This is a genomic window from Azotobacter salinestris, from assembly GCF_009363155.1.
Lineage (GTDB): Bacteria > Pseudomonadota > Gammaproteobacteria > Pseudomonadales > Pseudomonadaceae > Azotobacter > Azotobacter salinestris.
The window spans coordinates 421,030-477,273 of record NZ_CP045302.1; the positions used below are offsets into that span (position 1 = coordinate 421,030).

49 protein-coding genes (2 of these 49 cut by a window edge) are annotated in these 56,244 nt (G+C 64.5%); 32 read left to right on the forward strand and 17 right to left on the reverse strand.

The features are described from left to right. The 5 genes from GCU53_RS02070 to GCU53_RS02090 all read right to left on the reverse strand — a co-directional run. On the reverse strand, positions 1–1,793 hold the 5' portion of the coding sequence (locus GCU53_RS02070; protein WP_152386138.1) for a potassium transporter Kup. The gene continues 103 nt to the left of window position 1, outside the view; the window shows 1,793 of its 1,896 coding nt (coding positions 1–1,793); it begins with the start codon at positions 1,791–1,793; its stop codon lies off the left edge, out of view. 485 nt (positions 1,794–2,278) lie between these two features. Next, positions 2,279–2,422: a DUF2256 domain-containing protein gene (locus GCU53_RS02075; RefSeq protein WP_152386139.1), complete on the reverse strand. Its 144-nt coding sequence runs from the start codon at positions 2,420–2,422 to the stop codon at positions 2,279–2,281. Beyond that, positions 2,419–3,969: a cryptochrome/photolyase family protein gene (locus GCU53_RS02080; RefSeq protein WP_152386140.1), complete on the reverse strand. Its 1,551-nt coding sequence runs from the start codon at positions 3,967–3,969 to the stop codon at positions 2,419–2,421. The genes GCU53_RS02075 and GCU53_RS02080 overlap by 4 nt, the downstream gene beginning before the upstream one ends. Beyond that, entirely contained in the window at positions 3,962–4,279 is a 318-nt protein-coding gene (locus GCU53_RS02085; RefSeq protein WP_152386141.1) for a DUF6482 family protein, read from the reverse strand. Before GCU53_RS02085 ends, GCU53_RS02080 begins: the two co-directional genes overlap by 8 nt. 366 nt (positions 4,280–4,645) lie before the next feature. Further along, positions 4,646–5,281: a cation efflux transmembrane domain-containing protein gene (locus GCU53_RS02090; RefSeq protein ID WP_152386142.1), complete on the reverse strand. Its 636-nt coding sequence runs from the start codon at positions 5,279–5,281 to the stop codon at positions 4,646–4,648. 104 nt (positions 5,282–5,385) lie between these two features. On the opposite strand from GCU53_RS02090, the gene cadR reads away from it, so the two are divergent. Then, entirely contained in the window at positions 5,386–5,802 is a 417-nt protein-coding gene (cadR, locus tag GCU53_RS02095; RefSeq protein ID WP_152386143.1) for a Cd(II)/Pb(II)-responsive transcriptional regulator, read from the forward strand. 101 nt (positions 5,803–5,903) lie between these two features. Next, positions 5,904–6,599, forward strand: coding sequence for a P-loop NTPase family protein (locus GCU53_RS02100; protein ID WP_152386144.1), 696 nt, complete (start codon positions 5,904–5,906; stop codon positions 6,597–6,599). A gap of 10 nt (positions 6,600–6,609) precedes the next feature. On the opposite strand, the gene GCU53_RS02105 is transcribed toward GCU53_RS02100, so the two are convergent. The 4 genes from GCU53_RS02105 to GCU53_RS02120 form a co-directional block, all read right to left on the reverse strand. Further along, positions 6,610–7,143: a hemerythrin domain-containing protein gene (locus GCU53_RS02105; RefSeq protein ID WP_167520018.1), complete on the reverse strand. Its 534-nt coding sequence runs from the start codon at positions 7,141–7,143 to the stop codon at positions 6,610–6,612. A gap of 110 nt (positions 7,144–7,253) precedes the next feature. Next, a complete protein-coding gene (gene glgB / locus GCU53_RS02110; protein ID WP_152386146.1) occupies positions 7,254–9,461 on the reverse strand; it encodes a 1,4-alpha-glucan branching protein GlgB in 2,208 nt (735 codons plus the stop codon). After that, positions 9,458–12,784, reverse strand: a complete 3,327-nt coding sequence (treS, locus tag GCU53_RS02115; RefSeq protein WP_152386147.1) for a maltose alpha-D-glucosyltransferase — start codon at positions 12,782–12,784, stop codon at positions 9,458–9,460. Before treS ends, glgB begins: the two co-directional genes overlap by 4 nt. 27 nt (positions 12,785–12,811) lie before the next feature. Beyond that, on the reverse strand, positions 12,812–14,830 hold the full coding sequence (locus GCU53_RS02120) for an alpha-1,4-glucan--maltose-1-phosphate maltosyltransferase (RefSeq protein ID WP_152386148.1): 2,019 nt from the start codon (positions 14,828–14,830) through the stop codon (positions 12,812–12,814). A gap of 222 nt (positions 14,831–15,052) precedes the next feature. Between GCU53_RS02120 and GCU53_RS25385 the strand changes: the two genes are divergently transcribed. From GCU53_RS25385 to GCU53_RS02150, 7 genes are all read left to right on the forward strand, one after another. Continuing rightward, positions 15,053–15,214 (forward strand): hypothetical protein, encoded by a 162-nt coding sequence (locus GCU53_RS25385; RefSeq protein ID WP_167520019.1) that lies wholly within the window; start codon positions 15,053–15,055, stop codon positions 15,212–15,214. A gap of 195 nt (positions 15,215–15,409) precedes the next feature. Then, complete coding sequence (locus GCU53_RS02125; RefSeq protein ID WP_152386149.1) at positions 15,410–16,081, forward strand: Bax inhibitor-1/YccA family protein; 672 nt, start codon at positions 15,410–15,412, stop codon at positions 16,079–16,081. Positions 16,082–16,172: 91 nt separating this feature from the next. Continuing rightward, positions 16,173–16,565 carry a sulfurtransferase complex subunit TusD gene (gene tusD, locus GCU53_RS02130; RefSeq protein ID WP_152386150.1) on the forward strand — a complete coding sequence of 131 codons (393 nt, stop codon included), beginning with the start codon at positions 16,173–16,175 and terminating at the stop codon, positions 16,563–16,565. 1 nt (position 16,566) lies between these two features. Further along, positions 16,567–16,926 (forward strand): sulfurtransferase complex subunit TusC, encoded by a 360-nt coding sequence (gene tusC / locus GCU53_RS02135; protein ID WP_152386151.1) that lies wholly within the window; start codon positions 16,567–16,569, stop codon positions 16,924–16,926. Further along, on the forward strand, positions 16,926–17,222 hold the full coding sequence (gene tusB, locus GCU53_RS02140) for a sulfurtransferase complex subunit TusB (protein WP_152386152.1): 297 nt from the start codon (positions 16,926–16,928) through the stop codon (positions 17,220–17,222). Before tusC ends, tusB begins: the two co-directional genes overlap by 1 nt. After that, entirely contained in the window at positions 17,219–17,554 is a 336-nt protein-coding gene (locus GCU53_RS02145) for a TusE/DsrC/DsvC family sulfur relay protein (protein ID WP_152386153.1), read from the forward strand. The genes tusB and GCU53_RS02145 overlap by 4 nt, the downstream gene beginning before the upstream one ends. Then, complete coding sequence (locus GCU53_RS02150) at positions 17,551–18,537, forward strand: glycosyl transferase family protein (protein ID WP_152386154.1); 987 nt, start codon at positions 17,551–17,553, stop codon at positions 18,535–18,537. Before GCU53_RS02145 ends, GCU53_RS02150 begins: the two co-directional genes overlap by 4 nt. Before the next feature lie 30 nt (positions 18,538–18,567). Here the strand turns inward: GCU53_RS02150 and cysG are convergent, their stop codons facing one another. From cysG to GCU53_RS02180, 6 genes are all read right to left on the reverse strand, one after another. Then, on the reverse strand, positions 18,568–19,962 hold the full coding sequence (gene cysG, locus GCU53_RS02155) for a siroheme synthase CysG (RefSeq protein ID WP_152386155.1): 1,395 nt from the start codon (positions 19,960–19,962) through the stop codon (positions 18,568–18,570). 354 nt (positions 19,963–20,316) lie between these two features. Beyond that, on the reverse strand, positions 20,317–21,597 hold the full coding sequence (gene serS, locus GCU53_RS02160; protein ID WP_152386156.1) for a serine--tRNA ligase: 1,281 nt from the start codon (positions 21,595–21,597) through the stop codon (positions 20,317–20,319). Between the two features lie 20 nt (positions 21,598–21,617). Next, positions 21,618–21,992 carry a fluoride efflux transporter CrcB gene (gene crcB, locus GCU53_RS02165; protein ID WP_152386157.1) on the reverse strand — a complete coding sequence of 125 codons (375 nt, stop codon included), beginning with the start codon at positions 21,990–21,992 and terminating at the stop codon, positions 21,618–21,620. Further along, positions 21,989–23,314, reverse strand: a complete 1,326-nt coding sequence (locus tag GCU53_RS02170; RefSeq protein ID WP_152386158.1) for a replication-associated recombination protein A — start codon at positions 23,312–23,314, stop codon at positions 21,989–21,991. Before GCU53_RS02170 ends, crcB begins: the two co-directional genes overlap by 4 nt. 13 nt (positions 23,315–23,327) lie before the next feature. Continuing rightward, positions 23,328–23,951, reverse strand: a complete 624-nt coding sequence (gene lolA / locus GCU53_RS02175) for an outer membrane lipoprotein periplasmic chaperone LolA (protein WP_152386159.1) — start codon at positions 23,949–23,951, stop codon at positions 23,328–23,330. A 27-nt stretch (positions 23,952–23,978) separates the two neighbouring features. Next, positions 23,979–26,900, reverse strand: coding sequence for a DNA translocase FtsK (locus GCU53_RS02180; RefSeq protein ID WP_167520020.1), 2,922 nt, complete (start codon positions 26,898–26,900; stop codon positions 23,979–23,981). A 442-nt stretch (positions 26,901–27,342) separates the two neighbouring features. On the opposite strand from GCU53_RS02180, the gene trxB reads away from it, so the two are divergent. From trxB to infA, 4 genes are all read left to right on the forward strand, one after another. After that, a complete protein-coding gene (gene trxB, locus GCU53_RS02185) occupies positions 27,343–28,290 on the forward strand; it encodes a thioredoxin-disulfide reductase (protein ID WP_152386161.1) in 948 nt (315 codons plus the stop codon). 63 nt (positions 28,291–28,353) lie between these two features. Next, complete coding sequence (gene aat / locus GCU53_RS02190) at positions 28,354–29,034, forward strand: leucyl/phenylalanyl-tRNA--protein transferase (RefSeq protein WP_152386162.1); 681 nt, start codon at positions 28,354–28,356, stop codon at positions 29,032–29,034. 80 nt (positions 29,035–29,114) lie between these two features. Further along, complete coding sequence (locus tag GCU53_RS02195; RefSeq protein ID WP_152386163.1) at positions 29,115–29,822, forward strand: arginyltransferase; 708 nt, start codon at positions 29,115–29,117, stop codon at positions 29,820–29,822. A gap of 102 nt (positions 29,823–29,924) precedes the next feature. Then, positions 29,925–30,143, forward strand: coding sequence for a translation initiation factor IF-1 (infA, locus tag GCU53_RS02200; RefSeq protein WP_002553999.1), 219 nt, complete (start codon positions 29,925–29,927; stop codon positions 30,141–30,143). A gap of 71 nt (positions 30,144–30,214) precedes the next feature. Here infA and clpA read toward each other — a convergent pair whose 3' ends face one another. Together clpA and clpS are read right to left on the reverse strand one after the other, a co-directional pair. Next, complete coding sequence (gene clpA, locus GCU53_RS02205) at positions 30,215–32,485, reverse strand: ATP-dependent Clp protease ATP-binding subunit ClpA (protein ID WP_152386164.1); 2,271 nt, start codon at positions 32,483–32,485, stop codon at positions 30,215–30,217. A 29-nt stretch (positions 32,486–32,514) separates the two neighbouring features. Further along, entirely contained in the window at positions 32,515–32,877 is a 363-nt protein-coding gene (gene clpS, locus GCU53_RS02210; protein ID WP_152386165.1) for an ATP-dependent Clp protease adapter ClpS, read from the reverse strand. 224 nt (positions 32,878–33,101) lie between these two features. Here clpS and cspD point away from each other — a divergent pair, with 224 nt between their 5' ends. The 19 genes from cspD to nuoI all read left to right on the forward strand — a co-directional run. Then, positions 33,102–33,380 carry a cold shock domain-containing protein CspD gene (cspD, locus tag GCU53_RS02215; protein ID WP_152386166.1) on the forward strand — a complete coding sequence of 93 codons (279 nt, stop codon included), beginning with the start codon at positions 33,102–33,104 and terminating at the stop codon, positions 33,378–33,380. Between the two features lie 585 nt (positions 33,381–33,965). Then, positions 33,966–36,191, forward strand: a complete 2,226-nt coding sequence (locus GCU53_RS02220; protein WP_152386167.1) for an NADP-dependent isocitrate dehydrogenase — start codon at positions 33,966–33,968, stop codon at positions 36,189–36,191. Between the two features lie 262 nt (positions 36,192–36,453). Beyond that, positions 36,454–36,888, forward strand: coding sequence for an NUDIX hydrolase (locus GCU53_RS02225; protein WP_152386168.1), 435 nt, complete (start codon positions 36,454–36,456; stop codon positions 36,886–36,888). A gap of 71 nt (positions 36,889–36,959) precedes the next feature. Next, entirely contained in the window at positions 36,960–38,078 is a 1,119-nt protein-coding gene (mnmA, locus tag GCU53_RS02230; protein ID WP_152386169.1) for a tRNA 2-thiouridine(34) synthase MnmA, read from the forward strand. After that, on the forward strand, positions 38,075–38,698 hold the full coding sequence (gene hflD, locus GCU53_RS02235; RefSeq protein ID WP_152386170.1) for a high frequency lysogenization protein HflD: 624 nt from the start codon (positions 38,075–38,077) through the stop codon (positions 38,696–38,698). Before mnmA ends, hflD begins: the two co-directional genes overlap by 4 nt. 94 nt (positions 38,699–38,792) lie before the next feature. Next, positions 38,793–40,163: an adenylosuccinate lyase gene (gene purB, locus GCU53_RS02240; protein ID WP_152386171.1), complete on the forward strand. Its 1,371-nt coding sequence runs from the start codon at positions 38,793–38,795 to the stop codon at positions 40,161–40,163. Positions 40,164–40,241: 78 nt separating this feature from the next. Further along, positions 40,242–41,408 carry a ribosomal protein uL16 3-hydroxylase gene (locus GCU53_RS02245; RefSeq protein WP_152386172.1) on the forward strand — a complete coding sequence of 389 codons (1,167 nt, stop codon included), beginning with the start codon at positions 40,242–40,244 and terminating at the stop codon, positions 41,406–41,408. Further along, complete coding sequence (locus GCU53_RS02250) at positions 41,401–41,826, forward strand: GNAT family N-acetyltransferase (RefSeq protein WP_152386173.1); 426 nt, start codon at positions 41,401–41,403, stop codon at positions 41,824–41,826. Before GCU53_RS02245 ends, GCU53_RS02250 begins: the two co-directional genes overlap by 8 nt. Before the next feature lie 129 nt (positions 41,827–41,955). Further along, positions 41,956–42,765 (forward strand): secretin N-terminal domain-containing protein, encoded by an 810-nt coding sequence (locus GCU53_RS02255; RefSeq protein ID WP_152386174.1) that lies wholly within the window; start codon positions 41,956–41,958, stop codon positions 42,763–42,765. Between the two features lie 275 nt (positions 42,766–43,040). Next, entirely contained in the window at positions 43,041–44,639 is a 1,599-nt protein-coding gene (locus GCU53_RS02260) for an isocitrate lyase (RefSeq protein ID WP_152386175.1), read from the forward strand. Positions 44,640–44,814: 175 nt separating this feature from the next. Beyond that, positions 44,815–46,803 carry a PhoX family protein gene (locus tag GCU53_RS02265; protein WP_152386176.1) on the forward strand — a complete coding sequence of 663 codons (1,989 nt, stop codon included), beginning with the start codon at positions 44,815–44,817 and terminating at the stop codon, positions 46,801–46,803. 457 nt (positions 46,804–47,260) lie between these two features. Continuing rightward, a complete protein-coding gene (locus GCU53_RS02270) occupies positions 47,261–47,674 on the forward strand; it encodes an NADH-quinone oxidoreductase subunit A (RefSeq protein ID WP_152386177.1) in 414 nt (137 codons plus the stop codon). A gap of 10 nt (positions 47,675–47,684) precedes the next feature. Beyond that, positions 47,685–48,359 (forward strand): NuoB/complex I 20 kDa subunit family protein, encoded by a 675-nt coding sequence (locus GCU53_RS02275; RefSeq protein WP_152386178.1) that lies wholly within the window; start codon positions 47,685–47,687, stop codon positions 48,357–48,359. A gap of 73 nt (positions 48,360–48,432) precedes the next feature. Further along, positions 48,433–50,214, forward strand: a complete 1,782-nt coding sequence (gene nuoC / locus GCU53_RS02280) for an NADH-quinone oxidoreductase subunit C/D (RefSeq protein ID WP_152386179.1) — start codon at positions 48,433–48,435, stop codon at positions 50,212–50,214. A 1-nt stretch (position 50,215) separates the two neighbouring features. Further along, on the forward strand, positions 50,216–50,710 hold the full coding sequence (gene nuoE, locus GCU53_RS02285) for an NADH-quinone oxidoreductase subunit NuoE (protein WP_152386180.1): 495 nt from the start codon (positions 50,216–50,218) through the stop codon (positions 50,708–50,710). Beyond that, positions 50,707–52,056 carry an NADH-quinone oxidoreductase subunit NuoF gene (gene nuoF, locus GCU53_RS02290; RefSeq protein ID WP_152386181.1) on the forward strand — a complete coding sequence of 450 codons (1,350 nt, stop codon included), beginning with the start codon at positions 50,707–50,709 and terminating at the stop codon, positions 52,054–52,056. The genes nuoE and nuoF overlap by 4 nt, the downstream gene beginning before the upstream one ends. Positions 52,057–52,216: 160 nt before the next feature. Further along, the gene (gene nuoG / locus GCU53_RS02295) at positions 52,217–54,931 is read left to right on the forward strand and encodes an NADH-quinone oxidoreductase subunit NuoG (RefSeq protein ID WP_152386182.1); all 2,715 of its coding nucleotides are present in this window, start codon (positions 52,217–52,219) and stop codon (positions 54,929–54,931) included. Further along, the gene (gene nuoH / locus GCU53_RS02300; RefSeq protein WP_152386183.1) at positions 54,928–55,917 is read left to right on the forward strand and encodes an NADH-quinone oxidoreductase subunit NuoH; all 990 of its coding nucleotides are present in this window, start codon (positions 54,928–54,930) and stop codon (positions 55,915–55,917) included. Before nuoG ends, nuoH begins: the two co-directional genes overlap by 4 nt. Before the next feature lie 14 nt (positions 55,918–55,931). Then, on the forward strand, positions 55,932–56,244 hold the 5' portion of the coding sequence (gene nuoI, locus GCU53_RS02305; RefSeq protein WP_152386184.1) for an NADH-quinone oxidoreductase subunit NuoI. 236 nt of this gene lie beyond the right edge of the window; only the first 313 of its 549 coding nucleotides appear in the window; its start codon is at positions 55,932–55,934; the stop codon falls past the right edge of the window.

Sequence of the window (56,244 nt, forward strand, 5' to 3'; positions counted from 1 at the left end):
TCACGCCAGTAGGCCATGCCGATGCTCCTGATCGGGATGAGGGTTTCCCGGCTGAGGAAGTAGGTGGTGCGCATGGGGCTGAAATCGAGATCCTCGAGGTGGCTCAGACGCAGGGCGTCGGGAATGTCCGGCTCCTCCATGAAGCCGAAGTGCAGCACCACGCGGTAGAAGCCCTCGCCGTAGCCGTCGACCTGGAAACGGCGATCCTCGGGCACCCGCGGCGTGTCCTCGACGACCACCGTGAGCAGGACCACCCGCTCGTGCAGCACCTGATTGTGCAGCAGGTTGTGCAGTAGCGCATGGGGCACCACGTCGGTCCGCGCGGCGAGGAACACCGCGGTGCCCTGCACCCGGTGTGGCGGCTGCAGGCGCACGCTGTCGATGAAGGCCGGCAGCGACAAAGCCGTTTCCCCCAGGCGCTCGAAAAGATTTTCCTTGCCGCGCTTCCAGGTGGTCATCAGGGTGAACAGGCCGATCCCGGCGATCACCGGGAAGGCCCCGCCCTGGAGGATCTTCGGTACGTTGGCGACGAAGAACAGGCTGTCGACCAGCAGGAAGCCCAGCAGCACCGGGAGCGCCAGCCAGCGCGGCACCTTCCACAGCAGCAGCATGACCGCGGAAACCAGCAGCGTGTCGATGAGCATGGTGGTGGTCACCGCCACGCCGTAGGCAGAGGCCAGTGCCCCGGACGAGCCGAAGCCGAGCACCAGCAGCAGCACGCCAACCATCAGCGCCCAGTTGACTACGCCGATATAGATCTGCCCCTGCTCGGCGCTCGAGGTGTGCTGGATCTGCATGCGTGGTACGTAGCCCAGCTGGATCGCCTGGTGGCTGAGGGAGAAAGCCCCGGAGATCACCGCCTGGGAGGCGATGATGGTGGCGAGGGTGGCCAGGCCGATCATCGGCAATCGCGCCCACTCGGGCGCCAGCAGGTAGAAGGGGTTGCGCGCCGCAGCAGGGTCGGCCAGCAACAGCGCGCCCTGGCCGAAGTAGTTGAGCAGCAATCCGGGCAGCGCCAGGCCGAACCAGGCCTGGGCGATGGGCCGGCGGCCGAAGTGGCCCATGTCGGCATAGAGCGCCTCGGCACCGGTCAGCGCCAGCACCACGGCTCCGAGGATGGCTATGCCGATGCCCGGATGGGCGATGAAGAAGTTCGCCGCCCACCAGGGATTGAGCGCCTCCAGCACCTCGGGGCGATGGAGGATGCCATGGACGCCGAGCGCACCGAGTACGCAGAACCAGCTCACCATCACCGGTCCGAAGAAGATGCCGATGCGCGCGGTGCCGTGCCGCTGGATCAGGAACAGGCCGATCAGCAGTACGACCGTCACCGGCAGCACCCAGTGGCCGAGCGCCGGCAGTACCACCTCCAGGCCCTCGACGGCCGACAGCACGGAGATCGCCGGGGTAATCATGCTGTCGCCATAGAACAAGGCGGTGCCGAACAGCCCGAGCAGCACCAGCAGGCCACCGAGCCGCGGGTAGGCGGCAGCGGCGCGGCGGGCCAGAGTGGTCAGCGCCATCACCCCGCCCTCCCCCTCGTTGTCGGCGCGCAGCATGAACAGCACGTACTTCAGCGACACCACCCAGAGCAGCGACCAGAAGATCAGCGAGAGGATGCCCAGCACACCGTCATGGTTGGCCGGCACCCCGTACGGACCGGCGAACACTTCCCGCAGGGTGTACAGGGGACTGGTGCCGATGTCGCCGTAGACCACTCCGCTCACGGCGATCAGCAAGGCCAGCGAGGAAGCGCGTGAGGGATGGCTCGACTGCAGGGCGACTACGCTCATGGATAGGCTCCTGGAAAAGGGCTGGCCGGGCCGCGTCCCCGGCAGCGCGGGGGAATGCTCGGGCAGGCGGGCGGCCTCGGGCCAGCGGCTGGCAGAGGGCGGCCGGCAGGACGGCGATGAGGGGCGCCGGGGTGTAGTCGAGTGGGCCGACCGAGCGCGCGCAGAGCGAACAGGAGAGCGGGATCCGCCTTCCTGGCGGCCAGTGCGTCGATCGCCACGCCCTGTCCCTGGCCAGCCGCTCCGCGGCGGCCTGCAGCATGGCGAGGGTCTTGCCCCAGCCCGGGCACTGCGGCGAGATAGATCCTGGGACGACCGCATCTTCCGCTGCGGATGGGCTCCGTCGCCGTCCGGGCAGCGACATCGCGGACTTCGTTCATGGTGTGGGTCATATATAGGCAAGGGTAGATCGGATTGGCCGCCAGTATTGCCAGTCCGCCGACGCACTGCCGTAAAGAAGCCGTAACAACCTGCCGGAACGATCCCGTTCAGCCCGCCATGCCGCGCCGCTGGCGCCGGCAACGCTCCGAGCAGTAGCGCACCTCGCCCCAGCAACGCGCCCACTTCCGGCGCCAGGCGAACGGCAGGCCGCAGACCGGGCAGGTCTTTACCGGCAGTTCCGATTTCCTCACAGCCCGTCTCCGGCGGCGAGCCGCGCCAGGAGATCCTCGCCGCGCCGCCAGAGCGCCTGCTGACGGGTTTCCGGCATCCGTCCGAGGGTCTTGTAGACCAGGCTCATGCGCGGATTGTCCTCGAGCTGCTCGCGGTGGCGCATGAGGAAGTGCCAGTACAGGGCGTTGAACGGACAGGCCTGCTCGCCGGTGCTCTCGCTGACCCGGTAGGCGCAGCCATCGCAGTAGTCGGACATGCGGCGGATGTACTGACCACTGGCACAGTAGGGCTTGGAGCCCAGATAGCCGCCGTCGGCATGCATCGCCATGCCCAGGGTATTGGGCAGCTCGACCCATTCGAAGGCGTCCAGATACATCGCCAGGTACCAGTCGCAGACCTGCTGCGGAGCGATGCCGGCCAGCAGGGCGAAGTTGCCGGTGACCATCAGCCGCTGGATGTGGTGGGCATAGGCGTGCCGGAGAGTCTGACCGATGCTCTGGCGCAGGCAGTTCATGCGCGTCTGCCCGGTCCAGTAGAAGGCCGGCAGCGGCCGGCTGTTGCCGAAGGCGTTGCGGGTCGCGTATTCGGGCATCTGCAGCCAGTAGATGCCGCGCACGTATTCGCGCCAGCCGATCAGTTGGCGGATGAAGCCTTCGGCGGCGTTCAGCGGCACCCGTCCCGCCCGGTAGGCCTCCTCGACGTCCTCGCAGAGCCGGCGCAGCTCGAGCAGGCCGATGTTCAGCGCCGCGCCGATCCGCGCATGGAAGAGAAAGGGCTCGCTGCTGGCCATGGCGTCCTGGTAGTCGCCGAAGGCCGGCAGGGCGAAGTCGAGGAAATGCTGCCAGAGCGCCCGGGCCTCGCCGTGGGTGACCGGATAGTCGAAGCCGTCCAGGGTGCCCGGATGCCCGGCGAAGCGCGCGCCGACCAGCACCAGCACTTCGCGGGTGATGGCGTCGGGGGTGAAGCGCACGCTCATCGGGGCCTTGATGCCGGCCGGCAGCGGCTTGCGGTTCTGCGCGTCGCAGTTCCAGCCGCCACCCAGCGGTCCGCCGTCGACATCGAGCAACAGGCCGCTCTTGCGGCGCATCTCCCGGTAGAAGAACTCCATACGCAATTGCGGGCGGTCGGCCGCCCAGCGGGCGAACTCGTCGCGCCCGCAGAGAAAGCGCGTATCGACATGCCAGATCAGCGGCAGGCCACAGTGGCGCAAGGCCTGCTCCAGGCGCCAGTCGCCACATTCGGTGAGATGGACCTCGCGGGCCCGCAGCCGGTCGGCCCAGCGGCACAGCTCGCCGGGCAGCGAGCCGCGGTTTTCCGGATCGTCGAGGGTCACGTAATGCACGCGATAGCCGCGCCGGCGCAGAGCACTGGCGAAGTGCCGCATGGCGCTGAAGATCAGGGCGATCTTCTTCGGATGATGGGGTACATGGCTGGCTTCCTCGCGCACCTCGGCAAGCAGTACGGCATCCTGCTGCGGATCGAGCCCGCGCAGGGAGGCCAGGTCGAAGGACAGCTGGTCCCCCAGCACCAGAGTCAGGCGCCGCGCGGGCGGAGGCTGCTCAAGCATCGCGCATCCAGGCCGACTGCAAGGCGATCGGCACCCTCAGCGGTTGCTGGGGGCCGTCGGCGAAACCGCACATTTCCGTGTGCACCACGGTGTGCAGCAGGTAGAAGGGCAGCTCCGGCAGGCCCTGCAGCACGTCGCGGGCATGTTCGACCGAGCGCAGATGCAGGGTGGCGCCGGCAGCGTCGACCAGCAGGTGGCGCTGGCCGGCCTGATGGGCCTCCAGCAGGTAGATGCCGCCCTCGAGGGAAATCAGGTTGAGTTCGTCGACCTGCCCGTCCCGGGCGTGATCGAAAAGCTGCTGCATGTTCATGGTGAGGCCTCGCAAACTTGTACAAGACGACGTAAAAATACAGGTTTTGTACAAGTTTAATAAAGCTCCTTGAAAGGCAGCCTGCACGACCACTGCGACAGGCGGACACGCCTGCTCAAGGCTTGCTCCGTCAAAATAGTGGCATTTTTCCATGTAGCTGTAAGACAGAGTCAAATTCCTGAAAAGCGCCGTACGGGTTGCGGCGAACTCAGGACGGCTGCCGGGAACCGGCGCGGCTCGTCGTCAAGGAAGGGAGAGGTCGACGGAGCGGGACGCAGCGCACAGCTGCGGCGGCTGAACGAATGCGCCCAGCGCCCCTCCCCTCCAGAAGTGATCCAGCCGGAGCAGCCTGGAGCCGCCGGTTGCTCAAAGGACCTGCGTCGGCACCTGGACAGCCACCGGCCTCAACTCCTGGCGTGCCTGGCGCACCACGGCGATGCCCGCGCTGAGCGCCAGGGCGCCCATCAGCAACGCCACCAGCAGATCCGGCCAGCCCGCGCCGGTGCCGAATACCCCGGCTGCGGCGAGCATCACCGCCAGGTTGCCGATGGCGTCATTGCGGCTGCACAGCCAGACCGAACGCATGTTGGCGTCGCCGTCGCGGAAGGCGTAGAGCATCAGCGCCACGCCGGCGTTGGCGAGCAGCGCCAGGCTGGCGACCACCCCCATGGTCAGCGGCTCGGGCGGAATGCCGGCGAAGGCTTCCCAGCCGGCCTTGGCCACCACGAAGATGCCGAATGCCGCCATGCTCAGCCCCTTGACCAGCGCCGCCCGCGCCCGCCAGGCCAGGCCCATGGCCAGCACGGCGAGGGAGATGCCGTAGTTGGCGGCATCGCCGGCGAAATCCACGGCATCGGCCAGCAGCGACACCGAGCCCGACTTGATCCCGGCACCGATTTCCACGGCGAACATCGCCACGTTGACGAACAGGGCTACCCAGAGGGCCCGGCGAAAGCGCGGGCCGACCGGGGGAGTCGACGAACAGGAAGTACAACAGGGCATGGCGCCTCTCCTCGGGAAATTTTCCGGCATTGCACACCCTGTAGTTACTCCAGGGTCAAGCCGGCTACCATCGTTTCATGAAAGCTGCCCGTGGAGGAAAACCCATGCGCATCGGCGAACTGGCCCAGGCCACCGGCGTCGACACCGAAACCATCCGCTATTACGAGAAGGCCGGCCTGTTCCCCGCCCTCGCGCGCGGCAATAACGGCTACCGCATCTACGGCGCGGAGCACCTGGAACGGCTGGCCTTCGTCCGCCATTGCCGGGCGCTGGACATTCCCCTCGCCGAGATCAAGCGGTTGCTCGACTTCGTGCTGCATCCGGAAGCCGACTGCACGGATGTCGACCGGCTGATTGAAACCCAGCTGGAGCGGGTACGGGCGCGCCTTGCGAGCCTGCAGGTTCTGGAGCGCCAGCTGTCCGCCCTGCGCGGACGCTGCAGCGAGAGGCGGCAGGCCGGCGACTGCGGCATCCTGCGCGAACTGCTCGCCGCCGCCCAAGAGGAGGCGCGTCTTAAGTAGTCCTGACTCGAAAAGGCGGAGGCGTTATCCCTTGGTCATGAAAATGCCTCAGGATCACCTGTATAATTTCTCGATGAACAACCCCGCGCAATGAGGAAAACATGACGACCATTCATCTGGTTGGCGGCGAAAAAGGTGGCGTAGGCAAATCTGTCGTTGCCCGACTGCTGGCCCAGTACATGATCGATCACGACCTGCCGTTCATCGGCTTCGACACCGACAGATCTCATGGCGCGCTGCTGCGCTACTACGGCGACTACGCCTCGCCCACCGTCATCGACAGCTACCAGAGCCTGGACGCCATCCTGGAGTCCGCGGCCGAGCAGCCGGAGCAGCGCATCCTCGTCGACCTCGCCGCGCAGACCCACCGGCCGCTCAGCCAATGGATGGAGGAGTCGGGCGTGCTGGAGCTGGCCGAGGAGCTGGGCATCGCCATCCGTTACTGGAACGTCATGGACTCGGGCAAGGATTCGGTGGATCTGCTGGAAAAGCTGCTCGACCAGTTCGGCACCCGCCTCGACTACGTGCTGGTGCGCAACCAGCTGCGCGACAACGAGTTCAAGGCCCTGGAGGACTCCGAGGTGCAGCAGCGTGCGCAGGATCTGAACGCCGCCGTCATCGACCTGAAGCGCCTGCACCCGCCGGTGATGGGCAAGATCGACCGCAACGGCTACAGCTTCTGGGCGGCGCAGAACCGCGACGATGCGAATCCCGACGCCCTGAGCCTGCTGGAGCGGCAGCGGGTGAAGGTCTGGCTGAACCACGCCTACAAGGAGCTGGAGGCGGCAGAGGTCTGAGCCTCAGTCTTCAAGCGGCATAGTCGGCCTTCCAGCGATGCAGCAGGTCGTGCAACTCCTCGTGCCGACCGGGCCCGATGGCCTGCAGCTCGAAGTCGGCGAAGGCCTGCCCCAGCCCTTCCAGCTCGTCCGCGGGCAGCGCCTGCTCGGCCTGGGGAAAGAGCACGTCGTTCTCCTTGTCGATGTGCCGCTCGAGAAACTCCGCATAGGTCCTGGCGGCCGCATCGAACGCCTCGGCATCGAGGACCGGCGTGCTGGCCTGGCGCAGGGCAGCGACCAGAGCGCGGCCCTGCTCGTGCTCGGCCGTCAGCTCGCCGACCAGCCCGCGCTGCTGCCCGGCCCGCTGCAGGGCCGGGAACAGCAACCCCTCCTCCTTGCCGTGGTGGCACTTGTCGACGAACTCCTGCAGAAAGCCGAGCAGCGCGGCGATGTCGTCGCTATCGGCGCTGCCCTGTCGGGCCCGCGCGGCCATGCGGCGGAGAATCTGCAGGGTGGAAAGAATCGCGTCGTGCTCGTGGCGCAGCGCGTCGATGGCCTGGCTCATGGGGGACTCCGGGCGGTCTGGCAACATCGCCAGCCCCTCAGCCTAGTGCAGCCCCTCCCCCAGCGCCGGGCCGCTCGTCCGTCGCCGGCCCGCGCCGGACGCAGACGCGCTCATTCGGGCCGCAGAATCAGCACCCCCAGCGGCGGCAGCTTGAGGTTGAGGCTGAAGGGCTGACCGTGGCTGGCCAGCTCGTCGGCGACCACGCCACCGGCATTGCCGACATTGGAGCCAGCGTAGCACTCGGCATCGCTGTTCAGGGTCTCCTGCCAGGTGCCGCCGGCGGGCACGCCGATCCGGTAGCCGTGGCGCACCACCGGCGTGAAGTTGGCGATCACCAGCAGCGGCTGGCCCTCGCGGCTCCAGCGCAACCAGGAAAACACGCTGTTGTGGCGGTCGTCGCCGATCAGCCACTGGAAGCCTTCCGACACGCAGTCCTGCTGGTGGAGCGCCGGCTCCTGGCGATACAGCCGGTTGAGGTCCTTGACCAGTTGTTGCACGCCCTGGTGGTCGCCGTAGTTGAGCAGGTACCAGTCGAGCTCGTGGTCGTGGCTCCACTCGCGCCACTGACCGAACTCGCAGCCCATGAACAGGAGCTTCTTGCCCGGCATGGTCCACATGAAACTCAGGTAGGCGCGCAGGTTGGCGAACTTCTGCCAGCGGTCGCCGGGCATCTTGTCGATCAGCGAGCGCTTGCCGTGCACCACTTCGTCGTGGGAGATCGGCAGGATGAAACGCTCGGAGAAGGCGTAGATCAGGCCGAAGGTCATGCGGTCATGATGGTGGGTGCGATGGATGGGATCCTCGGCCATGTATTTCAGGGTGTCGTGCATCCAGCCCATGTTCCACTTGAAGTCGAAGCCCAGCCCGCCCTCGGCGGTCGGCTTGCTGACCCCGGGCCAGGCGGTGGACTCCTCGGCGATCACCAGGGCGCCGGGCGCCTCGGTCTTGACCACTTCGTTGAGGTGGCGCAGGAAGTCGATGGCCTCGAGGTTCTCGCGACCGCCGTGGCGGTTGGGAATCCACTCGCCCTCCTTGCGCGAGTAGTCGCGGTAGAGCATGGAGGCCACCGCGTCGACGCGCAGGCCGTCGACGTGGAACTCGCGCAGCCAGTGCAGCGCCGAGGCGATCATGAAGCCGTGCACCTCGGTGCGCCCGAGGTTGTAGATGAAGGTGTCCCAGTCCTGGTGGAAGCCCTCGAAGGGGTGGTCGTACTCGTAGAGGGCGGTGCCGTCGAAGCGGCCGAGGCCGTGGCTGTCGGTGGGAAAGTGCGCCGGCACCCAGTCGAGGAGCACACCGAGGCCGGCCTGATGGCAGGCATCAACGAAGGCGGCGAAATCCTCGCGCCGGCCGTAGCGGGCGCTGGGGGCGAACTGCGACAGCGGCTGGTAGCCCCAGGAGCCGCCGAACGGGTGTTCCATGATCGGCAGCAGCTCGACGTGGGTGTAGCCCGTCTCCTGCACATAGGGGATCAGCCGCTCGATCAGTTGCTGCCAGCCGAGCAGTTGGCCGTCCTCGTCGCGCCGCCAGGAGCCGACGTGCACCTCGTAGATCGCCAGCGGCGCGTCCGCCGACTGGCGGGCGGCGCGCTGGCGCATCCAGTCGTGGTCCTGCCAGGCGTGCTCCAGCGGCGCGGCGACCACCGAGGCGGTGTTCGGCGGCGTCTCGGTCGCCAGCGCCACGGGATCGGCCTTCAGCGGCAGGATGCCGTGGGGGCCGAGCAGTTCGTACTTGTAGGCCTCGCCCGGGGCGAGGCGCGGAATGAAGATTTCCCAGACCCCGGCCGGGTGGCGCAGGCGCATCGGGTGGCGGCGGCCGTCCCAGCCGTTGAAGGGGCCGACCACCGAGACGCGCCGGGCATTCGGCGCCCATACGGCGAAGCGCACCCCCTCCACCCCCTCCACGCTCAGGCACTGGGCGCCCAGGCAGTGGCCGAGGTTGCGGTGGTTGCCCTCGGCGAACAGGTAGAGATCCATCTCCCCGAGCAGCGGACCGAAGCTGTAGGGGTCCTCGGTCAGTTGCTCGCCCGAGGCCCAGCGGATGCGCAGCAGGTAGGGGCGCGCTTCGGCGAGGCGGCAGACGAACAGGCCCGGCACCCGGCTGGCCTCCATGTCGGCGAGCTTTTCGCCCGTATCGCGGGCGAGCAGGTCCACGGCCACGGCATGCGGCAGGTAGACGCGCACCACTGTGCCTTCGCCGTTGCCGTGGGGGCCGAGAATCGCGAAGGGATCGGTGTGCTCGCCGCGCACCAGGGCATCGATGTCCGCTTCGCCGGGCAGCAGGGAATCGTCGTAGACAGGCTGGGTCAGCGGTAGGCTCATTGCACATCTCCATCCAGTAGCTGTTGCGCCAGGCTCACCAGGCCCCGCAGCGGCACGGCCAGCCAGGCGGGCCGGTTTTCGGCCTCGTAGGCGATCTCGTAGGCGGTCTTTTCCAGGCTGAACAGCGCCAGGGCGGCCTCCTCGCCCCCCGGCGCGGCCCAGGCATGGCCGATGTCGGCCACGGCCTGACGGTAAGCGGCGAGGAAGGCCCGGCGGGCGCTCTCCTGATACAGCGAGGCGATGCGCTGGCGGGCCTGGTCGGCTGCTTCCGAGCTGTCGATGCTCTGCGCGTTGCGTATGGCCATGTCGGCAGCGTAGCTGATCGAACGCAGCACGCCGCTGACGTCCTTGTAGGGGCTGTGCTTGGCGCGGCGCTCGACGAGCGGCCGCGACGGCTCGCCCTCGAAGTCGATCAGGTAGGCATCGCCCTGCACCACCAGCACCTGGCCGAGGTGCAGGTCGCCGTGCACGCGAATGCGCAGGCTGCCGACGCAGGCCTCGGCCAGCTGGTCGACCTTCGCCAGCAGGGCATCGCGCTGCAGCAGCAACTGCTCGGCGGCGGCACGCGGTTCCTCGGCCAGTGTCGCCTGGCGCTCGCTGAGGATCTCCAGGGCCCGCTCCAGCTGGGCACCGACACGCTCGGCCCACTGCGCCACCTCCGCGGGGCCGGCGATTGCGCGGGCGAAATCCGGGTTGTCGGTGGGCGCGGCCAGGGCCATGTGCATCTCGCCGAGACGCTGACCGAGCTGGCGGGAAAAGCTCTCCAGCTCGTGCAGCGCGCTGTACTGGCTCTCCAGGGTCGACTCGCCGCCGGCCAGTTCGTCGCGGATGGCGCGGTCGAGGGTGTTCTGCGTCCACTCCCAGGCATCGCCCTGGTTCTCCAGGTAGCACTGCAGGATCATCAGCGCGGTGCAGCCGCCCTGGGCATCGATCCGGCACACCTCGCCGAGCACGCTGGCGATGTTGGCGAAGCCGTATTCGGTGAGGAACAGGCCCATCTCCAGCTCGGGATGCACGCCCGGCGAAAGCCGGCGGATCAGCTTGAGCACCAGGGCGTTGCCGATCACCACCGAGCTGTTGGACTGCTCGGCGGAGATGTAGCGCACCTCGGCGTCGGCCGGCAGCTCGACCTTGTCCAGCTGGGCGGTGGGCAGAAAGCGCAGTTCGCCCTGCTCGAAGGCCAGCACGCGGCGCTCGCGCAGCGCCTGGATCGCCGTGTGGACGAAGCCCTCCAGGGTGAAGGCATCGGTCAGCAGGCCCACCCGCCGGCCGCGGCGCACCCGCGCCATGGCCAGCTGCTGGGGCAAGGCGCTGCCGAACTCCTCCTCGGGGAGAAAGCCCAGCGGCAGCTGGTAGCGCTGCTGGCTGCCCTCGACGCCGGTCTCGATCTCGCAGAGCAGCACGGGGCGCGGCAGATTGCCGAAGGTCACCGTGTAGACGATGCGCACGCTGCCCAGCGGCGCGCCCTTGCCGGCGAACCAGCGCCGCTTGGGCAGGTAGGCCGGCAGTATTTCCCTCTCCAGGATGCGCCGGTTGGGGTCCACCAGCAGGTCGTCTAGACGCCGCAGCACCAGGGTCTGGAATTCGGGCATGCCCTCGACCGGTTTGATGTGCCAGCTGGGCATCTGCGACTCAGGCGCCAGCAGGAACCAGCAGAAGCCGTAGGGCGGCAGGGTCAGCAGGTAGGGCAGTTGGCCGATCGGCGGGAAAGCGCTGCCGCCGGTCATCTCCACCGGCACCATGCCGGCGAACTGGGGCAGCTCCAGCTCCACCGCCTGGGCCGAGCGCGAGACGTTGGCCACGCAGAGGATGGTTTCGCTGCTGCCGTCCGCGCCATGGTACTCGCGCAGGTAGGCGAAGATGCGCCGGTTGGCCGGCGCCAGCAGCTTCAGCGTGCCGCGGCCGAAAGCCTTCTGCTGCTTGCGCACGGTGAGCATGCGCCGGGTCCAGTTGAGCAGCGAGTAGACGTCGCGCTGCTGGGCCTCGACGTTGACGCTCTGGAAGCCGTACAGCGGATCCATGATCGGCGGCAGCACCAGCCCGGCCGGGTCGGCGCGGGAGAAGCCGCCGTTGCGGTCGTTGCTCCACTGCATGGGCGTGCGCACCCCATCGCGGTCGCCCAGATAGATGTTGTCGCCCATGCCGATCTCGTCGCCGTAGTAGATCACCGGGGTGCCGGGCATCGACAGCAAGAGGCTGTTGAGCAGCTCGACGCGCCGCCGGTCGCGCTCCAGGAGCGGCGCCAGGCGTCGGCGGATCCCCAGGTTGATCCGCGCCCGGCGGTCGGCGGCGTAGAAGTTCCACAGGTAGTCGCGCTCGCGGTCGGTGACCATCTCCAGGGTCAGTTCGTCGTGGTTGCGCAGGAAGATCGCCCACTGGCAGTCGGACGGGATGTCCGGGGTCTGGCGCAGGATGTCGGTCATCGGGAAGCGGTCTTCCTGGGCGATGGCCATGTACATGCGCGGCATCAGCGGGAAGTGGAAGGCCATGTGGCACTCGTCGCCCTTCCCTCCCGGGGTGCCACCGAAGTACATCTGGGTGTCCTCCGGCCACTGGTTGGCCTCGGCCAGCAGCATGCGGTCCGGGTAGTTGGCATCCAGCTCGGTGCGGATGCGCTTGAGCACCAGGTGGGTCTCGGGCAGGTTCTCGTTGTTGGTGCCGTCGCGCTCGATCAGGTAGGGAATGGCGTCCAGGCGCAGGCCGTCGACGCCCAGGTCGAGCCAGTAGCGCATGATGCTGAGCACCGCCTTCATCACCTGCGGGTTGTCGAAGTTGAGGTCCGGCTGATGCGAATAGAAGCGGTGCCAGAAGTACTGGCCGGCCACCGGATCCCAGGTCCAGTTGGACTTCTCGGTGTCGAGGAAGATGATCCGGGTGTCCGGGTACTTGTCGTCGCTATCCGACCAGACGTAGAAGTTGCGCGCCGCCGAGCCCTTCTTGGCCCGCCGCGCACGCTGGAACCAGGGATGCTGGTCGGAGGTGTGGTTGATCACCAGCTCGGTGATCACCCGCAGCCCGCGCCGGTGCGCCTCGGTGATGAAGCGCCGCACGTCGGCGCGGCAGCCGTAGTCGGGATGCACGCCGCGATACTCGGAGATGTCGTAGCCGTCGTCGCGGCGCGGCGAGGGGTAGAACGGCAGCAGCCAGAGGGTGTTGACCCCCAGGTCGGCGATGTAGTCCAGCTTGGCGATCAGTCCCGGGAAATCGCCGATGCCGTCGTTGTTCGAGTCGAAGAACGACTTGACGTGCACCTGGTAGATCACCGCGTCCTTGTACCAGAGCGGGTCCTCGAGAAAGGCAGCAGGCTTGAGCGATTGATCCATTGTTCTCTGCTCCTGGATGCCAGCGGTTCACTTCGGCGGGCTCAGCTTCCAGATACCGAAGGGCAGATAGTTCGGGTCGAGGCGCGTCCACTGGATCTTGCCGTGCCAGGTCCAGCGATGGCCGCTCATCAGGTCCTCGCCGTGCATGTCGGCGTGATCGGGCAGGCCGAACTCCCAGAGCGGCAGCTCGAAATGGGCCTCCTGGGGGTGCCAGGGATCGAGGTTGACGGCAACCAGGACGAAGTTGGACAGGTCCGCCGTGCGCTTGCCGAACAGCAGGATGTTGTCGTTCCAGATGGTGTACAGCTTGAAGCCGAGATGGGTCTGCAGCGCCGGGTTGTAGCGGCGGATGCGGTTGAGCTGGGCGATCTCGGCGACGATGTTGCCGGGCGCCTGATAGTCGCGCGGGCGGATCTCGTACTTCTCCGAGTCGAGGTATTCCTCCTTGCCGGGCAGCGCCGCCGCCTCGCACAGCTCGAAGCCCGAATACATGCCCCACAGCCCGGAACCCATGGTGGCCAGGGCGGCACGGATCAGAAAGCCGGCGCGTCCGGAGTGCTGCAGGAAGACGGGGTTGATGTCCGGCGTGTTGACGAAGAAGTTCGGCCGCATGCAGTACTTCGCCGGCGCTTCGTTCAGCTCCGCGAAGTAGGCACCAAGCTCCTCCTTGGTGTTGCGCCAGGTGAAGTAGGTGTAGCTCTGCGAGAAGCCGAGCTTGCCCAGGCGCAGCATCATCGGCGGGCGGGTGAAGGCCTCGGAGAGGAAGATCACCTCCGGGTGCTTGCTGCGCACGTCGCCGATCAGCCACTCCCAGAACGGCAGCGGCTTGGTGTGCGGGTTGTCGACGCGGAAGATCTTCACCCCCTCGGCGACCCAGCCGAGCACCACGTCGCGCAGCGCCACCCAGAGGTCGGGAAGGGCATCCCTGGCGTAGAAGTCGACGTTGACGATGTCCTGGTACTTCTTCGGCGGATTCTCCGCATAGCGGATGCTGCCGTCCGGGCGCCAGGAGAACCAGCCGGGATGCTGCTTCAGCCAGGGATGGTCCTGGGAACACTGGATGGCGAAGTCCAGGGCGATTTCCAGGTCGTACTCGCCGGCGGCGGCGACCAGCTCGCGGAACTCCTCGCGCGAACCCAGTTGCGGGTGGATGGCCTCGTGGCCGCCCTCCTCGCTGCCGATGGCATAGGGGCTGCCGGGATCGTCCGGCCCCGCCTCCAGGCTGTTGTTGCGACCCTTGCGAAAACGCCGGCCGATCGGATGGATCGGCGGGAAGTAGAGGACGTCGAAGCCCATGTCATGGATCGCCGGCAGGCGGGCGATGACGTCCTTGAAGGTGCCGTGGCGATGCGGACTGTCGGTCTGCGAGCGGGGGAAGAGCTCGTACCAGCTGGCGAACAGGGCGCGCTCGCGCTCCACGTCCAGGGGGAAGGCGTTGCTGTAGGTGCGATGCGGGTGCAGATCGGCGGCGCTCATGGCGGCCGAGGCCTCGCCGCTCAGCAGCAGCTCCACGGCCTCGGTATGCGGGGCCTGATCCAGACGCCGCAACAGGTCCTCCAGCGTGGCGCGGACCTCGCCCTGGGTGTGTTCGACGGCCCGCTGCAGATGCAGGCGGCCTTCCTGCAGCTCAAGGGAAACCGGCACCCCGGCGGCATGCTTTTTCTGCAGCTCGTGCCGATAGGTTTCGTAGGCGTCCCACCAGGCCTCGACCACGAACAGGTGCCGGGCGACGCGCAGCGGCGTGAACTCGACCTGCCAGCGGTCGTTGCCGGCGAACCTCATGCGCAGGCGGTGCCAGCCGCTTTCGCCGTCGGCGCGCCAGTAGAGGGCGGCGCCGAGCTGGTCGTGACCGTCGGTGAAGACGGTGCTGGTCACCGTCACCGGCTGGCCGGCGGTCGCCTTGACGGCGAAGCGCCCGTTGTCGATGGTCGGTTCGGTGTTCTCGATGGCGATCCGCGGCAGGCGCAGCGCCTCGTCCAGGGTCGGACGGTGGTTCTCGCAATGCACGCCGGGCTGGCGCACTTCGTGGGACCTCGTATCGGGCATCGGGCTCGTTCCTCTGCTGCACAGCCATGGGAAAGCCGGCGACTGGCACGGGCGGCATTGGCCGGCCATGCTGTTTCCGATGGCAGATGCGTGGAAAAAGTTCTGTTTCCGGCCGTTGGCGGAACTCGCCGGCCGGCGCCCCCATCAATGAGTTATAGATAAGAACTGCAACCCGGCACGGACTTTTAGCCGCGCCTCTGGAGCCGATGCGAGGATTGAGCCATGAGCCAGCGATCCGATATTCCCCAGCCCGACCCGGTGGTCTGGAACCATCCGGGAGACTTCCCGCAGATGCCGGAGTACGAACCGCCCGAGGAAGTCAAATACACCCCGCCGAACGACGGCAAACTCACCCATGGGGAGGAGGAGCAGGAGCCCCAGTGAGGGAACGGGCGATCCTACGATCGCCCCGCTGCCCGCGGACGGGGCTGCCAGACGCTCCGCCCGTCTCCTGCGCCAGCCGGGCACGGGGAAGTCAGTACGCGCGAAACACACTGTCAAACTCTGACGGTCGGCGGCGCCACATCCTTTGCTATGATCCGGTCATCTCCACGGAACCTCATATCAAGGAGCTGTGCCATGCACGAACCCAACAGTTATGCCCTTCAATCCGCTCAGGCGGAGCAGCTGGAAGTCAGCCGCGTCCTGCGCAACACCTATGGTCTGCTGGCCCTGACCCTCGGTTTCAGCGGCCTGGTGGCCTTCGTGGCGCAACAGATGCGCCTGCCTTACCCGAACATCTTCGTGGTCCTGATCGGCTTCTACGGCCTGTTCTTCCTCACCGTGAAGCTACGCGACTCGGCTTGGGGTCTGCTTTCCACCTTCGCTCTGACCGGCTTCATGGGCTACACCCTGGGTCCGATCCTCAACCACTACATGGGCATGCCCAACGGCGGCGAAGTGGTGTCCTCGGCCTTCGCCATGACCGCTCTGGTGTTCGGCGGCCTGTCCGCCTACGTGTTGACCACCCGCAAGGACATGAGCTTCCTCAGCGGCTTCATCACCGTCGGCTTCTTCGTCCTGCTCGGCGCCACCCTGGCCGGCCTGTTCTTCGAGATCAGCGGCCTGCAGCTGGCGATCAGCGCCGGCTTCGTGCTGTTCTCGTCGGCCTGCATCCTGTTCCAGACCAGCGCCATCATCCATGGCGGCGAGCGCAACTACATCATGGCGACGATCAGCCTGTACGTGTCGATCTACAACCTGTTCGTCAGCCTGCTGCAGATCTTCGGCATCATGAGCAGCGACGACTGATCGCCGTCCCGGTCTCACGAAAGCCCGCGCGATGCGGGCTTTCGCTTTTCTGGCGTATCATTTTCCTTCCTGTTCCCGCGGCCGTTGTCCCATGAAATTCGCCATCGCCCTGTTCGCCCCGCCCCATGCGCCGTCGTCGCGGCGTGCGCTGCGCTTCGCCGAAGCCGTGCTCGCCGGCGGCCACGAGATCAATCGGCTGTTCTTCTACCAGGCGGGCGTGTACAACGCCGCCGATAGCATCGTCACACCCCAGGACGAACTTGATCTGCCGGCCCAGTGGCGCGCCTTCGTCGAACGGCACGGGCTGGATGCGGTGGTGTGCATCGCCGCCGCCCTGCGCCGCGGCGTGTTGGATGCACAGGAGGCACAGCGCTACGGCCGCGCGGCGGTCGCGGTGACGCCGCCCTGGGAGCTGTCCGGCCTCGGCCAGTTGCACGAAGCCGCCCAGCAGGCCGACCGTCTGGTCTGCTTCGGAGGTGTCTGAAATGGCCAAGTCGATGCTGATCGTCAGCCGCCACAGCCCCTGGAGCGGTCTGGGCGCCCGCGAGGCGCTGGACATCGCCCTGGCCGGCGGCGCCTTCGAGCTGCCCATCGGCATGCTGTTCCTCGACGACGGGGTGTTCCAGCTGCTACCCGGCCAGCAGCCGGCCGCCGTCGAGCAGAAAGACCTCGCCGCCAACCTGCAGGCCCTGCCGCTGTTCGGCGTGGAGGACCTCTACGTCTGCCGCCAGAGCCTGCGCCTGCGCGGCCTGGACGGCCAGCCCCTGGCCCTGCCGGCCACTGCCCTGGAGGGACCGGAGTTGGCCGACCTCTTCGACCGTTACGATCTGGTGATCAGCCTCTGATGACGACCTTGCACCTGCTCTCCCAATCGCCGTTCGCCAGTCCGCTGGACAGCATCCTGCGCCCGCTCGGGGCTCGCGACGGCCTGCTGCTCTGCGGCGACGCCTGCCATGCGCTCCAGCCCGGCAGTGCGCCACTCGAAATGCTGGAGCACCTGCCCGCCTCCATCGCCATCCATGCCCTCGAAGAAGACCTGCAGGCGCGCAACCTCACGGCGCCCGAGCGCGTGCAGGTGGTGGACTATCCAGGCTTCGTCGAGCTGTGCACCCGCTACGACAAGGTCAACGGCTGGCTATGAACACCCTGAACGTCGCCGGCCGCAGCCTGGCACTGGACAAGGACGGCTACCTGATCGACCTGCAGGACTGGTCCGAGGCCGTGGCTGAGGCCCTGGCCCGGCGTGAGGAACTGGAGCTGAATGCCGAGCACTGGGAGATCCTCCGCCTGCTGCGCGACTTCTACGCACAGTTCCAGCTGTCGCCGGCGACTCGCCCCCTGATCAAATACGTCGCCCTGAAACTCGGTCCGGACAAGGGCAACAGCCTGCACCTGAACCGCCTGTTCAAGGGTACCCCCGCCAAATTGGCCGCCAAGCTGGCTGGCCTGCCGAAACCGACGAATTGCCTATGACTACCGTTACCCCTGAAGAACATCCCTTCGCCCAGTTCGTCCGCATCCTCGGCAAGGGCAAGCGCGGCGCGCGCAGCCTGACCCGCGAGGAGGCACGCGAGGCCATGGGCATGCTGCTCGATGGCAAGACCGAGGAAATCCAGCTCGGCGCCTTCCTGATGCTGCTGCGCCACAAGGAGGAAAGCGCCGAGGAGCTGGCCGGCTTCACCGAGGCCGTCCGCGCCCGCCTGCAGCCCCCGGCCGGCCTCGCCGTCGACCTGGACTGGCCGAGCTACGCCGGCAAGAAGCGCCATCTGCCCTGGTATCTGCTGGCGGTGAAATGCCTGGCGCAGAACGGCGTGCGCATCCTCATGCACGGTGGCGGCGCGCACACCGCCGGGCGCCTCTACAGCGAGCAGTTGCTCGACCTGCTGGACATTCCCCTGTGCCATGACTGGAGCGAGGTCGAAAAGGCTCTGCAGGCCCGCAACCTGGCCTTCATCCCGCTCGGCGCCTGGATGCCGCACCTGCAGCGGATGATCGAGCTGCGCAACACCCTGGGCCTGCGCTCGCCGATCCACTCCCTGGCGCGCATGCTCAACCCGCTCGGCGCACGCTGCAGCCTGCAGAGCATCTTCCACCCCGGCTACCAGGCCATCCACCGCGAGGGCAGCCGCCTGCTCGGCGATACCGCCGTGGTGGTCAAGGGCGATGGCGGCGAGATCGAGATCAATCCCGATGCCGTCAGCCACCTGTACGGCACCGCCGGCGGCGAGAGCTGGGACGAGGAATGGCCGGCCATGGCCCCGCAGCGCCACGTCAAGCCCGAGCGGCTCGACCCGGCGCAGCTGCAGGCCTTCTGGCGCGGCGAGGCCGAGGACGACTACGGCCGCCTGGCCGTGCTGGGCACCATGGCCTTGGCTCTGCGCGCCCTCGGCACGCCACGCGAGGACGCTCTGGCCCAGGCGCAGCGCCACTGGGACGCCCGCGACCGCTCGAAGTGACGGATGAAGGCAGAGCCTCGGCAGCGGGGCTCAGTCGGCGCTCTGCCGGCCCTCGAACCAGGCCAGCTTGTCGCGCAGTTGCACCACCTCGCCAACGATCAGCAGGGTCGGCGCTGCGACCTTCTCCTGCTCCACCCGTCCAGGCAGCTCGGCCAGGGTGGAAGCGATAACCCGCTGCTGCGGGGTGGTGCCCTGCTGGATCAGCGCCGCCGGGGTCGTCGCCGCACGGCCATGTTCGATCAGCCGCTGACAGATCACCGGCAGGCCGACCAGGCCCATGTAGAACACCAGGGTCTGGGCCGGCGCCACCAGATCGGCCCAGGGCAGATCGAAAGTGCCGTCCTTGAGGTGGCCGGTGACGAAGCGCACCGACTGGGCGTGATCGCGGTGGGTCAGCGGGATGCCCGCGTAGGCGGCACAACCGCTCGCCGCGGTGATTCCCGGCACTACCTGGAAGGGAATGCCGTGGGCGGCCAGTTCCTCGATTTCCTCGCCGCCGCGACCGAAGATGAAGGGATCGCCGCCCTTCAGGCGCAGTACCCGCTTGCCCTCGCTGGCCAGCTGCACCAGCAGCCGGTTGATCTGCTCCTGCGGCAAGGCATGTTCGGCGCGGCGCTTGCCGACGTAGACACGCTCGGCATCGCGCCGGCACAGCTCGATGATCGCCGGGGCCACCAGGCGGTCGTAGAGCACCACGTCGGCCTGCTGCATCAGGCGCAGGGCTCGGAAGGTCAGCAGGTCCGGATCGCCCGGTCCGGCACCGACCAGGTAGACCTCGCCGAGCGCCTTGGGCGCCGCACCGGCAAGCTTGGCCTCGAGCAGCCGCTCGGCCTCCATCCCCTGCCCGGCCAGCAGCCGCTCGGCAATCGGTCCCTGGAACACCTCCTCCCAGAACACCCGGCGCTGCTGCACGTTGGGCAGCAGGTGTTTGACCTGATCGCGGAACTTCTTCGCCAGTCCGGCCAACTGACCGTAGCTGGCCGGAATCCAGGTCTCGATCCGTGCGCGCATCAGCCGCGCCAGCACCGGTGCATCTCCGCCGCTGGACACCGCGACGAGCAGCGGCGAACGGTCGACGATGGCCGGGAAGATCACGCTGCACAGGGCCGGCGAATCCACCACGTTGACCGGCACGCCACGGTCATGGGCATCGCCGGAAATCCGGACGTTCACTTCGTGGTCGTCGGTGGCGGCGATGGCCAGTACGCAGCCGTCCAGATCCTCTGCTGCATAGCTCCGCACCAGGCAGTGCCCGCCCCTCTCCCGCACCAGCTCGGCGAGTGCCTCCTCGATCTGCGGCGCCACGACTCGCAGCACGGCACCGGCATCGGCGAGCAGCCGTGCCTTGCGCAGGGCGACCTCGCCGCCGCCGACCAGCAGCACATGGCGGCCCTTGAGGTTGTGGAACAACGGAAGATAGTCCATGGGTCGCCTCTCGACGGATGAAAACAAAACGGGGTGGCCCCAGGGTCTGTTGACGTTTTGGCGTAGGCCGCGACGGCGGCCCGTTTGGCGCAGAACAAGGAGCGAGGAGAGAAGTTTGGTCATTCCAAATGAACGACGAGCAACGCTGTGCTGCGCCAAACGGGCCCCGTCCCTGCGGGTGGGGCCGCCGAGGCTGCGCGGCAAATGCCGCCATGCGGCGTTGCGGGTCTTGGCAAGGGAATGACCATTGCCGGCGACCCGGCCTTGCCTGGCGGCATTTGACGCGGCAACGCGGCTCACGCCAAAACGTCAACAGACCCTAACCACCCCGCATTCAGTGTCGCTCGACTCGACCTAGCCGATGACCTCGATGCCGCCCATGTAGGGCTTGAGCACCTCGGGCACGCGGATCGAGCCGTCGGCCTGCTGGTAGTTTTCCAGTACCGCCACCAGGGTGCGGCCGACCGCCAGGCCGGAACCATTGAGAGTATGCACCAGCTCCGGCTTGCCGGTTTCCGGGTTGCGCCAGCGCGCCTGCATGCGCCGCGCCTGGAAGTCGCCGCAGTTGGAGCAGGAGGAGATTTCCCGGTACTTGTCCTGGCTCGGCACCCAGACCTCCAGGTCGTAGGTCTTGGTCGCGCCGAAGCCCATGTCGCCGGTGCACAGGGCCAGCACGCGGTACGGCAGCTCGAGCCGCTGCAACACCTTCTCGGCGTTGCCGGTCAGCTCCTCGAGCGCCTCGAAGGACTTGGCCGGCTCGACGATCTGCACCATCTCCACCTTGTCGAACTGGTGCTGGCGGATCATGCCGCGGGTGTCGCGGCCGGAGGCGCCGGCCTCGCTGCGAAAACACGGGGTATGAGCGACGAACTTCAGCGGCAGCTGTTTGGCATCGAGGATCTCGCCGGCCACGATGTTGGTCAGCGACACCTCGGCGGTGGGGATCAGGTAGAAATCGGCCTCGCCCTCGCGGCTGATCTTGAACAGATCCTCCTCGAACTTCGGCAGCTGGCCGGTGCCCTGCAGGGCCGGGGCCTGCACCAGGTAGGGGGTGTAGGCTTCCTCGTAGCCGTGCTCGCTCGTGTGCAGGTCGAGCATGAACTGCGCCAGGGCCCGGTGCAGCCGGGCGATGGGGCCGCGCATCAGCGCGAAGCGGGCACCGGAAAGCTTGGCCGCGGTCTCGAAGTCCAGCCAGCCATGGCGCTCGCCGAGGGCGACATGGTCCTTGATCTCGAAATCGAAAGTATGCGGAGTGCCCCAGCGGCGCACCTCCACGTTGCCCTCCTCGTCGGCACCGACCGGCACCGACTCGTGCGGCAGGTTGGGAATGCTCAGCATCAGAGCGTCGAGTTCGGCCTGGATGGCTTCCAGCTCGCGCTTGCCGGCCTCCAGATCGCTGCCCATGCGGTCGACCTCGGCCAGCAGCGGCGCGATGTCCTCGCCGCGCGATTTGGCCTGACCGATGGCCTTGGAGCGGGCGTTGCGCTCGGCCTGCAGCTGTTCGGTGCGGGTTTGCACGGCCTTGCGCTGGGCTTCGAGGCTCTCGAGACGCGCCACGTCCAGTTGGAAGCCACGGGTTGCCAGGCGGTCCGCAATCTCCTGCAGTTGGGTACGAACCAGTTTGGAGTCGAGCATGGGATGTTCTCGTCTATCGGTCAGAGCTTGGTGAGTGTCAGGCCGGCCCAGGTGGCGAGCAGACCGCCCAGCACGCTGAGCGCCAGGTAGCCGAAGGCCAGCGGGGCCTGGCCGCTTTCCAGCAGGCGCAGCGTGTCGAGGGAAAAGGATGAAAAGGTGGTCAGGCCGCCGAGAAAGCCGACGACCAGCCCGGCCCGCAGCGCCAGCGGCACTTCGGGACGCATCAGGAGCTGGCCATAGAGATAGCCGATCAGCAGGCAGCCGACAATGTTGACGACCAGGGTGGCGGCATAGAAATGCTGCGGCCAGTGCGCCGTTACCCAGTTGCTGGTGGCGAAGCGCAGCAGGCAGCCGAGCGCGCCGCCCGCAGCCACCGCCAAGGTCACGCCAATCATGGCTTTCTCCTCTGCCAAGGACTGGCGCGGTCGAGTTCGGCCAGATGCTGCAGCTTGTCGCGGATCTTCAGCTCCAGGCCACGCGGTACCGGCTGGTAGTAACGGCGCGGCTCCAAGTTTTCGGGGAAGTAGTCCTCGCCGGCGGCATAGGCCTCCGGCTCGTCATGGGCGTAGCGGTATTCCTCGCCGTAGCCCAGCTCCTTCATCAGCCTGGTCGGCGCGTTGCGCAGGTGCAGCGGCACCTCCAGCGAGCCCTGCTGCGCGGCATCGGCCATGGCTGCCTTGAAGGCGCTGTAGACGGCGTTGCTCTTCGGCGCACAGGCCAGGTAGACGATGGCCTGGGCCAGCGCCAGCTCGCCCTCGGGGCTGCCCAGACGCTCCTGCACGTCCCAGGCCGCCAGACACAGGGGTAGCGCTCGCGGATCGGCATTGCCAATGTCCTCGCTGGCCATGCGCACCACGCGGCGGGCGAGGTACAGCGGATCGCAGCCGCCATCGAGCATTCGCGCGAACCAGTAGAGCGCGGCATCGGGATTCGAGCCGCGCACTGACTTGTGCAGCGCGGAAATCTGATCGTAGAAGGCCTCGCCGCCCTTGTCGAAACGCCGGCGGCTGTCGCCCAGCAGATTGCCGAGCAGCTCGACACCGATCGTCTCGCCATCCTCGACCAGATCGGCGGCGTTCTCCAGCAGATTGAGCAGGCGCCGTCCGTCGCCGTCGGCTGCCGCCAGCAGCGTCTGGAGACCGTCCTCCGGCAGGCTCAGGCGGCGTCCTCCCAGCCCGCGCTCCTCGCCCAGGGCGCGCCCGGCCAGCCGGCGCAGGGCCGCCTCGTCCAGACTCTTAAGCACGTAGACGCGGGCCCGCGAGAGCAGCGCATTGTTCAACTCGAAGGAGGGGTTCTCGGTGGTGGCGCCGATGAAGACCAGGGTGCCGTCTTCCACGTACGGCAGGAAGGCGTCCTGTTGCGACTTGTTGAAGCGGTGCACCTCGTCGACGAAGAGGATCGTTCGCCGGCCGTGCTGGGCCGCCTGCTGACGCGCGACTTCGACCGCCTGGCGAATCTCCCTGACGCCGGCAAGCACCGCGGAGATTGTCTCGAAATGCGCGTCAGTGACTTTCGCCAGCAGCCGCGCCAGGGTGGTCTTGCCGACCCCGGGCGGCCCCCAGAAGATCATCGAATGCAGGGCACCCTGCTCCAGCGCCTCGCGCAGCGGCTTGCCACGGGCCAGCAGATGCTCCTGACCGACATATTCGTCCAGGCTGGTCGGGCGCAGACGCGCGGCCAGGGGCTGGGCGGGAGGGTCGGCGCGAAACAGGTCCATGGGCTTGGCCGGATCACTCCTGAATGACGTCGGTGCCTTCCGGCACCTTGAAATCGAACTGCGCGGTATCGAGCAACTGGTTCATCTTCACCCCGAAGAACAGGATGTTGGTACGCTGGCCGACCCCGTCGATCAGTTGCATGTCGTTGACCACACCCTCACGGAAAGACAGGCGCAGGTTGTCGAACAGGGTGTCCTTGGCCTTCGGCTTGAGGATGAAATCCACCACGCCGCCGGCTTCCTTGTGGGTGATCTCGAAATTCTCGCCGATCTTCGAGATATCGCCGGAGAGCAGCAGTGCCGGGGTATGGGTCAGGCGCTGGTCGAGGCTGCGGATGGTCACCTGCTCCAGGTCCGGGTCGTAGAGCCAGACCGTCTTGCCATTGGACACCAGAAGCTGCTCCTGCGGCGCATCGGTATGCCAGCGGAACAGCCCCGGGCGCTTCAGCGCCATCTCGCCGGAGGTTTCCTGCAACTGGGTGCCGGAGCCGTCGAGGGTGAGCTGGGAGAAGCGCGCGGTCAGGGTCTGTGCCCGGTCAAGCAACTGGGTCAGGCGCTGGATCGAGCGCTCGTCGGCCTGCGCCGGCAGCAGGACGAAAGTGACAGCGGACAGCAACAGCATGCGGAAAAGGCGCATGACAATCCTCATGGGAGCGTTGGGAAATCAGTCGCGAACCGGTGCGGGAGCGATTACTTCCCGCGAGCCGTTGGTGTTCATCGAGGACACCACACCCGCCATCTCCATGGCTTCGATCATCCGTGCCGCGCGGTTATAGCCGATTTTCAGCTTGCGCTGTACCGCCGAGATCGAGGCGCGCCGACTTTCCGTCACGAAGCGCACGGCCTCGTCGTACAGCGGATCCTCCTCGCTGCCCTCGCCGCCATCGCTGCCGCCCTCGAAGCCAATGCCGCTCTCCTCGGCGCCGGCGAGAATATCCTCGACGTAGTCCGGCGCACCGCGCTGTTTCCAGGCCTCGACGACGCGATGCACCTCGTCGTCGGAGACGAAGGCGCCGTGCACGCGGATCGGCAGACCGGTACCGGGCGGCAGGTAGAGCATGTCGCCGTGGCCGAGCAGCTGCTCGGCGCCGCCCTGGTCGAGGATGGTGCGCGAATCGATCTTGCTCGATACCTGGAAGGCCATGCGGGTCGGGATATTGGCCTTGATCAGGCCGGTGATCACATCCACCGAGGGGCGCTGGGTCGCCAGGATCAGGTGGATGCCGGCGGCCCGGGCCTTCTGGGCGATGCGCGCGATCAGTTCCTCGACCTTCTTGCCGACGATCATCATCATGTCGGCGAACTCGTCGACCACCACCACGATGGTCGGCAGCGGCTGTAGCAGCGGCGGCTCGTCGTCCATGCTCTCGCGTCGATACAGCGGATCATAGAGCGGTGTGCCGGCCTCCTCGGCATCCTTCACCTTGCGGTTGAAGCCGGCCAGGTTGCGCACGCCCATGGCCGCCATCAGCTTGTAGCGGCGCTCCATCTCGGCCACGCTCCAGCGCAGGGCGTTGGCCGCCTCCTTCATGTCGGTCACCACCGGACAGAGCAGATGGGGAATGCCCTCGTAGATCGACAGCTCGAGCATCTTCGGGTCGATCATGATCAGGCGCGCCTCTTGAGGCGTCGACTTGAAGAGAATCGACAGGATCATCGCGTTGACCCCGACCGACTTGCCGGAACCGGTGGTACCGGCCACCAGCAGGTGGGGCATCTTCGCCAGGTCGGCAATGATCGGCTTGCCGCCGATGTCGTGGCCCAGCGCCAGAGTGACCGGAGACTTGGCCTCCTCGTACTCGGTGGACATCAGCACCTCGGAGAAGCGCACGATCTGCCGGTCCTCGTTGGGCACTTCGATGCCCACCGTGGTCTTGCCGGGAATGACCTCGACTACCCGCACGCTGATCATCGCCATCGAACGGGCCAGGTCTTTGGCCAGGTTGGAAATCCGGCTGACCTTGACGCCCGGAGCCAGCTGGATCTCGAAGCGAGTGATCACCGGGCCTGGATGTACGGACTCGACGCGCACCTCGACGCCGAATTCCTTGAGCTTGATCTCGAGCAGACGAGACAACGCCTCAAGCGACTCGGCCGAGTAGTCCTGCGACTTCTCCTCGGGAGCATCCAGCAGGGAAAGCGGTGGCAGGGTTCCCTCCAGGACAGTGTCGACGAGCGAAGCGGGCCTTTCCCGAAACGCGGATACGGGCACAGGTTGCGGTCGGGGCTCCATGGCGAGGGTTTCCGAGAGCGGCGTGATGACCGGTGCCGGCCGACGCTCCGGCTCGGCTACAGGCCGGATCGTGGAGACCAGCTCCGGCTCGCTGCGTGGCTGGCGCTCGACAGCCGGTGTCGTGAGCGCAGGCTTGGGCTCGTCGAAACGCGGGGGAGCGGCTGACGACGTTTCCTCGAAAGCGTCCTGCTGGAAGTCCAGCGACAGGCCGTCGAACTCATTGAACTCCTCGGACCAGGCCGGGACCGTCTCGGGTTCGTTGCGAGGCTGATGGTTTGGCGTGGCGGGCTCAAGGTCGACACGGGGCTGCTGAGGCGTAGCCAGCCCGGGCTCGATACGGGACTTGAGCGAAGCGACCTCGGGCTCGACGCGCGGCTTGGGCATCTCGATCCCTGGCTCGATACGAGGCCTGGGCGTGGCAACTTCAGGCTCGATGCGTGGCTTCGGCGCTGCGCCCATGAGCTCGCTACGAGGCTTGCGCGACGGGGAGGACTCCGGCGGACGCTGGAATCTGGCCGGAACATCCACGATGGCTGCGGTGCGGCGCCGAGCTGCAGGCTTGATCGTGGCCGGCTCTTCGTGCACCTCGACCAGCGGCTCCGCGATGCGCGGTTCGGCCACCTGGAACGACTCGCCCCTAGGCTCATCGGCCATGCGGGGCTTGACCGGTCTCTCGGCTTCGCGCAGCTGGGCAACCAGTCGTCTGCGCTCGGCCAGGGTCCCCCACCAACGCCCGACGGCGCCCTGCACCAACTCGAACAAATCGAGGGTGATCTTGCCAGTCAGATCCATGACCCTGAACCAGGACAGATCGGCGAACACTGTCAGTCCGAAAAGGAACAGCGAGAGGAACATCAGCGTGCTGCCCTGCACGTTGAGCGCGTCCAGAGCGAGTTTGCCTAAAACCGAGCCCAAGGCACCGCCGGTAGAGGCTGGCAGATCAGTGGCGGAATGGAAATGAATGTACGCCAGCGCGGAGCCCGCAGGGATCAGGATCGCCAGGCCGGTCAGGCGCCATGAAAACAGCCAGCCATTCCAAGGCCAAGGCTCATGACGTGCCCGGAACGCCTGAGCCGTCTTGATCACCAGCAGCAGGGGAAAGAGGTAGGCGAAATAGCCAAGGGCCATGAACAGGATGTCGGCGAGCCAGGCGCCTGCCCGACCCGCAGAATTCTGCACCTGCGCCACATTGCTGCTGTGACTCCAGCCGGGATCGGACGAATCGTAGCTCAGCAGCGCCATCCAGAGGTACAGGCAGAGCGCACTCAAGGCGATCAGGGCACCTTCCTTGAGGCGTGAACTCAGCTGTTGCTGCCACGCCGGAAGCCGTACTTTTGTAGAGGATTTCTTCAAAACGCTTCTTTTCCTGCGCCAACGGCGCGTTCCATCCAGGTTACGTGTCGGTCGAGAGCCAAGCGCACGGCAGCGACGGCTGAGGCCTTAGTTGAGCCACAGTCACGCTCAGTGTTGTAGCCAGACTCAGACTACTCATTTATGAGGAATGAATTCCATGCCTCAAGCCGGATTTCGTCTTTACCGTCTGAGCCTGCCTTCGTGGCGTCCTTGACTCCAGCCTGTCGTCGATACGCCCGGCTATTCCTAGTCAGGAATGACAATACCGGCTCTTTGAGAATCCCCTATTGTACGATTTTGCCTATCCGATGCCATGCAGAGGGCCTTCCTCCCCTTTTTGCCGACCTCTCGTGCTTCGGTGTAGCATAGTCGACCATCATTGCCATGCTGCTTTATTGGAGCATGCATTTTCTTTTGTGACAAAGGCTTACGGGGACTTTTTATGAATGATGTCAAGCATTCGCGGCTGATCATCCTGGGCTCCGGCCCAGCTGGCTATACTGCTGCCGTCTATGCTGCACGCGCCAATCTGAAGCCCCTGCTGATCACCGGCATCCAGCCCGGCGGCCAACTGACCACGACCACCGAAGTGGACAACTGGCCCGGCGACGTCGAAGGCTTGACCGGCCCCGGCCTGATGGAGCGCATGCAGAAACATGCCGAGCGCTTCGACACCGAGATCGCCTACGACCACATCCATACTGCCAAGTTGCAGCAGCGCCCCTTCACCCTGATCGGCGACACTGCGACCTACACCTGTGACGCGCTGATCATCGCCACGGGAGCCTCGGCCCAGTACCTCGGCCTGCCCTCCGAGGAAGCATTCTCCGGCAAGGGCGTTTCCGCCTGCGCCACCTGCGATGGCTTCTTCTATCGCAATCAGGTGGTTTGCGTGATCGGCGGTGGCAATACTGCGGTGGAAGAGGCCTTATATCTGTCAAATATTGCCAAGGAGGTCCACCTGATCCATCGCCGTGACAAGTTGCGCGCCGAGAAGATCCTGCAGGACAAGCTCTTCGAGAAGGCCCGGAACGGCAATATTCGCCTGCATTGGAACCAGACCCTGGACGAAGTGCTCGGCGACGCCTCCGGAGTAACCGGCGTACGCCTGAAGGACACACTGAGCGGGACCACCGAGACGCTGCCCCTGACCGGCGTCTTCATCGCCATCGGTCACAAGCCCAATACAGAACTATTCCAGGGCCAGCTTGAGATGCACGATGGCTACTTGACGATCAAGGGCGGCAGCTCGGGTGATGCCACCGCCACCAGCATCGAAGGCATTTTCGCTGCTGGCGATGTAGCCGACCATGTCTATCGCCAAGCCATCACCTCGGCAGGCGCCGGCTGCATGGCTGCCCTGGATGCCGAGCGCTATCTGGACAGCTGATCGACTCGGCGGGCTTCGGCCCGCCCCTCCTCCATTCATAACTGCTCACACTGCGGCGTCAACATGCTGACTTGTCTGCAACGCGACAGCCTGAACTTCCCCCCCTTGGAGAGAGCCTTGCGCGACCCCAATGGCCTGCTGGCTGTTGGAGGCGACCTCTCGTCCGAACGCCTGATCCAGGCCTACCGGCATGGCTGCTTTCCCTGGTACCAGGCGGGACAACCCATTCTCTGGTGGTCGCCGGACCCACGCACCGTGCTGTTTCCTCATGAGCTGCATGTCTCCCGCAGCCTTCGCAAAGTCCTCCGCCAGGAGCGCTTTCAAGTGTCCTTCGATCGAGACTTTTCCGCCGTGATCGAGGCTTGTGCCGGCCCGCGCGACTATGCCGACGGCACCTGGATAACTCCAGAAATGAGAAAGGCCTATCAGGAGCTTCACCGCCGCGGCATCGCTCACTCGGTTGAAGTCTGGCAGAGCGGCACTCTCGTCGGAGGACTCTATGGCTTGGCGATTGGCCAACTATTCTTTGGCGAGTCCATGTTCAGCCATACCGACAATGCATCCAAGGTTGGCTTTGCAACGCTGGTGAGACGACTCGAGCAATGGGGCTTCGTGCTGATCGACTGCCAGATGCCTACCGAGCACCTGCAGAGCCTTGGCGCCCGCAGCATTCCCCGCACCGAGTTCTCCGACTTTTTGAAACGCCATCTGGACCTGCCGAATACGGCTGACTGGGTCGCCTAGTAGAGGCCCACAGCCTGGCATACACTTGATGAGTGCCGCTGAACGATCACGGCACGCCAAGAGCTTTCCGGGGGTTGATCATGACCGAGCTGGCTCGTCTCAAGTTCTACGCCACGCAACCGCACGCCTGCAGCTATCTGCCCGACGAGCAGGCGACGACCCTGTTCCTTGATCCCAGCCAGCCCATGGACATGCACGTCTATGCGGAGCTCTCAGACCTAGGATTCCGGCGCAGCGGCGATCACCTTTATCGCCCTCATTGCCAGGGCTGCAACGCCTGCATCCCGGCTCGCATCCCTGCCAGGGGCTTCTCACCGAATCGCCAGCAGCGGCGCATCCTGAAACGCAATACAGATCTCTCGGTACGAGCCGTACGCCCCAGCTTCACCGAGGAGTATTACAAACTGTATGCACGCTATATCGAACAGCGCCATGCCGACGGCGATATGCATCCTCCCAATCGAGACCAGTTCTGTACCTTCCTGGTACGCGACCTACCCTTTTCCCGCTTCTACGAGTTTCGCCTTGCCGGGCGCCTGCTGGCCGTCGCCGTGACCGACGTGCTCTCCAACGGCCTTTCAGCGGTCTATACCTTCTACGACCCCAATGAGGAGCGGCGCAGCCTCGGCCGCTATGCGATTCTCTGGCAAATTGACGAAGCGGCACGCCTAGGCCTGCAGGCGGTGTATCTGGGTTATTGGATCAAGAATTGCCGAAAGATGAACTACAAGACCCAATATCGCCCGATTGAATTGCTGGTAAATCATCGCTGGGTCACTTTGACCTGAGAACTCTTGGCGTCAACAGCCATTTTCAGGCACAATGCACGCCGTTTTGCTCGGCGTGCCAACTACGTTGGGCCATTCACTGCATACCGAGGGCTTTATTGAATGTCGAAAGAAGACAGCTTCGAAATGGAAGGCACTGTCGTCGACACCCTGCCCAACACCATGTTCCGCGTGGAGTTGGAAAACGGGCACGTCGTTACCGCGCATATTTCCGGCAAGATGCGCAAGAATTACATCCGTATCCTCACCGGGGACAAGGTACGCGTCGAGCTGACTCCTTACGACCTGAGCAAGGGCCGCATCACCTATCGCGCCCGCTGAGACGGACCCAATAAAAACGCCCGGCCAAGCCGGGCGTTTTTCATTCCAACGACCTCTCGTCGCAACTGCACTCAGGCCACTTCGGCGGCAGTCTCGAAATCGAACGAAAGCTCTCCACCCTTCAGGTCGATATGCACCATTCCTCCGTGCTCGGCCAGTTCGCCAAAGAGAATCTCCTCGGCCAAGGGACGCTTGATCTTGTCCTGAATCAGGCGAGCCATCGGCCGCGCACCCATCTGAGCATCATATCCATGCTCGGCAAGCCAACCACGCGCCTGCTCGGAAACATCCAGCTGTACATGCTTGTCTTCCAGCTGCGCCTGAAGCTCGGTAAGGAACTTGTCAACGATGCTCTTGATCACCTCATGACTCAGACGACCGAACTGGATAATGGTGTCCAAACGGTTGCGGAACTCGGGCGTGAAGCTCTTCTTGATCACCTCCATGGCATCGGAAGAGTGATCCTGCAAGGTGAAGCCGATCGAGGCACGGGCCGCGGTCTCCGCACCGGCGTTGGTGGTCATGATGATGATGACACTGCGGAAATCAGCCTTGCGCCCGTTGTTGTCGGTCAGCGTGCCATGGTCCATGACCTGCAGGAGCAGGTTGAACACTTCGGGATGCGCCTTTTCGATCTCGTCCAACAACAGTACGCAGTGCGGCTGCTTGGTGATCGCCTCGGTCAAAAGCCCTCCCTGGTCGAAGCCGACATACCCCGGAGGCGCGCCGATCAGACGCGAAACGGTGTGCCGCTCCATATACTCGGACATGTCGAAGCGCACCAGTTCCACCCCTAGCGCCTTGGCCAACTGCCGAGCGACTTCGGTCTTGCCCACCCCTGTAGGTCCAGCGAAGAGGAAGGAGCCGACCGGCTTGTCCGGCGATTTCAGGCCAGCCCGCGACAGCTTGATTGCCGTGGCGAGCGAGTCGATCGCGGCATCCTGACCGAATACGGTCAATTTGAGATCGCGCTCGAGGTTGCGCAGCAACTCCTTGTCGGAGGTGGAGACATGCTTGGGCGGAATACGGGCGATCTTGGCAACGATGTCCTCCACCTGAGCCACATCGATAAGCTTGGCACGCCGATCCTCCGGCTGGAGACGCTGGAATGCGCCAGCCTCGTCGATGACGTCAATGGCCTTGTCAGGCATATGACGATCATTGATGTAACGGGAAGACAGCTCCGCGGCAGCCCGCAGTGCCTCATCGCTGTACTCGATGCCATGATGCTGCTCGAAACGCGGCTTGAGTCCACGGAGAATACCCACCGTATCCTCGACCGAAGGCTCGATCACATCGACCTTCTGGAAGCGCCGCGCCAAGGCGCGATCTTTCTCGAAGATGCCCCGGAACTCCTGGAAGGTGGTCGAGCCGATGCAGCGGATCTCGCCAGACGAGAGCAGCGGCTTGAGCAGGTTCGAGGCATCCATTACTCCGCCGGAAGCAGCGCCGGCGCCGATGATGGTGTGAATCTCGTCGATGAACAGGATGGCGTGTGGTTTCTTGCGCAGCTCGTTGAGCAATGCCTTGAAGCGCTTCTCGAAATCACCACGATACTTGGTACCAGCGAGCAGCGCACCAAGGTCGAGAGAATACACGACGCTATGTGCCAGAAGATCCGGAACCTGATTGTCGACGATGCGCTTGGCCAGACCCTCAGCAATGGCCGTCTTGCCGACACCGGCCTCACCCACCAGCAGGGGATTGTTCTTGCGCCGCCGAGCCAGGATCTGCGCGACCCGCTCGACCTCGAACTCACGCCCGACCAGCGGATCGATCCGCCCCTGACGAGCCAGTTCATTCAGATTGCTGGCATAGGCCTCCAAGGGATGACCGGCAGCAGAAGCGTCTCCACCCTCTTCGTCCTGCATCTCATGCTCGCTATCTGGATGATCGCCATGTCCCGGCACTTTGGAAATGCCATGAGCAATGTAGTTCACCACATCTATGCGAGCCACACTCTGCTGCTTGAGCAGAAATACAGCCTGGCTTTCCTGTTCGCTGAAGATGGCCACGAGCACATTGGCGCCGGTCACCTCTCGCTTGCCGGAGCTCTGAACATGGAAGACCGCGCGCTGCAGCACCCGCTGGAAGCCAAGGGTCGGCTGAGTCTCGCGCTCTTCGTCATGCTGTGGAATCAGGGGGGTCGTGGAGTCGATGAACTCCTGCAGGTCATGCCGGAGCTTGTCGATATTCGCACCGCAGGCCCGCAGTACGGCAGCCGCGGCTTCGTTGTCCAGAAGCGCCAGCAGGAGGTGCTCCACCGTCATGAACTCATGACGTTTTGCGCGAGCCTCCTTGAAGGCAAGATTGAGAGTGACTTCGAGCTCACGGTTCAACATAGCTTCACCTCATACCCAAGCGGTCGGCATTAACCGTCCTTCTCGATCTCACAGAGCAGCGGATGCTGGCATTCCCTTGCATATTGGTTGACCTGCATGGCCTTGGTTTCCGCAACGTCACGAGTAAACATTCCACACACTGCCCGCCCCTCTGTATGGACAGTCAGCATGACTTTCGTTGCCAACTCGCGGTTAAGGTTGAAAAATTTCTCCAGCACTTCGACCACGAAATCCATCGGCGTGTAGTCGTCGTTGAACATTACCACCTTATACATGGGTGGCACCTTCAGCGCAGGCTTGGATTCCTGCACGACCAGCCCATAAGAGTCGTCCTCGTGCGGCTCTGGACGGTCCTGACAGAATGTTAGTCGAATCTCAGTGCTTGCGAACATGCTGGACAAGCTTCCGGTTGAACGAATACGGATACTAGAGGGATTTAGCACGCTCAGGCAGCCAAGCACAGCCCCGCCTTGACTATCGGCCAAACAATGATAAAAACAATGGGTACCCAAGAGGGTGTTCAGGGGTCCGATCATGTCCCGGCTAAGGTCGAGCGTGGTAAGGGGCCAAGGCGGATGATACTCCAGTGACGGAGTCTTTGCAGAGGGATGTCGGCATGCTAAGCGGCAAGGTCAAGTGGTTCAACAACGCAAAGGGATATGGATTCATCGTGGCAGATGGCCGCGACGAAGATTTGTTCGCCCATTATTCGGCCATTCAAATGGATGGCTACAAGACCTTGAAAGCCGGTCAGGCGGTGACTTTCGAGCTACTGCAAGGCCCAAAGGGGCTTCATGCAATCAATATCCGCCCCTGCCCGGCGCCGGCCGAGAACTCGGCCAAGCTCAGCCTGACACAACCATCCTCCCTTACGGATATTGCCGGCACTTTATAGGCTGAGGGCCAGGCGCCCTACAACACAGGCGGGCTCGTTTCGCACAGCGCTGATCACCGATCAGCGCTGGCCAGACCAGCCCGCAGCGCGCGTCAAAAATCAGGTGGAGCTCTGCCAGAAAAAAGCAGATCTGCCTGAGTCAGGCAGCTTCTTGCAGCAAGCATCAACCGGACCCGCTCCAGCCAGCCCGAAACAATCCGCCCCCTCCCATACCTCAGAACCAGCAAAGCTCGGAGCCTCGCCAGCACCCGACCCTGCCAGCGTCGCCGAAACAGAAGCGCTGACGCAGTATCCCCTTCAAAAACCCACGAATGCAAAAGACATGTCGCACTGATATACTCGGCGCAACTGAAAGGACATTGGATCCAGAGCCATTCTGGAATGAGCCACTCTAAACCCAAGCAGCATGCAGACTTGAACCTGGCAACTACCGCCCTTGGCAAATCTCGACCCAAGGCACCCGGGACTTCCCCAGGAACCTCGACTTTACGCTCATTGATGCCTTTAGGCGGCTTCGCCTACCCTGCGAGCATCAAGAGTTTGTGCACTTGCAAATGTAGCAATACAGAGGGGTTAACGTAAAAAATGTCCACATCGAAGATTATCTATACGCTCACTGACGAAGCACCCGCACTGGCAACCTACTCTCTGCTTCCCATCATTAAAGCGTTTACCGGATCTTCAGGTATCGCCATTGAAACCCGCGATATCTCCCTTGCAGGCCGCATCATCGCAACCTTTCCCGAATATCTGAGCGACGACCAGAAAATCTCCGACGATCTGGCCGAGCTGGGAAAACTGGCCACCACGCCTGAAGCCAACATCATCAAGCTGCCGAACATCAGCGCCTCCGTCCCGCAGCTCAAGGCCGCGATCAGGGAACTCCAGCAGCAAGGCTACAAGCTCCCGGATTATCCCGAAGAGGCCAAGACCGACACGGAGAAGGACGTCAAGGCCCGCTACGACAAGATCAAGGGCAGCGCGGTGAACCCCGTCCTGCGTGAGGGCAACTCCGACCGTCGCGCACCGCTGTCCGTCAAGAACTACGCCCGAAAGCATCCCCACAAGATGGGTGCATGGAGCGCAGACTCCAAGTCCCATGTGGCCCACATGAACAGTGGCGACTTCTACGGCAGCGAGAAGGCTGCCCTGATCGATAACGCTGGCAGCGTGAAAATCGAGCTGATCGCCAAAGATGGCACCAGCACCGTCCTGAAGGCGAAGACTGCCGTCCAGGCCAGCGAAATCATCGATTCCTCGGTGATGAGCACGAAGGCTCTGCGCAGCTTCATCGCTGCCGAAATCGAAGATGCGAAGAAGCAGGACGTACTGCTGTCCGTACATCTGAAGGCCACCATGATGAAGGTATCCGACCCCATCATGTTCGGCCAGATCGTGTCCGAGTTCTACAAGGACGCACTGACCAAGCATGCCGACGTGCTGAAGCAGACCGGCTTCGACCTCAACAACGGCATCGGTGATCTCTACGCCCGGATCAAGACCCTTCCCGAAGAGAAGCAGAAGGAAATCGAAGCCGACATCCAGGCGGTTTATGCCCAGCGCCCGCAGCTGGCCATGGTGAACTCCGACAAGGGCATCACCAACCTGCACGTGCCGAGCGACGTCATCGTGGATGCCTCGATGCCGGCGATGATCCGTGACTCGGGCAAGATGTGGGGCGCCGATGGCAAACTGCATGACACCAAGGCCGTCATCCCCGATCGCTGCTATGCCGGTGTGTATCAGGCGGTTCTCGAGGACTGCAAGCAGCACGGCGCCTTCGACCCCACCACCATGGGCAGCGTACCCAACGTCGGCCTGATGGCCCAGAAGGCCGAGGAATACGGCTCCCACGACAAGACCTTCCAGATTCCGGCAGACGGCGTAGTCCGTGTGACCGACGAAAGCGGTAAGGTCCTGATGGAGCAAAACGTCAAGACCGGCGATATCTGGCGCATGTGTCAGGTGAAGGACGCTCCGATCCAGGACTGGGTCAAGCTGGCCGTCAACCGCGCCCGCGCCACCAATGCTCCGGCAGTGTTCTGGCTGGACCCCGCACGTGCCCACGACGCCCAGGTGATCGCCAAGGTCGAGCGCTACCTGAAGGATCACGACACCAGCGGTCTCGACATTCGCATCATGTCGCCGGTCGAGGCGACTCGCTTCTCGCTGGCTCGCATCCGCGAAGGCAAGGACACCATTTCCGTTACCGGCAACGTCCTGCGCGACTACCTGACCGACCTGTTCCCAATCATGGAACTGGGCACCAGCGCCAAGATGCTCTCGATCGTCCCGCTGATGAGCGGTGGCGGCCTGTTCGAAACCGGCGCGGGCGGCTCGGCTCCCAAGCACGTCCAGCAGTTCCTCGAAGAAGGCTATCTGCGCTGGGATTCGCTCGGTGAGTTCCTGGCTCTCGCCGCATCGCTGGAGCACCTGGGCAACGCCTACAAGAACCCGAAGGCACTTGTCCTGGCCAGCACCCTGGACCAGGCTACCGGCAAGGTCCTCGACAACAACAAGTCGCCGGCGCGCAAGGTTGGCGAGATCGACAACCGCGGCAGCCACTTCTACCTGGCACTCTACTGGGCCCAGGCACTGGCCGCGCAAACCGAGGACAAGGAACTGCAGTCTCAGTTCGCCAACCTCGCCAAGAGTCTGACCGACAGCGAGACCACCATCGTTGGCGAGTTGGCTGCAGCCCAAGGCAAGCCCGTGGATATCGGTGGCTACTACCATCCGAATACCGAGCTGACCAGCAAGGCCATGCGCCCGAGCGCTACTCTCAACGCAGCTCTGGCGACTCTCGCATAAGACGCCACGCCAAGCGTTAGGGAGGCGAGCCGTCTCGCCTCCGCCGCCTGACCGAACCCCGGCTTCACAGCCGGGGTCCTTGTTTCAGCCTCCCTATCAGCCACTATGGCAGCTTGCGTGAAGGTAGATCCGCCTCTAGCTTCACCCACAAGAAGATGGCGCCACTCGCCGCCCCCATCCTGGCAATAAAATTTCATCATGCCGCCGCAAAAGATGGTGCCGCGTATAATGCACAACCATCAGCAAGCATCCGGACCCATTTATGGATTGGCAGGCACACGTCACCGTCGCTACTATCGTGGAAGACAACGGCCTCTTCCTTCTGGTAGAGGAACTGCAGGACGGGCGCCCTGTCCTCAATCAACCCGCCGGACACCTCGAACCCGACGAGAGTCTGACCGAGGCCGCCCTGCGTGAGACCCTGGAGGAAACCGGCTGGCAGGTAGAACTCACGGCGGTGATCGGTATCTACCTCTACAGCGCTCCCAACGGCGTGACCTATCAGCGCGTCTGCTTCGCTGCGCGCCCCCTGCAGCCAGTCGCCGGCTATGAACTCGACGAGGGCATTATTGGCCCCCGCTGGCTGAGTCGCGAGCAGTTGCTTGCGCACCGGGAATGCTGGCGCAGCCCACTCGTGCTGCGCTGCATTGACGACTACCTGAGCGGAGAGCGCTTCCCGCTGAGCCTTATTCGCTGAACGGTTCGCATCTTCGCAGCCAGACCCACGACCCTGATAGAATCCTCCCTTTTCAGGACCCGACTCTTCCTATGCATGACCCCGCCCATACCCGCGTGATCGTCGGCATGTCCGGCGGCGTGGACTCTTCCGTTTCCGCCCTCCTGCTCCTGCAACAGGGATATCAGGTGGAAGGCCTGTTCATGAAGAACTGGGAGGAAGACGACGGCACCGAATATTGCACGGCCAAGGAGGACCTTGCGGACGCACAGGCCGTCTGCGACAAAATCGGCATCAGGCTGCATACCGCCAACTTCGCTGCCGAGTACTGGGACAACGTATTCGAGCACTTTCTCGCCGAGTACCAGGCCGGGCGCACGCCGAACCCGGACATCCTGTGCAACCGCGAAATCAAGTTCAGGGCCTTCCTCGATTACGCACTGTCGCTTGGTGCCGACATGATAGCAACAGGGCACTACGTGCGGCGGCGCGATACCGAGAGCAGAACCGAACTGCTCAAGGGGCTGGATCCCAACAAGGACCAGAGCTATTTCCTGCATGCCGTGGGTGGCGAGCAACTGGCCAAATCCTTGTTTCCGATCGGGGAGCTGGAAAAGCCGGCTGTGCGCGCCATCGCCGAGCTGCATGGACTGGCCACGGCCAGGAAAAAGGACTCCACCGGGATCTGCTTCATCGGCGAGCGTCGCTTCAGTGATTTTCTCAAGCAGTACCTGCCTGCCCAGCCAGGCCCCATCGAGACCACCGACGGCAAGGTTATCGGCCAGCACCATGGCTTGATGTATCACACCATTGGCCAGCGCCAGGGGCTCGGCATCGGCGGGATGAAGGATGCTGCCGATGACCCCTGGTATGTGCTGGCCAAGGATCTGACTCGCAATGTATTGATCGTCGGCCAGAGCAATCAGCACCCCTGGCTGTTCTCCCGGGCTCTGCACGCTTCGGAGATGTTCTGGGTGAATCCGCTCGACTTTCCGCTCCCGCGCCCCCTGACCGCCAAGGTTCGTTATCGACAGAGCGACCAGACCTGCACTCTGGAAAAGACCGCCGGCGGCTTCCGTGTCCTGTTCGACGAGCCCCAGCGCGCCGTGACTCCCGGTCAATCGGTGGTGCTCTACGATGGCGAGATCTGCCTGGGAGGCGGCGTCATCGAGTGGGCCGAGCCCTGGAGCCGCGAGGACAAGCAGCCATGACACCCAGACAGGAACAACTGGTCGCCCTCGGCGCCGTGTTCGAGTCGGCCTACCTGGTCGACAGGATCGCCAAGACCGGGCTGGCCGGCGAGGCCAATCTCGCCTGCATGCTCGGCAGTCTGCTGATTCGCAATCCCGGAGACACTCTCGAGGTCTTCGGCGGCGACGACCTCAACCTGCGCGATGGCTACCGAGCCTTGGCCAGTGCGCTCGAACGCAACCCGCAAAGCCTGCAACGCGAACCGTTACGCTACTCGCTGGCGCTGGTCACCCTGGAACGGCAGTTGGACAAGCACAGCGACATGCTGCAGCACATGGGGCAGCGATTGGATCAGATCCAGCTGCAGGTTCAACACTTGGGCTTAACTCACGAGAGCGTGATCGCCGCCTTCGCCTCCCTTTACGAAGAAACACTGAGCACCTTCCGTCAGCGCATCCAGGTGCACGGTGAGATGCGTCACCTGCAGAACTCCGGCAATGCCGCCAAGATCCGTGCCCTTCTGCTCGCCGGCATCCGTTCGGCACGCCTGTGGCGCCAGCTCGGCGGACATCGCTGGCAGTTGGTGTTCAGCCGCCGCAAACTGCTTGACGACCTCTATCCGCTGATGCGACGCAGCTGAGGGCCCGGACGACCGAAGATTGCGTTCGGTCGCCTCTTCGCCTTCGTGTATCATTGCAGCCCTTTTTGTAGCCCGACTGTCCGAGACCTCCCCCATGCAGCTCTCCTCGCTCACCGCGGTGTCCCCCGTCGATGGCCGCTACGCCGGCAAAACCAGTGCCCTGCGCCCGATCTTCAGCGAATTCGGACTCATCCGCTTCCGCGTCATGGTGGAGGTCCGTTGGCTGCAGCGCCTGGCCGCCCACAGCGGCATTCCCGAAGTCGCGCCCTTTTCCGCCGAAGCCAACGCCTTGCTGAATCAGCTGGCCGAAGACTTCCAGCTGGAGCATGCACAACGCATCAAGGAGATCGAGCGTACCACCAACCACGACGTGAAGGCCGTCGAATACCTGCTCAAGGAGCAGGCTGCCAAGCTCCCGGAACTGGCAGGGGTAAGCGAATTCATCCACTTCGCCTGCACCAGCGAGGATATCAACAACCTGTCCCACGCCCTGATGCTGCGCGAAGGTCGCGACAGTGTGCTGCTGCCGCTGATGCGCCAGCTGACCGAAGCCATCCGTGCCCTCGCCGTGCAGTTCGCCGACGTGCCGATGCTGTCGCGTACCCACGGCCAACCAGCCTCGCCGACCACCATGGGCAAGGAGCTGGCCAACGTGGTCTATCGTCTCGAGCGGCAGATCGCGCAGGTCGCGGCCGTGCCGCTGCTGGGCAAGATCAACGGCGCCGTGGGCAACTACAACGCCCACCTGTCCGCCTACCCGGATGTCGACTGGGAAGCCAACGCCCGCGAATTCATCGAAGGCGACCTCAGCCTGAGCTGGAACCCCTACACCACGCAGATCGAGCCGCACGACTACATCGCCGAGCTGTTCGACGCCATCGCCCGCTTCAACACCATCCTGATCGACTTCGACCGCGACGTGTGGGGCTACATCTCCCTCGGCTACTTCAAGCAGAAGACCGTGGCCGGCGAGATCGGCTCCTCGACCATGCCGCACAAGGTCAATCCGATCGATTTCGAGAACTCCGAGGGCAACCTCGGCATTGCCAACGCCCTGCTCCAGCACCTGGCTAGCAAGTTGCCGATCTCCCGCTGGCAGCGCGACCTGACCGACTCCACCGTGCTGCGCAACCTCGGCGTCGGCCTGGCCCACAGCCTGATCGCCTACGAAGCCACCCTCAAGGGCATCGGCAAGCTGGAGCTGAACGCTCAGCGCCTTGCCGAAGATCTGGATGCCTGCTGGGAAGTGCTGGCCGAGCCCATCCAGACAGTGATGCGTCGCTATGGTGTCGCCAACCCCTACGAAAAGCTCAAGGAACTGACCCGCGGCAAGGGGATCAGCCCCGAAGCGCTCAAGACCTTCATCGACACCCTGGACATCCCCGCAAGCGCCAAGGCCGAGCTGCACAAGCTGACCCCTGCCGCCTACATCGGCAATGCGATCGCCCAGGCCAAGCGCATCTGATTTCGTCTCGTCATCTCCACGCCCGGCAGTGCCGGGCGTTTTTATTTTCAGCTCTCCTTGTAGAGCAAGGGATTAGTCATGACTTCTGATCTTCCACTTCAATTTTTGGGCGGCATCAGCGCACGCGAGTTCCTGCGCGACTACTGGCAGAAAAAGCCCCTGCTGATCCGTCAGGCCATCCCCGGTTTCGAAAGCCCCATCTCGCCGGACGAACTGGCCGGCCTGTCGCTCGAGGAAGAAGTCGAGTCGCGCCTGATCATCGAGCACGGTACCCATCCTTGGGAACTGCGTCGCGGCCCGTTCGACGAGGAAACCTACCAGAACCTGCCCGAGCGCGACTGGACCCTGCTGGTCCAGGCCGTCGACCAGTTCGTTCCCGAAGTCGCCGAACTGCTGGAAAACTTCCGCTTTCTGCCCAGCTGGCGCATCGACGACGTGATGATCAGCTATGCCGCTCCCGGAGGCGGCGTAGGGCCACATTACGACAACTACGACGTATTCCTGCTGCAGGGTTACGGCAAGCGGCGTTGGCGGACCGGCCAGATGTGCGACAGCAACAGCCCGTTGCTGAAGCATGCCGATCTGCGCATCCTCGCCGAATTCCAGAGTGGCGAGGAGTGGGTGCTGGAACCCGGCGACATGCTTTATCTGCCGCCCCGCCTGGCCCACTTCGGTACCGCGGTCGATGATTGCATGACCTATTCGGTGGGCTTCCGTGCCCCCAGTGCAGCGGAAGTGCTGACCCATTTCACCGACTTCCTGGCCCAGTTCCTGCCCGACGAGGAGCGCTACGGCGATCCGGACATACGCCCCTGCGAGGACCCGCACCAGATCCAGCGCGACGCCCTGGAGCGCCTCAAGAACCTGATCCAGGAACACATGGGCGACGAGCGCCTGCTGCTCACCTGGTTCGGCCAGTTCATGACCGAACCGCGCTATCCCGAACTGGTCGCTGGCGCGGAAATGCCGGAGCAGGACTTCCTGGCCAGCCTGGAGGAAGGCGGCGTGCTGATCCGCAACCCGAGCGCCCGCCTGGCCTGGTCAGAGGTTGGCCAGGACCTGCTGCTGTTCGCCAGTGGCCAGAGCCGTCTGCTCCCCGGTCGCCTGCGCGAACTGCTCAAGCTGATCTGCAGCGCCGATGCCCTGCATGCAGACAACCTCGCTTCCTGGGTAGCGGATGAGGACGGCCGTCAGCTCCTCTGGCAACTGCTCGTGCAAGGCAGTCTGGAGTTTGCCGATGACTGAAATCCGGGTGCGGATCGCCGATTGGCAGAAGGACAATGACGATATCCGGCGAATCCGCGACAGCGTTTTCATCGCCGAACAAGCGGTTCCCCCCGAGCTGGAATGGGATAGCGAGGATGAAGAGGCCGTCCACTTCCTCGCCTTCGCGGGAAAATTCGCCGTGGGAACGGTACGCCTGCTGAGAGACGGACATATCGGCCGTGTTGCAGTGCTCAAGGACTGGCGCGGCCTGAAGATCGGCAATGCATTGATGCACGCGGCGATCGCCGAAGCCGGGAGCCGCGGCCTCCACCACCTGGTCCTGAGCGCCCAGGTACACGCCATACGCTTCTACGAACGCCTGGGATTCGTGATAGTCAGCGATGAATACCTCGATGCCGGCATCCCCCATGTGGAGATGGTGCGCCAGGCCGACTGAGCCCTGCGAACGTCCTGCACGCCCCTCCCCGGCGGGCATGCAGGACGTGACCTGCGCTCCTCCCCTGCAGACTCCCCCCGCCCCATCCCCCTAGAATGTCGGCATACTGGTTTCCCTGCCGAGTTCCCCATGAAGATCCGCAGACTGCTCGTCGTGTTGCTGACGCTTTCCTCCCCCTGTGCACTGGCCACCACCGAAATCATCCAGCTGAATCACCGGATGGCCGACGAGATGCTGCCCATGGCGCGCTCGGTGATCGGCGATGACGGGCGGATCCATGCCCATGGCAACCAGCTCATCGTCAATGCCCCGGCGGCGCAGGTGCAGGAGCTGCGCGCACTGCTCGAGCAGTTGGACACGCCTCCCAGACGTCTGCTGATCACCATCGACAGCAGCGAGGCGCGGAGCGGCGGGCAGCGCGGCTACGCCGTGGACGGTTCGATCGATGCCGACAGCATGGAAATCCAGACCGGCCGCGGCCAAATCCATGGCGAGAACCGGATGCGCATCCTGAATCGCAGCACTGACAGGCAAGGCGATGCCCTGCAACGGATTCAGGCCACCGAAGGCTACCCGGCACTGATCCAGAGCGGCCAGAGCGTGCCGCTGCGCAGCACCCAGATCGGTCCCTACGGACAGGTATACCGCGAGACCTACTATCGGGATGTCACCCGCGGGGTCTACGTTACCGCGAGGATCTCCGGCGAGATCGTGCATATCACCTTGAGCAGCAGCAATGAACAGTTGGATCCCTCCCGGCCCGGGGTGATCGATGTCCAGCAGCTGGAGACCCAGGTCAGCGGCCGCCTGGGCGAATGGATCGATCTCGGTACCAGCAGCGAAAGCCGCAGAAGCGACCGCCAGGGCGTACTGCGCCAGTACTCCGCATCTACCCGCGAAGAACTATCCCTGCGCCTGCGGGTCGAGGTTCTGGAATGAGGAGCACGCATCATACCTTCGTGTAGTGTGCGTAAAATTTCACTACAAATTCGTTGACGGCGAATGCCTCCCTAGGCATGATTGCCTCGCTCCCGCTAACCAGGGGCCCTGGCAAGGGTCTCCGGAGCCCGCTCCAGCCAACCAGCCGAGCTAGCTCTTTGCCTGTACTGCCCACAAGGTTCGACGTTTTACCGCGTGTTGTCCGTATCGATCATCGACTACATGCAGGTTCAGGTGGGAATCGCTCAACCATTTCCAACTTTGAAGGATCGACCATGTCTGCATATCAAAACGAGATCAAGGCCCTTGCTGCCCTTAAAGAGAAGTACGGCAGCGCCTGGAGCGCCATCAACCCGGAATACGCCGCTCGCATGCGTATCCAGAACCGCTTCAAGACCGGTCTGGACATCGCCAAGTACACCGCAGCCATCATGCGCAAAGACATGGCTGAGTACGACGCCGACTCCTCCGTCTACACTCAGTCCCTGGGTTGCTGGCACGGCTTCATCGGTCAGCAGAAGCTGATCTCCATCAAGAAGCACCTGAAGACCACCAACAAGCGCTACCTGTATCTGTCCGGCTGGATGGTTGCTGCCCTGCGCTCCGAGTTCGGCCCGCTGCCGGATCAGTCCATGCACGAGAAGACTGCCGTTTCCGGCCTGATCGGCGAGCTGTACACCTTCCTGCGTCAGGCTGACGCCCGTGAGCTGGACCTGCTGTTCACCGCCCTGGACGCTGCCCGCGCTGCTGGCGACAAGGCCAAGGAAGCCGAGATCCAGGCTCAGATCGACAACTACGAAACCCACGTAGTACCGATCATTGCCGACATCGACGCCGGTTTCGGTAACGCCGAAGCGACCTACCTGCTGGCCAAACAGATGATCGAAGCCGGTGCCTGCTGCATCCAGATCGAAAATCAGGTTTCCGACGAGAAGCAGTGTGGCCACCAGGACGGCAAAGTGACCGTTCCGCACTCTGACTTCCTCGCCAAGATCAACGCTGTTCGCTACGCCTTCCTTGAGCTGGGCGTTGATGATGGCGTGATCGTTGCCCGTACCGACTCCCTGGGTGCTGGCCTGACCAAGCAGATCGCCGTGACCAACGAGCCGGGCGACCTGGGCGACCTGTACAACAGCTTCCTGGACGGCGACTACATCGAAAGCGCTGCCGACATCGCCAACGGCGACGTGGTTGTCAAGGCCAACGGCAAGCTGCTCAAGCCGAAGCGCCTGGCTTCCGGCCTGTTCCAGTTCAAGGCTGGCACTGGCGAAGACCGTTGCGTTCTGGACTGCATCACCTCCCTGCAGAACGGCGCCGACCTGCTGTGGATCGAAACCGAGAAGCCGCACGTTGGCCAGATCAAGGGCATGGTTGACCGCATCCGCGAAGTCGTCCCGAACGCCAAGCTGGTGTACAACAACAGCCCGTCCTTCAACTGGACCCTGAACTTCCGTCAGCAGGTGTTCGATGCCATGGTTGCCGAAGGCAAGGACGTGTCCGCCTACGATCGCGCCAAGCTGATGAGCGTCGAGTACGACGAAACCGAACTGGCCAAGGTTGCAGACGAGAAGATCCGCACCTTCCAGCGCGATGGTTCCGCTCACGCCGGCATCTTCCACCACCTGATCACCCTGCCGACTTACCACACCGCCGCGCTGTCCACCGACAACCTGGCCAAGGGCTACTTTGCCGAAGAAGGCATGCTGGCCTACGTGAAGGGCGTTCAGCGTCAGGAACTGCGTCAGGGTATCGCCTGCGTCAAGCACCAGAACATGGCTGGCTCCGACATCGGCGACAACCACAAAGAGTACTTCGCTGGCGAAGCTGCTCTGAAGGCAAGCGGTAAAGACAACACCATGAACCAGTTCCACTGATCGGAACCCGTTCGCACCTGGCGTGCCCCCTCGACATCCCCCGGCTCTGCCGGGGGATGTTTTTGCTTCCAAAAGGCGATTAGGTACCGCTCGCCCTCCCCCCTCGCTGTCACTCTCCTGTCGTACGCCCCCTTTAGGGTTGTCTCTGTTCTCCCCCCATAGACGGAGCTATCTCGTGAGGACCGACAAAGACGCCGCCCCGTTCGGTGATGGCGATGAAGTACCCAGCAACCACTCGGGCAACCCACATATCAGCGACCTGATCCAGGGCATCAGCCGCCGCCATGTGATTACCGGTGGCATGGCCATGGGTATGCTGGCCTTTCTTGGCGTGGGCGTGCCGCGGGCATGCAATGCCGGTGCGGCCCAAGGCCTGCTCAAGCAACCCAGTAGCCTGACCTTCTCAGCGGTGGCAGCGACACGCGCCGATACCGTTACCGTACCCGAAGGTTACCGGGCCAAGGCCTTCATTCCCTGGGGCACGCCGATCTGTGGCAGCTATCCGGCCTATCGCGACGACGGCAGCAACACGGCAGAAGAGCAGGCCCAGCAGACCGGCATGCACCACGACGGCATGCATTACTTCCCCATCGATGCGCAGAACGGCAAGGGGCACAACAGCGAGCACGGCTTGCTGGTGCTCAACCATGAATACATCGATGCACCGCTGCTGCACCCCAACGGCCCGAGCCTGGTCGACGGCAAGCGCACAGTGCCCGAAGAAGTGCGCAAGGAAATCAACGCCCACGGTGTCTCGGTGGTGGAAATCCACCGTACCCCCAATGGCGACTGGGAAGTGGTCGGCAATTCGAAATTCGGCCGGCGCATTACCGCCGCCACCCCGATGGAGATCCAGGGACCCGCGCGCGGCCATGCCCTGCTGCGTACCCGTTACAGTCCGGACGGCACTGCTACCCGCGGCACCCAGAACAATTGCGGCAATGGCTTCACGCCCTGGGGCACCTACCTGACCTGCGAGGAAAACTGGGCAGGCTATTTCGCCAGCAAGGACAGCGAAAAACCCCGGGAATTGGGCCGCTACGGCGTGGACAACAGCAGTCGCTATGCCTGGGAAACCCTGGATGGCGATGAGTTCCAGCGCTTCGATGCCACCCGCACGGCTGCGGATGCGAGCAGCGACTATCGCAACGAACCCAACCACTTCGGCTGGATCGTCGAGATCGATCCCTTCGATCCAAAGTCCGTGCCGGTCAAGCACACTGCCCTCGGACGTTTCGCCCACGAAGGGGTGATCTTCGCTCCCGCCAGGCCCGGCAAGCCCGTGGCCTGCTATTCGGGCGACGACTCGCGCAACGAGTACATCTACAAATACGTCAGCCACGGCAAGTTCCGTCCGGGTCATGCCGACAACAGCCGCCTGCTCGACGAGGGCACCCTCTATGTGGCCCGCTTCAACGCCGACGGCAGCGGCGACTGGCTGCCCCTGGATATCCAGGACCCGGCCTTCCAGGCTGCCTGCGCCGCCAAGGGCGTCAGCTTCGCCGATCAAGGTGACGTCCTGATCAATACCCGCACGGCCGCCGATGTCGTGGGCGCGACCAAGATGGACCGCCCGGAATGGGGCGCCGTGCATCCGGAGACCGGCGAGGTCTACTTCACCCTCACCAACAACACCAACCGGACCGAAGCCGACGCGGCCAACCCGCGGACCAACAACGTCTACGGCCACATCATCCGCTGGCAGGAAGAAAACCAGGAGCACGCCGGCACCCGCTTCGCCTGGAATATCTTCCTCCTGGGCGGTCCGCAGAGCGATAGCCACGGACCGGACGGAGAAGCGCTCAACGCAGACAGCATCCACGCCAGTCCGGACGGACTCTGGTTCGATCCCGAGGGACGTCTGTGGATCCAGACCGACATGAGCGGCAGTCAACTGAGTTCGGGGCCCTTCGGTAACAACCAGATGCTGGTCGCCGATCCGGAAAGCGGCGAGCTGAAGCGTTTCCTGGTTGGCCCCGTCGGTTGCGAGGTCACCGGCATCACCGCCACGCCGGATTTCCGCACGCTGTTCGTCAACATCCAGCACCCCGGCGAAGGCTCGACTCCAGACCGGCTGCTCAGCACCTGGCCGGACGGCTCGGGCAAGCGGCCACGCGCCGCGACGGTGGTCATCACCCGGGACGGCTGGCGACGGGTACTGTGATCTCTGGCCCCACAACGGCATGACCGGCCCTGGCCGGTCATGTTCTCTTGGCCCACCTCATGTCGCCAGCGAAAGGCCGGTTTCGAAATCATGGCAAGCACGGCCATGGCCAACTGTCCGGACCTGCGGCTGTGAAATTTGCTTTTTCGGTAGATACGCTATTGTGAAATGAATGGCATCAGCTCTCTTGAAAAACATTTTTACGCGGTGAGGTGCGCCCGGATCTTTCAATCACATAGATAGATAGCAAGCCAATAATACAGGCCTTAAAACCTTCCTCGCGCCGTGACTGGCGTCACGCCAAGGAAAGTGCGCAGCGTGTCTTTTTGTAACAAAAAATTGATTTGGAACAATATTTTCGGGGCTGCCCGAGCATAGAGTGGCCGCCCACAGCAGCTGCTACATTTTGACGCAGCCATTCATCCTTTAAGCCGTGCCTTGATCAAGGAGTCCCGGCATGCCTGAAGCCGTTGCCACGCTCTCTCACAACTGGGGATTTGCAGTTTTCCTGTTAGGCGTCGCAGGCCTGTGTGCCTTCATGCTCGGCGTTTCCCGCCTGCTCGGCAGCAGAGCGGTCGGACGCAGCAAGAACGAACCCTTCGAATCCGGCATCGTGCCCACCGGCGGCGCACGTCTGCGCTTCTCGGCAAAATTCTATCTGGTCGCGATGCTCTTCGTGATCTTCGACGTCGAAGCCCTATTTCTCTTCGCATGGGCGGTATCGGTTCGCGAAAGCGGCTGGGCCGGCCTCATCGAAGCAACGATTTTCATAGCAATTCTGTTGGCGGGTCTTGTCTATCTCTGGCGGATCGGTGCCCTCGACTGGGCCCCGGAAGGCCGCCGCAATCGGCAGGCGAAGCTGAAACAATGAGGCTTTGGCAATGCAATACAAACTCACCAGGATCGATCCGGATGCCTCCTACGAGCAATATCCGATCGGCGAGCGGGAAACCGTAAACGACCCGACCGAGGGCCAGGTCCACCGCAGCATTTTCATGGGCAAGCTGGAAGACGTGCTGAGCGGTGCGGTCAACTGGGGCCGCAAGAACTCCCTGTGGCCCTACAACTTCGGTCTCTCCTGCTGCTATGTGGAGATGACCACCGCCTTCACCGCCCCCCACGACATCGCTCGCTTCGGTGCCGAAGTCATTCGCGCCTCACCGCGACAGGCCGACTTCATGGTCATCGCCGGAACCTGCTTCATCAAGATGGCGCCGATCATCCAGCGCCTCTACGAGCAGATGCTCGAGCCGAAGTGGGTGATTTCCATGGGTTCCTGTGCCAACTCCGGCGGCATGTACGACATCTACTCGGTGGTTCAGGGTGTCGACAAGTTCCTCCCCGTAGACGTCTACATTCCCGGCTGTCCCCCGCGCCCCGAAGCCTTCCTGCAGGGGCTGATGCTGCTGCAGGAATCCATCGGCCAGGAGCGCCGGCCTCTGTCCTGGGTCGTCGGCGACCAGGGCATCTATCGTGCCGAGATGCCCTCGCAACGGGAACTGCGCCGCGAACAGCGTATCCAGGTCACCAACCTGCGCAGCCCCGACGAAGTCTGAGCCGGCCTTTCCGCGCCCCTCCGCGCGGCAGGCCCTGGCTCATTCTGTCCGTTGACCGAAAGCGACCGAGACCATGACTGCAGACAGCGTTCTGTCCATTCCGCCGTACAAGGCCGACGACCAAGATGTGGTCGCCGAACTCAACTCCCGTTTTGGTGCCGAAACCTTCACCGTACAAAGCACCCGCACGGGCATGCCCGTGCTCTGGGTGGCACGGGAAAACCTCATCGAAGTCCTGCGCTTTCTGCGCAACCTGCCCCGCCCCTACGTCATGCTCTATGACCTGCATGGCGTCGACGAGCGACTGCGCACCCAGCGCCGCGGTCTGCCGGAGGCCGATTTCAGCGTCTTCTATCACCTGCTGTCGATCGAACGAAACAGCGACGTGATGATCAAGGTCGCCCTGAAGGAAGGCGACCTCAGACTGCCCAGCGCCACCGCCATCTGGCCGAACGCCAACTGGTACGAGCGCGAGATCTGGGACATGTACGGGATCCGCATCGACGGCCACCCGCACCTGACCCGCATCCTGATGCCGCCGACCTGGGAAGGCCATCCGCTGCGCAAGGACTACCCGGCCCGCGCCACCGAATTCGATCCCTACAGCCTGTCGGCAGCCAAGCAGGATCTGGAGCAGGAAGCGCTGCGCTTCAAACCCGAGGAATGGGGCATGAAGCGCGGCAGCGAGCACGAGGACTTCATGTTCCTCAACCTCGGCCCCAACCACCCCTCCGCCCACGGTGCCTTTCGCATCATCCTGCAACTGGACGGCGAGGAAATCGTCGACTGCGTGCCGGAGATCGGCTATCACCACCGCGGCGCCGAGAAGATGGCCGAGCGGCAGAGCTGGCACAGCTTCATCCCCTACACCGACCGCATCGACTACCTCGGCGGGGTGATGAACAACCTGCCCTATGTGCTGGCCGTCGAAAAGCTGGCCGGCATCCAGGTGCCGCAGCGGGTCGACGTGATTCGCGTCATGATGGCGGAGTTCTTCCGCATCCTGAACCACCTGCTCTATCTCGGCACCTACATCCAGGACGTCGGGGCCATGACGCCGGTATTCTTCACCTTCACCGACCGCCAGCGCGCCTACAAGGTGGTCGAGGCCATCACCGGCTTCCGCCTGCACCCGGCCTGGTACCGCATCGGCGGGGTCGCCCACGACCTGCCGCGCGGCTGGGATGCTCTGGTCAGGGAGTTCATCGAGTGGATGCCCAAGCGCCTCGACGAGTACGAGAAGGCAGCGCTGCAGAACAGCATCCTGCGCGGCCGCACCATGGGCGTGGCCCAGTACGACACCAGGCAGGCGCTGGAATGGGGCGTCACCGGAGCCGGCCTGCGGGCTACCGGACTGGACTTCGACCTGCGCAAGGCGCGTCCCTACTCCGGCTACGAAAACTTCGAGTTCGAGGTCCCTCTGGCGCACAACGGCGACGCCTACGACCGCTGCATGGTCAAGCTGGGCGAGATGCGCCAGAGCCTGCGGATCATCGAACAGTGCCTGAAGAACATGCCGGAAGGCCCCTACAAGGCCGATCACCCGCTGACCACGCCGCCGCCGAAGGAGCGCACGCTGCAGCACATCGAGACCCTGATCACCCACTTCCTGCAGGTGTCCTGGGGGCCGGTGATGCCGGCCAACGAGTCCTTCCAGATGATCGAGGCAACCAAGGGCATCAACAGCTACTACCTGACCAGCGACGGCAGCACCATGAGCTACCGCACGCGGATCCGCACCCCGAGCTATGCCCACCTGCAGCAGATTCCCTCGGTGATCCGCGGCAGCATGGTGGCCGACCTGATCGCCTATCTGGGCAGCATCGACTTCGTTATGGCCGACGTGGACCGCTGACATGAACTCAATTATCCAGACCGACCGTTTCGTCCTCAGCGAAACCGAACGCTCGGCCATCGAGCACGAGAAGCACCATTACGAGGACCCGCGCGCCGCCTCCATCGAGGCGCTGAAGATCGTCCAGAAGGAGCGCGGCTGGGTGCCGGACGGCGCCATCCCGGCCATCGGCGAGATTCTCGGCATCCCGGCCAGCGACGTCGAAGGCGTGGCCACCTTCTATAGCCAGATCTTCCGTGTGCCGGTGGGACGCCACGTGATCCGCGTGTGCGACAGCATGACCTGCTACATCGGCGGCCATGAGGACCTGCTCGGCGCCATCCGCCGGAAACTCGGCATCGCTCCCGGCCAGACGACCGGCGACGGCCGGTTCACCCTGCTGCCGGTGTGCTGCCTGGGCAACTGCGACAAGGCCCCGGCCGTGATGATCGACGACGACACCTTCGGCAACCTGACGCCCGAGGGCATAGAACAACTGCTGGAGGCCTACCCATGACTCTCACCTCCATCGGTCCCGCCAACCGCACTCCCCGCACGGCGGAAACCCATCCCCTGACCTGGCGCCTGCGCGACGACGCCGAGCCGGTCTGGCTCGACGAGTACCGGCAGAAGAACGGCTATACCGCGGCCCGCAAGGCGCTCGCCGAGATGTCGCCGGCCGACATCGTCGCCACCGTGAAGGACTCCGGCCTCAAGGGCCGGGGCGGCGCGGGCTTCTCCACCGGCATCAAGTGGGGCCTGATGCCCGCCGACGAATCCATCAACATCCGTTATCTGCTGTGCAACGCGGACGAGATGGAGCCGAACACCTGGAAGGACCGCCTGCTCATGGAGCAGCTGCCGCACCAGTTGATCGAAGGCATGCTGATCAGCGCCCGGGCGCTGAAGGCCTATCGCGGATATATCTTCCTGCGCGGCGAGTACGTCGATGCGGCCCGCATCCTCAACCGCGCCATCGCCGAAGCCAAGGCCGCCGGCCTGCTCGGCAAGAACATCCTCGGCAGCGGCTTCGACTTCGAGCTGTTCGTGCACACCGGTGCCGGCCGCTACATCTGCGGCGAGGAAACCGCGCTGATCAACTCCCTCGAAGGACGCCGCGCCAACCCGCGCTCCAAGCCGCCCTTCCCCGCCGCCGTCGGCGTCTGGGGCAAGCCGACCTGCGTGAACAACGTCGAAACCCTGAGCAACGTGCCGGCAATCGTCGGCAACGGCGTCGACTGGTACAAGTCCCTGGCCCGCCCCGGCAGCGAGGACATGGGCACCAAGCTGATGGGCTTCTCCGGCAAGGTGAAGAACCCCGGTCTCTGGGAACTGCCCTTCGGCATCACCGCCCGCGAACTGTTCGAGGACTATGCCGGCGGCATGCGCGACGGCTACCGGCTCAAGTGCTGGCAACCGGGCGGTGCCGGTACCGGCTTCCTCCTCCCCGAGCACCTGGACGCCCAGATGTACGCCGGCGGCATCGGCAAGGTCGGCACCCGCATGGGCACCGGCCTGGCCCTGGCGGTGGACGACAGCATCAACATGGTCTCGCTGCTGTGCAACCTGGAGGAGTTCTTCGCCCGCGAATCCTGCGGCTGGTGCACCCCGTGCCGCGACGGCCTGCCGTGGAGCGTCAAGCTGCTGCGCGCCCTGGAGCGAGGCGAAGGCCAGCCCGGCGACCTGGAAACCCTGGCGCAGCTGGTCAACTTCCTCGGCCCGGGCAAGACCTTCTGCGCCCATGCGCCAGGCGCCGTCGAGCCGCTGGGCAGCGCCCTCAAGTACTTCCGCGAGGAGTTCGAGGCCGGCGTGCGGGGAAACCCCATGGAAACACGCCAGAGCGTCGCCGCCTCACAGGTTTGAGTTTGTTCGAAACGCAGGTCGAACGGAGCCGGGGTCCGATCCATGGCCCGCCGGGCTCCAGCGTCCGCCCCGACCTGCGTCGGTCGCTGCCTCATGCAGCGCCACTGACCGGATTCCATTAGCCACACCCGCTCCGGCGGGTATTGAAGAAAACTGAACCATGGCCACTATCCACGTAGACGGCAAGACGTTCGAAGTCGATGGCGCGGACAACCTGCTCCAGGCCTGCCTGTCCCTCGGACTCGACATTCCCTACTTCTGCTGGCACCCGGCGCTCGGCAGCGTCGGTGCCTGCCGACAGTGCGCGGTCAAGCAGTACAACGACGAGAACGACAAACGCGGCCGTCTCGTCATGTCCTGCATGACCCCCGCCACCGACAACACCTGGATCTCCATCGACGACGAGGAAGCGAAGCAGTTTCGCGCGAGCGTCGTCGAGTGGCTGATGACCAACCACCCGCACGACTGTCCGGTCTGCGAGGAAGGCGGTCACTGCCACCTGCAGGACATGACGGTGATGACCGGCCACAACATGCGCCGCTACCGCTTCACCAAGCGCACCCACCAGAACCAGGAGCTCGGCCCGTTCATCGCCCACGAGATGAACCGCTGCATCGCCTGCTATCGCTGCGTGCGCTACTACAAGGACTATGCCGGCGGCACCGACCTGGGCGTCTACGGCGCCCACGACAATCTCTACTTCGGCCGGGTCGCGGACGGCGTGCTGGAGAGCGAGTTTTCCGGCAACCTCACCGAGATCTGCCCGACCGGGGTGTTCACCGACAAGACCCACTCCGAGCGTTACAACCGCAAGTGGGACATGCAGTTCGCCCCCAGCATCTGCCACGGCTGCTCGGTCGGCTGCAACATCAGCCCCGGCGAGCGCTACGGCGAACTGCGGCGCATCGAGAACCGCTACAACGGCTCGGTGAACCACCACTTCCTCTGCGACCGCGGCCGCTTCGGCTACGGTTACGTCAACCGCACCGATCGCCCGCGTCAGCCGCTCCTGGGCAGCGACAAGAAGCTCGGCATCGACGCCGCCCTCGACCACTCCGTCGCCCTGCTCAGGGATCGTCGCGTGATCGGCATCGGCTCCCCGCGCGCCAGCCTGGAAAGCAACTTCGCCCTGCGCGAGCTGGTCGGCCCCGAGAACTTCTCCAGCGGCATCGAGGCGGGCGAACTGGAACGCCTGCAACTGGCCCTGCAGATCCTGCAGGAAGGCCCGCTGCCGACCCCCTCGCTGCGCGAAATCGAGGATCACGACGCGGTGTTCGTGCTCGGCGAGGACCTGACCCAGACCGCCGCGCGCATCGCTCTGGCCCTGCGCCAGTCGGTCAAGGGCAAGGCCGGGGAGATGGCCGCCAACATGAAGGTCCAGCCCTGGCTGGATGCGGCGGTGAAGAACATCGCCCAGCGCGCGCTGAGCCCGCTGTTCATCGCCAGTCTGGCCGCCACCCGGCTGGACGACGTGGCGGCCGAATGCGTGCATGCCGCGCCGGACGACCTGGCCCGCCTGGGCTTTGCCGTGGCCCATGCCATCGACGCCGAGGCCCCGGCGGTCGAAGGCCTTGATCCCGAGGCCGCCGAACTGGCCCGGCGCATCGCCGATGCCCTGCTGGCCGCCAGGCGCCCGCTGCTGGTTTCCGGCACCTCCCTGGGCTCCCGGGCCATCCTCGAAGCCGCGGCGAACATCGCCAAGGCCCTGCACAAGCGGCAGAAGAACGCCGGCATCAGCCTGGTCGCGCCGGAAGCCAACAGCCTGGGCCTGGCCCTGCTCGGCGGCCACTCGCTGGACACCGCCCTGGAGCGCCTCGCCGGCGGCGAGGCCGATGCCGTGGTGATCCTGGAAAACGACCTGTATCGCCGTGCCGATCCGGCCCGGGTGGATGCCGCCCTGGCAGCCGCGAAGGCGGTGATCGTCGCCGATCACCAGCAGACCGCCACCGCAGCCCGGGCCAACCTGCGGCTGCCGGTGGCCAGCTTCGCCGAGGCCGATGGTACCCTGGTCAGCCAGGAAGGCCGTGCCCAGCGCTTCTTCCAGGTTTTCGAGCCGAGCTACTACGACGCCGACAACCTGGTGCGCGAGGGCTGGCGCTGGCTGCATGCCCTGCACAGCGCTCTGCAGGGCCGCACTGTCGACTGGACCCAGCTCGACCAAGTCACCGCGGCCTGTGCCGATGCCCATCCGCAGCTGGCCGGCATCCGCAACGCCGCGCCGAATGCCGCGTTCCGCATCAAGGGCCTGAAGCTGGCCCGCGAACCGCATCGCTACAGCGGCCGCACCGCCATGCGCGCCAACATCAGCGTGCACGAGCCACGCGCATCGCAGGATCAGGACAGTGCCTTCGCCTTCTCCATGGAGGGCTATTCCGGCAGCACAGAAGATCGCCAGCAGATTCCCTTCGCCTGGTCGCCGGGCTGGAACTCGCCGCAGGCCTGGAACAAGTTCCAGGACGAGGTGGGCGGCCACCTGCGCGCCGGCGATCCGGGCATCCGCCTGATCGAGGCGCAGGGCGATCGCCTGACCTGGTTTGGCGAGCCGCCGGCGGCGTTCAATCCGCCGCGGGGCCGCTGGCAAGTGGTGCCCTTCCATCACCTGTTCGGCAGCGAGGAGACCAGCGCGCTCGCCGCGCCCATCCAGGAACGCATCCCGCAGCCCTACGTCGCCCTGGCCAAGGCCGAGGCCGAACGCCTCGGGGTCAACGAAGGCGCCCTGCTCGGCCTGCGCGTCGAGGGCGTGGAGCTGCGCCTGCCGCTGCGCCTGGACGAAAACCTGGGGATCGGTCTGGTGGCCTTGCCCGCCGGCCTGCCGGGCATTCCCGCCACGCTTTTCGGCCGCCTGGCCAGCGACCTGCAGGAGGCTGCGCAATGAGCTGGATCACTCCCGAACTCGTCGAGATCGTCATCGCCATCCTCAAGGCCATCGTCATCCTGCTGGTCGTGGTGGTCTGCGGCGCCCTGCTCAGCTTCGTCGAACGCCGCATGCTCGGCCTCTGGCAGGACCGCTACGGTCCCAACCGGGTCGGCCCGTTCGGCATGTTCCAGCTCGGCGCGGACATGCTGAAGATGTTCTTCAAGGAGGACTGGACGCCGCCGTTCGCCGACCGGCTGATCTTCACCCTGGCGCCGATCGTCGCCATGAGCGCCCTGCTGATCGCCTTCGCCGTGGTGCCGCTGACCCCGACCTGGGGCGTAGCCGATCTCAACATCGGTCTGCTGTTCTTCTTCGGCATGGCGGGCCTCGCGGTCTATGCGGTGCTCTTCGCCGGCTGGTCGAGCAACAACAAGTTCGCCCTGCTCGGCAGCCTGCGCGCCTCGGCCCAGACCCTCTCCTACGAGGTGTTCATGGGCCTGGCACTGATGGGCGTGGTCGCCCAGGCCGGCTCCTTCAACATGCGCGACATCGTCGAATACCAGGCGCAGCACCTCTGGTTCATCATTCCGCAATTTCTCGGCTTCTGCACCTTCTTCATCGCCGGCGTCGCGGTGACCCACCGCCACCCCTTCGACCAGCCGGAGGCCGAACAGGAACTGGCCGACGGCTACCACATCGAATATGCGGGGATGAAGTGGGGCATGTTCTTCGTCGGCGAGTACATCGGCATCGTGCTGATCTCGGCGTTGCTGGTGACCCTGTTCTTCGGCGGCTGGCACGGTCCGTTCGGCATCCTGCCGCAGCTGTCCTTCCTCTGGTTCGCCCTGAAGACCGCCTTCTTCATCATGCTGTTCATCCTGCTGCGCGCCTCCCTGCCGCGCCCGCGCTATGACCAAGTGATGGCCTTCGGCTGGAAGTTCTGCCTGCCCCTGACCCTCCTCAACCTGCTGGTGACCGGCGCGCTCGTGCTGGCAGCCCAGTAAGGAGAAGACACGCCATGTTCAAATACATCGGAGAAGTGCTGTACGGCACCTTCACCCAGCTGCGCACCCTGGCGATGGTGTTCTCCCATGCCTTCCGCAAGCGCGACACCCTGCAGTACCCGGAAGAGCCCGTCTATCTGCCCCCGCGCTATCGCGGCCGCATCGTCCTGACCCGCGACCCCGATGGCGAGGAACGCTGTGTAGCCTGCAACCTCTGCGCGGTGGCCTGTCCGGTCGGCTGCATCTCCCTGCAAAAAGCCGAAAAGGAAGATGGCCGCTGGTATCCGGAATTCTTCCGCATCAATTTCTCGCGCTGCATCTTCTGCG

What these genes read in the sequence shown, in the direction of transcription:
- GCU53_RS02085 (WP_152386141.1), bottom strand. Translation starts at nt 4,279, where the DNA reads ATGAACATGCAGCAGCTTTTCGATCACGCCCGGGACGGGCAGGTCGAC.
- infA (WP_002553999.1), top strand. Translation starts at nt 29,925, where the DNA reads ATGTCGAAAGAAGACAGCTTCGAAATGGAAGGCACTGTCGTCGACACC.
- tusB (WP_152386152.1), top strand. Translation starts at nt 16,926, where the DNA reads ATGACGACCTTGCACCTGCTCTCCCAATCGCCGTTCGCCAGTCCGCTG.
- nuoG (WP_152386182.1), top strand. Translation starts at nt 52,217, where the DNA reads ATGGCCACTATCCACGTAGACGGCAAGACGTTCGAAGTCGATGGCGCG.
- GCU53_RS02145 (WP_152386153.1), top strand. Translation starts at nt 17,219, where the DNA reads ATGAACACCCTGAACGTCGCCGGCCGCAGCCTGGCACTGGACAAGGAC.
- GCU53_RS02245 (WP_152386172.1), top strand. Translation starts at nt 40,242, where the DNA reads ATGACTTCTGATCTTCCACTTCAATTTTTGGGCGGCATCAGCGCACGC.
- GCU53_RS02090 (WP_152386142.1), bottom strand. Translation starts at nt 5,281, where the DNA reads ATGCCCTGTTGTACTTCCTGTTCGTCGACTCCCCCGGTCGGCCCGCGC.
- GCU53_RS02195 (WP_152386163.1), top strand. Translation starts at nt 29,115, where the DNA reads ATGACCGAGCTGGCTCGTCTCAAGTTCTACGCCACGCAACCGCACGCC.
- hflD (WP_152386170.1), top strand. Translation starts at nt 38,075, where the DNA reads ATGACACCCAGACAGGAACAACTGGTCGCCCTCGGCGCCGTGTTCGAG.
- cysG (WP_152386155.1), bottom strand. Translation starts at nt 19,962, where the DNA reads ATGGACTATCTTCCGTTGTTCCACAACCTCAAGGGCCGCCATGTGCTG.
- GCU53_RS02080 (WP_152386140.1), bottom strand. Translation starts at nt 3,969, where the DNA reads ATGCTTGAGCAGCCTCCGCCCGCGCGGCGCCTGACTCTGGTGCTGGGG.
- GCU53_RS02225 (WP_152386168.1), top strand. Translation starts at nt 36,454, where the DNA reads ATGGATTGGCAGGCACACGTCACCGTCGCTACTATCGTGGAAGACAAC.
- serS (WP_152386156.1), bottom strand. Translation starts at nt 21,597, where the DNA reads ATGCTCGACTCCAAACTGGTTCGTACCCAACTGCAGGAGATTGCGGAC.
- mnmA (WP_152386169.1), top strand. Translation starts at nt 36,960, where the DNA reads ATGCATGACCCCGCCCATACCCGCGTGATCGTCGGCATGTCCGGCGGC.
- nuoC (WP_152386179.1), top strand. Translation starts at nt 48,433, where the DNA reads ATGACTGCAGACAGCGTTCTGTCCATTCCGCCGTACAAGGCCGACGAC.
- clpS (WP_152386165.1), bottom strand. Translation starts at nt 32,877, where the DNA reads ATGTTCGCAAGCACTGAGATTCGACTAACATTCTGTCAGGACCGTCCA.
- GCU53_RS02270 (WP_152386177.1), top strand. Translation starts at nt 47,261, where the DNA reads ATGCCTGAAGCCGTTGCCACGCTCTCTCACAACTGGGGATTTGCAGTT.
- GCU53_RS02250 (WP_152386173.1), top strand. Translation starts at nt 41,401, where the DNA reads ATGACTGAAATCCGGGTGCGGATCGCCGATTGGCAGAAGGACAATGAC.
- crcB (WP_152386157.1), bottom strand. Translation starts at nt 21,992, where the DNA reads ATGATTGGCGTGACCTTGGCGGTGGCTGCGGGCGGCGCGCTCGGCTGC.
- GCU53_RS02150 (WP_152386154.1), top strand. Translation starts at nt 17,551, where the DNA reads ATGACTACCGTTACCCCTGAAGAACATCCCTTCGCCCAGTTCGTCCGC.
- GCU53_RS02105 (WP_167520018.1), bottom strand. Translation starts at nt 7,143, where the DNA reads ATGAGCCAGGCCATCGACGCGCTGCGCCACGAGCACGACGCGATTCTT.
- nuoF (WP_152386181.1), top strand. Translation starts at nt 50,707, where the DNA reads ATGACTCTCACCTCCATCGGTCCCGCCAACCGCACTCCCCGCACGGCG.
- GCU53_RS02255 (WP_152386174.1), top strand. Translation starts at nt 41,956, where the DNA reads ATGAAGATCCGCAGACTGCTCGTCGTGTTGCTGACGCTTTCCTCCCCC.
- GCU53_RS02125 (WP_152386149.1), top strand. Translation starts at nt 15,410, where the DNA reads ATGCACGAACCCAACAGTTATGCCCTTCAATCCGCTCAGGCGGAGCAG.
- tusD (WP_152386150.1), top strand. Translation starts at nt 16,173, where the DNA reads ATGAAATTCGCCATCGCCCTGTTCGCCCCGCCCCATGCGCCGTCGTCG.
- GCU53_RS02100 (WP_152386144.1), top strand. Translation starts at nt 5,904, where the DNA reads ATGACGACCATTCATCTGGTTGGCGGCGAAAAAGGTGGCGTAGGCAAA.
- GCU53_RS02220 (WP_152386167.1), top strand. Translation starts at nt 33,966, where the DNA reads ATGTCCACATCGAAGATTATCTATACGCTCACTGACGAAGCACCCGCA.
- glgB (WP_152386146.1), bottom strand. Translation starts at nt 9,461, where the DNA reads ATGAGCCTACCGCTGACCCAGCCTGTCTACGACGATTCCCTGCTGCCC.
- lolA (WP_152386159.1), bottom strand. Translation starts at nt 23,951, where the DNA reads ATGCGCCTTTTCCGCATGCTGTTGCTGTCCGCTGTCACTTTCGTCCTG.
- tusC (WP_152386151.1), top strand. Translation starts at nt 16,567, where the DNA reads ATGGCCAAGTCGATGCTGATCGTCAGCCGCCACAGCCCCTGGAGCGGT.
- cspD (WP_152386166.1), top strand. Translation starts at nt 33,102, where the DNA reads ATGCTAAGCGGCAAGGTCAAGTGGTTCAACAACGCAAAGGGATATGGA.
- GCU53_RS25385 (WP_167520019.1), top strand. Translation starts at nt 15,053, where the DNA reads ATGAGCCAGCGATCCGATATTCCCCAGCCCGACCCGGTGGTCTGGAAC.
- trxB (WP_152386161.1), top strand. Translation starts at nt 27,343, where the DNA reads ATGAATGATGTCAAGCATTCGCGGCTGATCATCCTGGGCTCCGGCCCA.
- cadR (WP_152386143.1), top strand. Translation starts at nt 5,386, where the DNA reads ATGCGCATCGGCGAACTGGCCCAGGCCACCGGCGTCGACACCGAAACC.
- nuoE (WP_152386180.1), top strand. Translation starts at nt 50,216, where the DNA reads ATGAACTCAATTATCCAGACCGACCGTTTCGTCCTCAGCGAAACCGAA.
- GCU53_RS02275 (WP_152386178.1), top strand. Translation starts at nt 47,685, where the DNA reads ATGCAATACAAACTCACCAGGATCGATCCGGATGCCTCCTACGAGCAA.
- GCU53_RS02120 (WP_152386148.1), bottom strand. Translation starts at nt 14,830, where the DNA reads ATGCCCGATACGAGGTCCCACGAAGTGCGCCAGCCCGGCGTGCATTGC.
- nuoH (WP_152386183.1), top strand. Translation starts at nt 54,928, where the DNA reads ATGAGCTGGATCACTCCCGAACTCGTCGAGATCGTCATCGCCATCCTC.
- GCU53_RS02260 (WP_152386175.1), top strand. Translation starts at nt 43,041, where the DNA reads ATGTCTGCATATCAAAACGAGATCAAGGCCCTTGCTGCCCTTAAAGAG.
- treS (WP_152386147.1), bottom strand. Translation starts at nt 12,784, where the DNA reads ATGGATCAATCGCTCAAGCCTGCTGCCTTTCTCGAGGACCCGCTCTGG.
- GCU53_RS02170 (WP_152386158.1), bottom strand. Translation starts at nt 23,314, where the DNA reads ATGGACCTGTTTCGCGCCGACCCTCCCGCCCAGCCCCTGGCCGCGCGT.
- clpA (WP_152386164.1), bottom strand. Translation starts at nt 32,485, where the DNA reads ATGTTGAACCGTGAGCTCGAAGTCACTCTCAATCTTGCCTTCAAGGAG.
- aat (WP_152386162.1), top strand. Translation starts at nt 28,354, where the DNA reads ATGCTGACTTGTCTGCAACGCGACAGCCTGAACTTCCCCCCCTTGGAG.
- purB (WP_152386171.1), top strand. Translation starts at nt 38,793, where the DNA reads ATGCAGCTCTCCTCGCTCACCGCGGTGTCCCCCGTCGATGGCCGCTAC.